The 57,671-nt window shown below is 39.5% G+C and carries 50 protein-coding genes and 15 pseudogenes (1 of these 65 cut by a window edge); 49 read left to right on the top strand and 16 right to left on the bottom strand.

Annotation, left to right across the window (positions count from 1 at the left end):
* Nucleotides 1–289 carry the 5' portion of a molybdate ABC transporter permease subunit gene (gene modB, locus FNL97_RS08740; protein ID WP_015863942.1) on the bottom strand. The gene continues 386 nt to the left of window position 1, outside the view, so only the first 289 of its 675 coding nucleotides appear in the window; the start codon lies at nt 287–289; its stop codon lies off the left edge, out of view.
* A gap of 340 nt (nt 290–629) precedes the next feature.
* Between modB and FNL97_RS08745 the strand changes: the two genes are divergently transcribed.
* Together FNL97_RS08745 and modA are read left to right on the top strand one after the other, a co-directional pair.
* Complete coding sequence (locus FNL97_RS08745) at nt 630–1,577, top strand: substrate-binding domain-containing protein (protein WP_143415517.1); 948 nt, start codon at nt 630–632, stop codon at nt 1,575–1,577.
* Between the two features lie 393 nt (nt 1,578–1,970).
* Nucleotides 1,971–2,783 (top strand): molybdate ABC transporter substrate-binding protein, encoded by an 813-nt coding sequence (gene modA, locus FNL97_RS08750; RefSeq protein ID WP_143415519.1) that lies wholly within the window; start codon nt 1,971–1,973, stop codon nt 2,781–2,783.
* A gap of 438 nt (nt 2,784–3,221) precedes the next feature.
* On the opposite strand, the gene FNL97_RS08755 is transcribed toward modA, so the two are convergent.
* On the bottom strand, nt 3,222–4,526 hold the full coding sequence (locus tag FNL97_RS08755; protein ID WP_143415521.1) for a globin-coupled sensor protein: 1,305 nt from the start codon (nt 4,524–4,526) through the stop codon (nt 3,222–3,224).
* A 470-nt stretch (nt 4,527–4,996) separates the two neighbouring features.
* Between FNL97_RS08755 and FNL97_RS08760 the strand changes: the two are divergent.
* Both FNL97_RS08760 and FNL97_RS08765 read left to right on the top strand, forming a co-directional pair.
* A pseudogene (locus FNL97_RS08760) lies at nt 4,997–5,701 on the top strand (Type 1 glutamine amidotransferase-like domain-containing protein).
* A gap of 76 nt (nt 5,702–5,777) precedes the next feature.
* Nucleotides 5,778–7,583 carry a DUF2339 domain-containing protein gene (locus FNL97_RS08765; RefSeq protein ID WP_235603509.1) on the top strand — a complete coding sequence of 602 codons (1,806 nt, stop codon included), beginning with the start codon at nt 5,778–5,780 and terminating at the stop codon, nt 7,581–7,583.
* Between the two features lie 221 nt (nt 7,584–7,804).
* Here FNL97_RS08765 and FNL97_RS08770 read toward each other — a convergent pair.
* Nucleotides 7,805–8,610: pseudogene (locus tag FNL97_RS08770) on the bottom strand (serine/threonine protein kinase).
* Between the two features lie 2 nt (nt 8,611–8,612).
* Complete coding sequence (locus FNL97_RS08775) at nt 8,613–8,804, bottom strand: hypothetical protein (protein WP_062677056.1); 192 nt, start codon at nt 8,802–8,804, stop codon at nt 8,613–8,615.
* Between the two features lie 100 nt (nt 8,805–8,904).
* Here FNL97_RS08775 and FNL97_RS18860 point away from each other — a divergent pair, with 100 nt between their 5' ends.
* The 3 genes and pseudogenes from FNL97_RS18860 to FNL97_RS08785 form a co-directional block, all read left to right on the top strand.
* The gene (locus FNL97_RS18860; RefSeq protein WP_502707820.1) at nt 8,905–9,090 is read left to right on the top strand and encodes a hypothetical protein; all 186 of its coding nucleotides are present in this window, start codon (nt 8,905–8,907) and stop codon (nt 9,088–9,090) included.
* Nucleotides 9,018–9,377: pseudogene (gene arsC / locus FNL97_RS08780) on the top strand (arsenate reductase (thioredoxin)); the annotation flags it as partial. The gene FNL97_RS18860 and the pseudogene arsC, both read left to right, overlap by 73 nt.
* Nucleotides 9,378–9,431: 54 nt before the next feature.
* A pseudogene (locus tag FNL97_RS08785) lies at nt 9,432–9,710 on the top strand (MFS transporter); the annotation flags it as partial.
* 64 nt (nt 9,711–9,774) lie between these two features.
* Here FNL97_RS08785 and FNL97_RS08790 read toward each other — a convergent pair.
* Nucleotides 9,775–10,365 carry a TetR/AcrR family transcriptional regulator gene (locus tag FNL97_RS08790; protein WP_062677052.1) on the bottom strand — a complete coding sequence of 197 codons (591 nt, stop codon included), beginning with the start codon at nt 10,363–10,365 and terminating at the stop codon, nt 9,775–9,777.
* 84 nt (nt 10,366–10,449) lie between these two features.
* Between FNL97_RS08790 and FNL97_RS08795 the strand changes: the two genes are divergently transcribed.
* The 10 genes and pseudogenes from FNL97_RS08795 (at nt 10,450) to ltrA (FNL97_RS08835) (ending at nt 19,362) form a co-directional block, all read left to right on the top strand.
* Nucleotides 10,450–11,010 carry a hypothetical protein gene (locus FNL97_RS08795; RefSeq protein WP_143415523.1) on the top strand — a complete coding sequence of 187 codons (561 nt, stop codon included), beginning with the start codon at nt 10,450–10,452 and terminating at the stop codon, nt 11,008–11,010.
* A gap of 20 nt (nt 11,011–11,030) precedes the next feature.
* Nucleotides 11,031–11,711 (top strand): annotated as a pseudogene (locus tag FNL97_RS08800) (NAD-dependent protein deacylase); the annotation flags it as partial.
* Nucleotides 11,709–11,990, top strand: a pseudogene (locus FNL97_RS17990) (Zn-dependent hydrolase); the annotation flags it as partial. The pseudogenes FNL97_RS08800 and FNL97_RS17990, both read left to right, overlap by 3 nt.
* 642 nt (nt 11,991–12,632) lie before the next feature.
* A complete protein-coding gene (locus FNL97_RS08805) occupies nt 12,633–14,003 on the top strand; it encodes a sensor histidine kinase (protein WP_143415525.1) in 1,371 nt (456 codons plus the stop codon).
* A 2-nt stretch (nt 14,004–14,005) separates the two neighbouring features.
* Nucleotides 14,006–14,677 carry a response regulator transcription factor gene (locus FNL97_RS08810; protein WP_143415527.1) on the top strand — a complete coding sequence of 224 codons (672 nt, stop codon included), beginning with the start codon at nt 14,006–14,008 and terminating at the stop codon, nt 14,675–14,677.
* Between the two features lie 12 nt (nt 14,678–14,689).
* Nucleotides 14,690–15,271, top strand: coding sequence for a TVP38/TMEM64 family protein (locus tag FNL97_RS08815; RefSeq protein WP_143415529.1), 582 nt, complete (start codon nt 14,690–14,692; stop codon nt 15,269–15,271).
* A gap of 106 nt (nt 15,272–15,377) precedes the next feature.
* Nucleotides 15,378–16,355, top strand: a complete 978-nt coding sequence (locus FNL97_RS08820) for a F510_1955 family glycosylhydrolase (protein ID WP_143415531.1) — start codon at nt 15,378–15,380, stop codon at nt 16,353–16,355.
* Nucleotides 16,356–16,471: 116 nt separating this feature from the next.
* A complete protein-coding gene (locus tag FNL97_RS08825; protein WP_143415533.1) occupies nt 16,472–17,203 on the top strand; it encodes an urease accessory protein UreH domain-containing protein in 732 nt (243 codons plus the stop codon).
* A gap of 29 nt (nt 17,204–17,232) precedes the next feature.
* Nucleotides 17,233–17,427 carry an SHOCT domain-containing protein gene (locus FNL97_RS08830; protein WP_141103885.1) on the top strand — a complete coding sequence of 65 codons (195 nt, stop codon included), beginning with the start codon at nt 17,233–17,235 and terminating at the stop codon, nt 17,425–17,427.
* Nucleotides 17,428–18,099: 672 nt separating this feature from the next.
* Nucleotides 18,100–19,362: a group II intron reverse transcriptase/maturase gene (gene ltrA, locus FNL97_RS08835; protein ID WP_143415535.1), complete on the top strand. Its 1,263-nt coding sequence runs from the start codon at nt 18,100–18,102 to the stop codon at nt 19,360–19,362.
* Between the two features lie 182 nt (nt 19,363–19,544).
* Here the strand turns inward: ltrA (FNL97_RS08835) and FNL97_RS08840 are convergent, their stop codons facing one another.
* From FNL97_RS08840 to FNL97_RS18870, 5 genes and pseudogenes are all read right to left on the bottom strand, one after another.
* Entirely contained in the window at nt 19,545–20,726 is a 1,182-nt protein-coding gene (locus FNL97_RS08840) for an IS701-like element ISBsm1 family transposase (RefSeq protein WP_143415537.1), read from the bottom strand.
* A 170-nt stretch (nt 20,727–20,896) separates the two neighbouring features.
* Nucleotides 20,897–21,490 (bottom strand): annotated as a pseudogene (locus FNL97_RS08845) (transposase); the annotation flags it as partial.
* Between the two features lie 147 nt (nt 21,491–21,637).
* A complete protein-coding gene (locus FNL97_RS08850) occupies nt 21,638–22,774 on the bottom strand; it encodes an IS110 family RNA-guided transposase (protein WP_143415539.1) in 1,137 nt (378 codons plus the stop codon).
* A gap of 79 nt (nt 22,775–22,853) precedes the next feature.
* Nucleotides 22,854–23,366, bottom strand: coding sequence for a hypothetical protein (locus FNL97_RS18865; RefSeq protein ID WP_502707804.1), 513 nt, complete (start codon nt 23,364–23,366; stop codon nt 22,854–22,856).
* A gap of 3 nt (nt 23,367–23,369) precedes the next feature.
* A pseudogene (locus tag FNL97_RS18870) lies at nt 23,370–23,426 on the bottom strand (helix-turn-helix domain-containing protein); the annotation flags it as partial.
* A 4-nt stretch (nt 23,427–23,430) separates the two neighbouring features.
* Between FNL97_RS18870 and FNL97_RS18405 the strand changes: the two are divergent.
* The 4 genes and pseudogenes from FNL97_RS18405 to ltrA (FNL97_RS08880) all read left to right on the top strand — a co-directional run.
* Nucleotides 23,431–23,580 (top strand): annotated as a pseudogene (locus tag FNL97_RS18405) (divalent metal cation transporter); the annotation flags it as partial.
* Nucleotides 23,581–23,804: 224 nt separating this feature from the next.
* On the top strand, nt 23,805–24,173 hold the full coding sequence (locus FNL97_RS08865; protein WP_015863926.1) for an ArsR/SmtB family transcription factor: 369 nt from the start codon (nt 23,805–23,807) through the stop codon (nt 24,171–24,173).
* Nucleotides 24,166–26,304: a heavy metal translocating P-type ATPase gene (locus FNL97_RS08870; RefSeq protein WP_042411719.1), complete on the top strand. Its 2,139-nt coding sequence runs from the start codon at nt 24,166–24,168 to the stop codon at nt 26,302–26,304. Before FNL97_RS08865 ends, FNL97_RS08870 begins: the two co-directional genes overlap by 8 nt.
* 811 nt (nt 26,305–27,115) lie before the next feature.
* Nucleotides 27,116–28,321, top strand: a pseudogene (gene ltrA / locus FNL97_RS08880) (group II intron reverse transcriptase/maturase).
* 76 nt (nt 28,322–28,397) lie between these two features.
* Here the strand turns inward: ltrA (FNL97_RS08880) and FNL97_RS08885 are convergent.
* A complete protein-coding gene (locus tag FNL97_RS08885; RefSeq protein WP_143415541.1) occupies nt 28,398–29,984 on the bottom strand; it encodes a multicopper oxidase family protein in 1,587 nt (528 codons plus the stop codon).
* Between the two features lie 312 nt (nt 29,985–30,296).
* Here FNL97_RS08885 and FNL97_RS08890 point away from each other — a divergent pair, with 312 nt between their 5' ends.
* Complete coding sequence (locus tag FNL97_RS08890) at nt 30,297–30,818, top strand: hypothetical protein (RefSeq protein ID WP_143415543.1); 522 nt, start codon at nt 30,297–30,299, stop codon at nt 30,816–30,818.
* A gap of 145 nt (nt 30,819–30,963) precedes the next feature.
* On the opposite strand, the gene FNL97_RS08895 is transcribed toward FNL97_RS08890, so the two are convergent.
* Entirely contained in the window at nt 30,964–31,389 is a 426-nt protein-coding gene (locus FNL97_RS08895) for a DUF6803 family protein (RefSeq protein ID WP_143415545.1), read from the bottom strand.
* A gap of 14 nt (nt 31,390–31,403) precedes the next feature.
* Between FNL97_RS08895 and FNL97_RS08900 the strand changes: the two genes are divergently transcribed.
* The 5 genes from FNL97_RS08900 to FNL97_RS08920 all read left to right on the top strand — a co-directional run bounded on the left by FNL97_RS08900 (nt 31,404) and on the right by FNL97_RS08920 (nt 34,167).
* Nucleotides 31,404–31,673: a sigma factor-like helix-turn-helix DNA-binding protein gene (locus FNL97_RS08900; RefSeq protein WP_286173536.1), complete on the top strand. Its 270-nt coding sequence runs from the start codon at nt 31,404–31,406 to the stop codon at nt 31,671–31,673.
* Nucleotides 31,670–32,740, top strand: coding sequence for an anti-sigma factor (locus FNL97_RS08905; protein ID WP_143415547.1), 1,071 nt, complete (start codon nt 31,670–31,672; stop codon nt 32,738–32,740). The genes FNL97_RS08900 and FNL97_RS08905 overlap by 4 nt, the downstream gene beginning before the upstream one ends.
* A gap of 21 nt (nt 32,741–32,761) precedes the next feature.
* Nucleotides 32,762–33,025 (top strand): hypothetical protein, encoded by a 264-nt coding sequence (locus tag FNL97_RS08910; protein ID WP_143415550.1) that lies wholly within the window; start codon nt 32,762–32,764, stop codon nt 33,023–33,025.
* A gap of 352 nt (nt 33,026–33,377) precedes the next feature.
* Nucleotides 33,378–33,800: an NUDIX hydrolase gene (locus FNL97_RS08915; RefSeq protein ID WP_143415552.1), complete on the top strand. Its 423-nt coding sequence runs from the start codon at nt 33,378–33,380 to the stop codon at nt 33,798–33,800.
* A 175-nt stretch (nt 33,801–33,975) separates the two neighbouring features.
* Nucleotides 33,976–34,167: a hypothetical protein gene (locus FNL97_RS08920; RefSeq protein WP_020755372.1), complete on the top strand. Its 192-nt coding sequence runs from the start codon at nt 33,976–33,978 to the stop codon at nt 34,165–34,167.
* A gap of 513 nt (nt 34,168–34,680) precedes the next feature.
* Here FNL97_RS08920 and FNL97_RS08925 read toward each other — a convergent pair.
* Nucleotides 34,681–35,559 (bottom strand): IS982-like element ISGth1 family transposase, encoded by an 879-nt coding sequence (locus FNL97_RS08925; protein ID WP_143415554.1) that lies wholly within the window; start codon nt 35,557–35,559, stop codon nt 34,681–34,683.
* Between the two features lie 349 nt (nt 35,560–35,908).
* Here FNL97_RS08925 and FNL97_RS08930 point away from each other — a divergent pair, with 349 nt between their 5' ends.
* Entirely contained in the window at nt 35,909–36,463 is a 555-nt protein-coding gene (locus FNL97_RS08930) for an IS630 family transposase (protein WP_013400171.1), read from the top strand.
* Nucleotides 36,464–37,017: 554 nt separating this feature from the next.
* Here the strand turns inward: FNL97_RS08930 and FNL97_RS08940 are convergent.
* On the bottom strand, nt 37,018–37,554 hold the full coding sequence (locus FNL97_RS08940; protein WP_286173537.1) for a hypothetical protein: 537 nt from the start codon (nt 37,552–37,554) through the stop codon (nt 37,018–37,020).
* A gap of 4 nt (nt 37,555–37,558) precedes the next feature.
* Between FNL97_RS08940 and FNL97_RS08945 the strand changes: the two genes are divergently transcribed.
* The 4 genes and pseudogenes from FNL97_RS08945 to FNL97_RS08960 all read left to right on the top strand — a co-directional run bounded on the left by FNL97_RS08945 (nt 37,559) and on the right by FNL97_RS08960 (nt 40,845).
* Nucleotides 37,559–37,891 carry a hypothetical protein gene (locus FNL97_RS08945; RefSeq protein WP_286173538.1) on the top strand — a complete coding sequence of 111 codons (333 nt, stop codon included), beginning with the start codon at nt 37,559–37,561 and terminating at the stop codon, nt 37,889–37,891.
* A gap of 186 nt (nt 37,892–38,077) precedes the next feature.
* The gene (locus FNL97_RS08950) at nt 38,078–38,635 is read left to right on the top strand and encodes a DUF6431 domain-containing protein (RefSeq protein WP_143415556.1); all 558 of its coding nucleotides are present in this window, start codon (nt 38,078–38,080) and stop codon (nt 38,633–38,635) included.
* Nucleotides 38,636–38,775: 140 nt separating this feature from the next.
* Nucleotides 38,776–40,052: pseudogene (locus tag FNL97_RS08955) on the top strand (IS481 family transposase).
* On the top strand, nt 40,045–40,845 hold the full coding sequence (locus FNL97_RS08960; RefSeq protein ID WP_087959892.1) for an ExeA family protein: 801 nt from the start codon (nt 40,045–40,047) through the stop codon (nt 40,843–40,845). Before FNL97_RS08955 ends, FNL97_RS08960 begins: the two are co-directional and overlap by 8 nt.
* Before the next feature lie 292 nt (nt 40,846–41,137).
* On the opposite strand, the gene FNL97_RS08970 is transcribed toward FNL97_RS08960, so the two are convergent.
* On the bottom strand, nt 41,138–41,464 hold the full coding sequence (locus tag FNL97_RS08970; RefSeq protein ID WP_286173539.1) for a tyrosine-type recombinase/integrase: 327 nt from the start codon (nt 41,462–41,464) through the stop codon (nt 41,138–41,140).
* Between the two features lie 320 nt (nt 41,465–41,784).
* Between FNL97_RS08970 and FNL97_RS18875 the strand changes: the two are divergent.
* The 11 genes and pseudogenes from FNL97_RS18875 (at nt 41,785) to FNL97_RS09030 (ending at nt 51,458) form a co-directional block, all read left to right on the top strand.
* Nucleotides 41,785–42,759, top strand: a pseudogene (locus tag FNL97_RS18875) (helix-turn-helix domain-containing protein).
* A 127-nt stretch (nt 42,760–42,886) separates the two neighbouring features.
* Nucleotides 42,887–44,076: pseudogene (locus tag FNL97_RS18720) on the top strand (ISL3 family transposase).
* 474 nt (nt 44,077–44,550) lie between these two features.
* Nucleotides 44,551–45,387: an aminoglycoside 6-adenylyltransferase gene (locus FNL97_RS08985; RefSeq protein ID WP_143415558.1), complete on the top strand. Its 837-nt coding sequence runs from the start codon at nt 44,551–44,553 to the stop codon at nt 45,385–45,387.
* 323 nt (nt 45,388–45,710) lie between these two features.
* Nucleotides 45,711–46,418 (top strand): Type 1 glutamine amidotransferase-like domain-containing protein, encoded by a 708-nt coding sequence (locus FNL97_RS08990; RefSeq protein ID WP_143415560.1) that lies wholly within the window; start codon nt 45,711–45,713, stop codon nt 46,416–46,418.
* A 252-nt stretch (nt 46,419–46,670) separates the two neighbouring features.
* Nucleotides 46,671–47,543 (top strand): aminoglycoside 6-adenylyltransferase, encoded by an 873-nt coding sequence (locus tag FNL97_RS08995; protein WP_286173545.1) that lies wholly within the window; start codon nt 46,671–46,673, stop codon nt 47,541–47,543.
* A gap of 46 nt (nt 47,544–47,589) precedes the next feature.
* Nucleotides 47,590–48,042 carry a GNAT family N-acetyltransferase gene (locus FNL97_RS09000; protein WP_143415564.1) on the top strand — a complete coding sequence of 151 codons (453 nt, stop codon included), beginning with the start codon at nt 47,590–47,592 and terminating at the stop codon, nt 48,040–48,042.
* A gap of 236 nt (nt 48,043–48,278) precedes the next feature.
* A pseudogene (locus FNL97_RS09005) lies at nt 48,279–48,784 on the top strand (GNAT family N-acetyltransferase).
* Nucleotides 48,785–48,947: 163 nt separating this feature from the next.
* The gene (locus FNL97_RS09010) at nt 48,948–49,547 is read left to right on the top strand and encodes a GNAT family N-acetyltransferase (protein ID WP_143415566.1); all 600 of its coding nucleotides are present in this window, start codon (nt 48,948–48,950) and stop codon (nt 49,545–49,547) included.
* A gap of 90 nt (nt 49,548–49,637) precedes the next feature.
* Nucleotides 49,638–50,363, top strand: coding sequence for an MOSC domain-containing protein (locus tag FNL97_RS09015; protein WP_129447464.1), 726 nt, complete (start codon nt 49,638–49,640; stop codon nt 50,361–50,363).
* A 168-nt stretch (nt 50,364–50,531) separates the two neighbouring features.
* Nucleotides 50,532–50,639, top strand: a pseudogene (locus FNL97_RS09020) (ThiJ/PfpI family protein); the annotation flags it as partial.
* 342 nt (nt 50,640–50,981) lie between these two features.
* On the top strand, nt 50,982–51,458 hold the full coding sequence (locus FNL97_RS09030; RefSeq protein ID WP_015374860.1) for a GNAT family N-acetyltransferase: 477 nt from the start codon (nt 50,982–50,984) through the stop codon (nt 51,456–51,458).
* Between the two features lie 145 nt (nt 51,459–51,603).
* Here the strand turns inward: FNL97_RS09030 and FNL97_RS09035 are convergent, their stop codons facing one another.
* Nucleotides 51,604–52,224, bottom strand: coding sequence for a LysE family translocator (locus FNL97_RS09035; protein WP_143415568.1), 621 nt, complete (start codon nt 52,222–52,224; stop codon nt 51,604–51,606).
* Nucleotides 52,225–52,612: 388 nt separating this feature from the next.
* On the opposite strand from FNL97_RS09035, the gene FNL97_RS09040 reads away from it, so the two are divergent.
* From FNL97_RS09040 to FNL97_RS09070, 6 genes are all read left to right on the top strand, one after another.
* Nucleotides 52,613–53,320 (top strand): hypothetical protein, encoded by a 708-nt coding sequence (locus tag FNL97_RS09040; protein ID WP_011231211.1) that lies wholly within the window; start codon nt 52,613–52,615, stop codon nt 53,318–53,320.
* Between the two features lie 921 nt (nt 53,321–54,241).
* On the top strand, nt 54,242–54,541 hold the full coding sequence (locus FNL97_RS09050) for a LysR family substrate-binding domain-containing protein (RefSeq protein ID WP_269445970.1): 300 nt from the start codon (nt 54,242–54,244) through the stop codon (nt 54,539–54,541).
* Nucleotides 54,542–54,826: 285 nt separating this feature from the next.
* On the top strand, nt 54,827–55,306 hold the full coding sequence (locus FNL97_RS18425; protein ID WP_231847821.1) for a hypothetical protein: 480 nt from the start codon (nt 54,827–54,829) through the stop codon (nt 55,304–55,306).
* 487 nt (nt 55,307–55,793) lie between these two features.
* On the top strand, nt 55,794–56,318 hold the full coding sequence (locus FNL97_RS09060; RefSeq protein WP_286173546.1) for a sigma-70 family RNA polymerase sigma factor: 525 nt from the start codon (nt 55,794–55,796) through the stop codon (nt 56,316–56,318).
* Nucleotides 56,315–57,379, top strand: coding sequence for an anti-sigma factor (locus FNL97_RS09065; RefSeq protein WP_143415570.1), 1,065 nt, complete (start codon nt 56,315–56,317; stop codon nt 57,377–57,379). The genes FNL97_RS09060 and FNL97_RS09065 overlap by 4 nt, the downstream gene beginning before the upstream one ends.
* Nucleotides 57,380–57,401: 22 nt before the next feature.
* Nucleotides 57,402–57,668 (top strand): hypothetical protein, encoded by a 267-nt coding sequence (locus FNL97_RS09070; RefSeq protein WP_143415572.1) that lies wholly within the window; start codon nt 57,402–57,404, stop codon nt 57,666–57,668.
* The last annotated feature ends 3 nt before the right edge of the window (nt 57,669–57,671 follow it).

Genomic DNA, 57,671 nt, shown 5'->3' on the forward strand with positions numbered 1-57,671 from the left:
CGACTATTGCTGCGATCAGAACACCATACCAAGTGAAAACAATCTGGAAATCAAACCAGTCGAGCAGTAATCGACCAATAAAGCCGTTTTTACCGAATACATACAATAAACCAAAACCTACAACTGTAGGCGGGAGCACGAGCGGTAGTAAAATAATTGCTTCTATAATACTTTTCCCTCGAAAGGAACTACGGCCGATCAATCGTGCCAACACAACCCCGGCAATAAATACGATAAGCGTTGAGATGGTAGCAGTTTTAAAAGAGAGTATAAGTGGAGAGTAATTCATATTTGCCATTCACCTTTTCGTAAAATTGGTTATTTTTCATTATAAATGGTTATATTTAATTATTGCTTATATTAACTTTGGAACAGAAGCAATGATAAAATAAGAATCAACATACAAACGTTGAGGTGTTTCTGTGTAGACAATGAATCATATATAACAAAGAGCCAAACAAAACATGATATAATAAGGTTAAATATAAACTATTTCATACATAACCAGTTCTTAATAGAAATATAATTAATTTTATTTATAATTAAATATAAATCATGATATGGAGGTTATCAATAAAAATTAAATTTAATTACTTATAACGAAATTTTCTAATGAAGGAGTAAGTAGTATGGAAAAAAATCATTCTTATACAACCGAGGAAGTCGCAAACATATTAAAGGTTTCAAAACTAACCGTATATGATTTAGTGAAAAAAGGGTTATTACCCGCTTATCGTGTCGGACGGCAAATGAGAATTGATCCTTCCGATCTAGAAGAGTATATAAAAAGGTCAAAAGGAGAGTTACAGCCAAGCTCCTCACAGTCATTAAGCAAAGAAACAACGAGTGGAGCACAAGGGTATTCGCAAGTTAGGCAATTGATCATCAGCGGCCAAGATATAAGTTTAGATATTTTGGCTAACTACTTAGAAAAATCCTCGAAAAGGTTCCGGCCATTACGTTCTTATGTTGGAAGCTTAGAAAGTCTAATTTCAATGTATCAAGGATATTCAGACATTGTAAGCACCCACTTAATCGAAGGAATTTCAGGTGAATATAATGTTCCATATATAAGCAAGATATTAGTTAATTTTCAGTATATCGTGATTCATTTACTAACAAGGAAGGCAGGCTTTTATGTTAAAAAAGGAAATCCATTGAATATAAAGCATTGGGAGGATTTAAGAAGAAAAGATATTAAAATCGTGAACCGGGAAAAAGGGTCAGGTGCACGAGTTTTACTAGATGAAAGTTTGAGAAAGTATCGCATACCTATATCTGAAATTAATGGTTATGACAATGAGGTAACCAATCATGTAAGCATCGCAAGCGCTGTCGCTAAAGGGGATGCCGATGTCGGAGTAGGAATTGAAAAAGCTGCAGACTTAGTAAAAGATGTTGATTTCATTCCGCTAGTTAACGAAAGGTATGATTTGGTGATTTTAAAGAACGATGAGAATAGAGAATTAATTAGTCAAGTCCTGCAAATTTTAAGATCTGATAACTTTAAAAACGATTTAAAAGCACTAGGTGGTTATGATTTATCCCAAACTGGACAGGTGGTTTATGAAAACTGAAACAAAGCTAAAGACTAAGAAATATAAGACACCTAAAATAAAGTAGCTATGCTTTCCTATTGCTTTTTTGATCATTAGTAGCTCACCCAACCTGATCAAGGGATATGCAGGGTGGGGCATAAGCGAAAAAATAATCTTTTATTGAAAAGGCGGTATCATCTGGAGAACGCCAGCTGAAAAAAGCGCCACATAGAGCGCTTTTTTCATTGTGTTGGATCTATCCAAATAACTGTGAGATACTTCATAGTTCTATATAATTATATCTTATATAAATTAATTATAAATAATAGTAATTATATACTGTACAAACTAGTTATAAATAATTATAATAAATTTTTAATAATTCATATAATTTATAAAATTTAATTTAAAAGAAAGGAAGGGGTAGAAAGCATGAAGCATTCTATCCGCATCATCATGAGTGTGTTTTTGTGTGCTTCACTCCTCTTTATTTCCGGTTGTACGAAACAAGAAGAAAAACAGGAATCGAAGGAGGCAGAGGCAAAACAGACAGTAACATTAACCATCTCAGCAGCCGCAAGTTTACAAGATGCCCTAACGGAAATTCAGAAAAAGTATGAAAAAGAACACGAAAATATAAAACTATCATTTAACTTTGGAAGTTCTGGTGCATTACAACAGCAAATCGAGCAAGGGGCGCCAGTAGACCTATTTTTCTCGGCTGCTGAAAATAAATTTCGTCCTCTGGTAGACAAAGGATTGATTAACAAGGAAGAGAGTAAGAACTTGTTAGGAAATGAACTCGTTCTAATTGTTCCAAAAGACAAAGCAGACACAGTAAAAGGATTTCAGTCTTTGGCAGACAACAGCGTAAAACAATTTGCGATAGGGAATCCTGAAACTACTCCGGCAGGTCAGTACGGGAAACAAACACTGACCAATCTAAATCTTTGGACAAAAGTAAAAGGGAAAATCGTGTACACAAAGGATGTGCGTCAAGTATTATCGTATGTAGAAGCAAATACCGTGGATGCAGGAATTGTATTCAAAACCGATGCACAAATATCTGATAAGGTAAAAATGGTCGACACAGCAGCCGCTAATATGCATGATCCTATTATTTATCCGGTTGGTATCATTAAGGATACGAAGCATAAAACAGAGGCTAAAGATTTCTATCAATACCTACAGACGAAAGATTCCCTCCAAGTCTTTGAGAAATATGGATTTAAGATTTTGAAATAAGTGATATAACACAAGAACTTTGGAACCCTTACGCCAACTTGTAGTAGATTCGTAAAAAACACTTATATATCTCAGTGCAAATGCTATTTCTGATCCGTGTTGATGGATGGTTGTGTTCTGAAGGAAAACTCAGAAGTAGTGTTGGCTAAATGTTTTTTGAAAAAAGAGAAGGACTTGTGCCAGCCTTCTCTTTTTTGTGTGCTTATCCCTCAAAATAACCTTATATGTGGCTCTTTGCCAAAAGATGCACTTGGCTTTCTGCAAAATATGCTGATCCCTTGGATTACGAATAACAAGTGGCAACCATATGACATCAAATCAATAGTTTGACAAGTACATTAGTGATGAACCACAATTGAAGATACCCATATGTAGAAATTACGTCTGGTAATTTAGAAATTCCTCTGCCGCTTGTTCAAGCAACAAAGGCTTTGTTCATTATAAGCCGTTTGTTAATTGCTCTAATCTCTCAGCCGACGTAGCAACATTGTTGGTGGCATCATTAATATCCGCAATAACATCGACGTATCGTTTCATCTTTTCGTTAATTTGATTGTTTTGGGTGCGAATTTGCTGGAGCGACTGTGATAATGTTTCAAAAAACTGATAGATTCTCTCCATATCGGTTGTCCCACGATCAATAAAGGTATGGACTGAATTCATCGATTCAGAAGTAGCTTCTACTTTTTTATTCAATTCATTTAAAATGTTTGTTACATCAGCGAGAGATTCTTTTGTTTGGAAGGCAAGTTTTCGCACTTCATTAGCAACAACGGCAAACCCTTTTCCGTGTTCTCCCGCACGCGCCGCTTCAATCGAAGCGTTTAACGAAAGCATGTTTGTTTGATCGGCGATCTTTGTCACGATGCTGTTGATTCTTTCGATATCACGGGCTGACTGTTGTAAGCTTTGAATTTCTATTTGGATATTTTTCATCATTTCTTGAATATGGTGAATGTCAGAAAGTTGTTTTTGCAATTTGTCCTGCCCCTCGGCAGAATGATGTTCGCTTTTTTTCGAAATGGAAACAGCTTCTTCAGTAGATCGCAACATATTCATCGCTTCCGTTGTCAATTCAGAAACCGAAGCATGGACCTCTTCGGATATGTCAGAAAGTTGTTGCGCTGTCTCTTGTAATTGCAATTTGAGATCATTTTTTACTTGATACATCTGCATTCGGACTTCTTCATGCGCTTGCCAGTATTGTTCTAAAACAAGCTGTTGTTCAAAGCTTAATATTTTTGTGACCGATTTTACTGATTCAATCAATAACAAAGGATCGTCTATATGTGAAGCGATTGCTTCCAAAATCGACAACTGAAGCTGCTGAAACGCGCACATATACCATTTTGGCAACAGTCCAATCTTTAAATGTGTGACCGCAATGCGCGTACGCTTTTCGATAAACGCTTCATCAATGCGTCCGTCAAACATTTCAATCACATGCATAGTAAGGGTCTTTTTTAGACGTTCAATGGAACTATGCCGATGAATAATTTCAAATAAAGATGGTTCTTTTTCTAACGTCTCGTAAAAGCGCCTGACAATCCAATCGATTTTTTCTTCCACCCATGGTTTTAACTGGGGTAATATGGCTAAATCGCGATGCGTGAGCTCGATCATTTCCAATTGCCTGTTAATCGATGCGTCTTTCACGCGAACAGGTGTGGGCTCGGTTTGAAGCGCGGTGGCAACCTTGTGAGGTGGCTTGGTTTCTTTTTTAATCCAGAAAGAAAGATTCATTAGAAGCCTCTCCTTTTTCTTCTAAACATTTAATATTTCGATAACTTTATTTTAACGAATATTGTAAAAAAGTAGAAGTAGAATAAGAAATTAATTCTATTACAATAACATTTAATTTGAAGAAAGATGGGGAAAAGTTGCGGAGTTAAAAATGATGACAAGAAGTGTAGCACATTTAGCGGCGAACCCCCGCCTAAACAAACAATTGAGATAATTCATCATTCGCTGGTACTTATAAGTACGAAATGTGGAGCTAACCTGAAAATGAATATTTTTATCTTTCTGATGGTGCCGCAATTATGGGGCAAAGTTGTCTTCCATGGAAGAATGGAAATTCTTGCATAATCTGTAGTGCTGTAAAGTGTGGCATAGGCGGCTAATGGGGAAGGTTAGTTGAAAAAGGATTTGATTTTAATTTGTAGAAATTATCGGTATGGAAAATAGTTCTTTTTAGATAAGGAAGTGATAAGATGCGACAAATCATCGCTCTAGGCGGTGGAGGTTTCTCAATGGAACCGGATAACCCGTTATTAGATCTTTACATATTGAAACAAGCAAAGAAAACTACTCCAAAGGTTTGTTTTATCCCCACTGCCCGGGGATTCAGATCATTATATATCAAGGTATTATAGCTTCTTTAATAAACAAAATTGCAAACCTTCTCATTTATCTTTATTTAGACCGCCAACAAGGGATTTAGAGGAATTTATACTGGAGAAGGATATTATATATGTTGGTAGGAGAAATACAAGAAACTTATTAGTTTTATGGAAAGAGTGGGGGTTAGATAATATTTTGAGAAAAGCTTGGAACCAAGGGATTGTTTTAGCTGGCGTTAGTGCTGGTTCTATATGTTGATTCGAGGAAGGCGTCACAGATTCATTTGGAGAGGGGTTAGAACCAATTAAATGCTTAGGCTTTCTAAAAGGCAGTCATTGTCCTCATTATGATGGTGAGCCAGATAGAAGACCTTCGTATCATAAACTTATTTATTCTGGAGACATACAAGCTGGTATTGCAGCGGATGACGGAGTTGCCATTCATTATATTGGACAAAACATAAGCAATATAATTAGTTCTAGGCCAAAGGCAAAGGCTTATAAAGTTTTTTGGATAACAAGGCGATGAAGGTGATAGAAGAAGAGCTTCAGACGAATTTTTTAGGTTCCTGTTAAGCCAATATGAAAGAACGAATTAACTTTCATCATCTGTGGTGAAGCCCGTTCATAGTTGGCTAAGGGTGCAGAAAAGTTGAAGAAGCAAGGAATCCGTTATCGTTTGAAAATGCTTGAAAATGAAAGGAGACAGTTAATGGACCAAAAACGTATGGAACAGCTAGAACAACGGATTGTTGTTCTAGAAAAAGAAATGAATGTATTAAAGAGGCAAGTTGAAAGTATATTGCAAGGGGGACAAGAAGCGCAAAAAGCACCTCAAGCGCAAGAGCGAAAAGAAATCATAGATCCTGTGAAGAAAGGAAAAATAGTAGTCTCTCCGCCAGCACAGCAGAAAGAGTCCGATCCGATAGATTGGGAGCATGTCATCGGAAGAGTGTGGCTTCCTAGAATATTTATCTTCGTTCTCTTGCTCGGATTGGTATGGGGATTTACGATTGCTGCTGCAATGGGAATATTAACGGAACCAGTCAGAATTTTGATGGGGTTTGCCGGTTCTGGTTTACTTGTGTGGTTAGGAGAAAAGCAAATCAAAAAACAAAGAGAAAATTTAGGGAAAGTTTTATTATCAGGCGCGATTTCTCTTTTGATTCTTACCACATTTGCGATGCATGTACTATATGATATGGTGCCGGGAGTGCTGGCATTTATTTTAAATGTTGGGTGGATTGCCGCGGGCCTGCAATTGGCGAAACGCCATAAATCCGAAGTGATTGCGATATTAACCGCTTTTGCAGGGTATCTCGTTCCATTTTTAATTGAGGGCCATGAAAAGGCTGCTACGCTATTTATAGCCTATGAAACGTTCTTCTACACGTTATTGTTGTTATTTGCAGTGAAACAAGGTTATAAACGACTCTTCTATACGGCAAGTGTTTTATGGCATGTAGTGGTTCTGTTCTATGTAGCAACACTCTCACGGAATACAGATACTGATAAAATCATGTTGTCCGCTGCTTTTGGAGCAGTGATACAGCACATCTTAATCGGTTACTTTGGATTCAAAGGCAAGTTCCAGAAGATCAAGGTATTACCTATTGTCTTTACGAGTTTTGTGATTACAACTTTATGGGCTTTTGAAGGATTTCAATTCAATTTGTCTTATGACGAGTTAGAAACATTAACACCTTTCCAAGTGCATGTAAAAACCGCTATTTTATTGGATCTGTTTTTACTTGTTTCTGCAGGTGGTTATGGCTTCTTAGCTTATAAAGGGAAAAAGCAAGAGCATCAACAAACAGCGGTAGGGCTAGCGATCAGTACGTTAAGTGCAGCGTTGTTGGTGTATCAACTTGTAGATGACAATGCTTTCAGAGCGATTATCTATTTGATTGAAGGAACCTTAGCTATCTATTTAGGTTACCGTTTCAAAACTACGTTCCAAAAGTGCACCGGTTGGGTTGTCTATGCGATAGGGGCGCTTATCACTATTGCAGATCAGAAAATTAGAGAAATTCTAAGTATAGAAACGCTATGTTGGCTTGTCTTAATCGGTTCTTTATATGCGCTTTATCGCTTAGTAACTCTTCATCACGCAATCCACAAAGTTTTACGTGGTCTTATGTTAGGGGTAAATGCGCTTACACACCTTGCCTTCCTTTCTTCTATTACTAGCGTCATCACAGAAAATTGGTCTATTAGTGTGCAGATGATGACATTATCCTTTGCTTGGGCCTTATATGCGGCAGCAGGGGTAGTCTTTGGGGTAGTGAAAGGGAAGAAAAATATCCGTTTAGTCGGAATTATCCTTCTGTTGCTCACTCTTTGTAAGATTGTGTTAGTGGATCTTCAGTTTGTTACGATTATTGTGAGAACAGTCTTATTTATTGGTTTAGGTACAATCGGACTATTGGTATCCCGCTTATTCTACGTGAAAAAGTAACGTCAAAGCCTTGTGTATCGATTTCGGTACACAAGTTTTTTCTGTTTTATTATGTTCAAAATAGCAGTAGAAGCCAAAGTATTTATGTATAGTTGGTAGCCACATAGTAAGCGCCAACATAAATAAACGATTGGGCAAAACTGCCCAATCCCGTCGATAAAAGGTTTGAATGAATCAGTTGGTTCACACGCGCTCCTTCATTTATACAGTTAATTGCTGCACTATGAAATGATAATGCGTTTTGGCCCATTTCCAATCAGCTGATCTACATCATTTATTAGCGTGTAAATATGATCGTATGGTTGATCAATTTGCAGCATTTTCCGCAGTATGAAACGGGCGTCTTCGGAAATGGACAGCTCCTCTTCCCAACTTTTTTCTTCCTCTGTTTTCGGCTCGTACGAGGAATATAACAAAAATAAGGTAAAGTGCCCTAGCGCGTAAAAGTCGCTTTTTGGATGAGTATCGCGCCACAGCTTTTTTTCGGGCGCATACGTTTCGATATAAGGAACGGACTTGCCAAAAAAACGCGCTAATCCGAAATCGATCACAAATACGGTACCGTCGCGCAACAAAATATTCGGAATGCGCAAATCGCGATGGACAATGTTGTTGGCATGAATATATTCGACTACGGCGAGCACATCCCGCAATAATTGAAATGCTTCACGTTCTGTATAAGAATAAGCGCTTCAACTGTCTCTCCTTCAATATAGTCCATTACGAGATGGGGGATTCCATTTTCCAGGAACGTATCATACAGCGCTGGAATTTGCGGATGATTAAGCCGTCTTAATATATCCGCTTCCCGCTTTAAGGACAACTCGCTTTCTTTCGCTTTTGTTTTTCTGCATTGTTTGACAACGACTTTCCTGCCTGTCTGCAAGTCGGTGGCCACGTAAGCAATGCCATAGCTTCCCATCCCAAGCTCTGCTATAATTTGATAGCGGCGCCGAATCACCTTCCCTTTTCGATACGGACGTTCAAATAAGCGAGCAAGCGCCGGGTGATGATACAAAAAACGCATCATTAGCTTCCAAAAAAGCTCGAAAAGAAACTACCGCTATGATGTTTCTTTTTATAATGCTTATGGCCGTAGTGGGAAGGATGGATATTCGCATAATGCTTTGGATAATGGTCGCTGCTATTGTAATGTATTTTATGGTGTTGCTGATGAAGCACGTGTTCTTTCAACAGTGCTTTGATGATTTTCTTTAACATATGCCCTTCTCCTTTACAATAAGATTGTTTTATATTTATATACGAAATAGGAATAAAGAAGTTTCATCATTCACGTCTGTTTAGGGGATGTCACCATGGCATGGAACGATGTCGTCGTGTTCGGAAAAAAGACCAATTCGAAATGGCGGAAGATTTGAAACTCATTTATCGATCACCGAATAAAAAAATTGCAGAGATGTTTCAACAGTTTGAGAAGGATGGGCAAAAAAATATCTTGGCGACGAGTGGGAAGTGTACAGCGCCGGTATTGAAGCTCACGGATTAAATCCAAATGCGGTAAAAGTCATGAAGGAAGTAGGAATTGATATTTCGAACCAAACATCGGATATCATTGATCCAGAAATTTTAAATAAAGCCGATTTGGTAGTAACATTATGCGGTCATGCAGCGGACCATTGTCCAGTAACCCCACCAAATGTGAAACGCGTACACTGGGGATTGGATGATCCGGCAAAAGCGGAAGGAACGGAGGAGGAAAAATTAGCGGTATTCCGTCGTGTTCGCGATGAAATCGGCGCACGCATCAAAAAATTTGCTGAAACGGGCGAATAAGACTGAATGACAGCCGAGAAGATTCTTCTCGGCTGATTTTACAGGAGGGGAAACATGCAGCTGTTGTTTAAGAAGCGCGGAGCCATGCTGATTTTGATGTTCAATTTATTGCTGATTTTCATTGGCATCGGTTTGATTATCCCAATCATGTCGACATTTATCGAGCAATTGGGCATCTCAGGAGGAACGGTTGGACTGCTTGTGGCCGTTTTCTCTTTAACACAATTTCTTTTTTCACCGGTAGCCGGCAGAATGGCAGATGCGGTCGGCCGAAAAAAATTGATCGTCTCAGGAATGCTGCTGTTTGCCTTTTCTGAGTGGCAGTTTGGCTATGTTGCCTGTCGCCGTTGATTGTTGGTGGTTTTTAGGTAGTAAAGGTAGGGACGCTCCATTTGCCTTAGCGGCAGATGGAGCGTAAGTGATACTCGATGATTTCTTCCATTTGTGAAGGAGATAGCTTGTCAGGTTGCATGATGCCGTGCATGGCCAAACCGTCAACCAAAGCGTATAGGCGCTCTGTTTCCAACTCAATCGACACGTCGGGTCTTAACAATCCGAGATTACGTAACAGTTCAAGCAACCTCTTTATTGCCGTTTGCAACTCGTTATAGATTTGCTCGCTCAGCGGTTGAAGTTCGGAATCCCAAAGCGCCCTTTGTGTAAAAACAAGCCACACCTCCATTTCTTTTTTCGTTTCATCGGTTAACGGCAAAATTTCAAGGAGACAACGTTTGATTCCTTCAAGAGGCGGAGTGGAGCGAGGGATGGCTTCAATCCGTTTCCGCACCCGTTCGGAGACAAGCTTCATCGAAAAGGCTAACAACTCCGATTGGGAAGAAAAGTAATAGCGTAGCGCCCCTGCAGACATCCCTGCCTCTTTAGCGATATTTCGTACGGTTGCTTTTTCGATACCGTCCCGCATGATCACGGCCCATGTCGCTTCTGCGATTCGTTTCCTCTGCTTTTCATGATCCACGATTTTAGGCATGTATCTAGTGTAACACAGTTGTTTTTTTGATACAATTGTGTTACTATTTTTTTGATACAATTGTATTAAAAAAGGGTGGCTGATATGATTGGGTGGTTGATTGTCGCGTGTGAAGTGCTGTTTTGGGTATTGGTCGTATCCGGATTGTTTACGCGTTATGTGTTAAAATGGAAAATGATCAGTGTATGTCTTTTTTCATGCACCATTTTGGCAGATCTTATTTTACTCGTTGTGTCAGTCGTAGACTTAGCACACGGCCAGACAGCGAAGTTATCCCATGCGTTGGCAGCTGTTTATATCAGTGTGTCCGTTGTGTATGGACGTCGTATGATTCAATGGGCGGACAATCAGTTTGCTCACCTTTTTTTGAAAATGCCTAAGCCGAAAAAAGCCCCGCTCTTTGGAAAGGAGCATGCAAAGCAAGAACGAGAAGGATGGTATCGCCATTTAGGGGCTTGGGCGATCGGTCAAGCGATTTTGTGGGGGATGGTTTGGATTGCTGATGATGTGTCAAAAGCACAACAGCTGCTCGTGATGGCGGGCCGTTGGACGTTGGTGTTGGTGATTGATTTTGTATGGAGTTTCAGCTATACATTATGGCCTCGAAAAGAACCAAAGGCGACATTAGAAAAACCAAGCGATTGATAGAAAGGGAGAGAAACAACATGAATCCCATCGAACAGTTTGGACAGTGGATTCGAGAGGCTAACACGATCGCCGTCTTGACTGGAGCGGGGATGAGCACGGAGTCCGGCATCCCTGATTTCCGTAGCGAAAACGGCATTTACGCTCAAAAGGAACGTGTGGAATATATTTGTCTGAGCATTATTATCAAAAAATCCGGTTGATTTTTGGCGGCGGTTCAAGCGGATGTTTTCATTGAAACTGATGGGAGACTTTGCACCGAACGCCGGGCATCGGTTTCTTCGTTGGCTGGAGGATATTGGGGAAACAGTGGTGATTTTGACGCAAAATATCGATGGGCTGCACACAAAAGCAGGAAACACGAACGTCATTGAGCTGCACGGTACGTTGCAGACAGCGACGTGCCCATCGTGCGGCAAAACGTATGACTTGGCATTTGTCAACCGCACCGATGTGCCGTGCTGCGGTGAGTGTGGGACGATTTTGAAACCGGATGTTGTTTTGTTTGGCGGACTCGTTTCCCATATCGAAGAAGCGTTTGCTAGGGTGGCAGAGAGCGACTTGTTGTTGGCTATGGTGACGAGTTTAGAGGTGGCGCCTGTGAATCAAATTCCGTTTTACATTGCTGCTGAATCTCCGGCAACACGGACAGTGTTAATTAACAAAACGGCGACAAGATGGACGGAATGTTTGATCTTATGAAACAACAAAAACTATTAATTAACGGTGAGAGGCTAAAAAATACGCTTGAACAATTTGCAAATTTTGGACGTACAGAAAACAATGGAGTAACACGTTTATCATTGTCTGAAGAGGATAGATTGGCTCGAGATTATTTTTGTTCTTGCTGCGAAGAATTAGGTATGTCCATAAAGATCGATGATATGGGGAATATTTATGCTACTTTAGAAGGACTTGAAAACAGGCCGCCAATAGTGATAGGTTCACATTTAGATACTGTAAAAAATGGCGGACGATACCAACTGCCATGGTTTTTGTTCCAAGCATCAATGGAAAGAGCCATAGTGAAGATGAACTTACCACTTGGGAAGATTGTGAAAAGGGAGTAAATGTAATATTAGAAACCGTTCTTGCAATGCAAGAAAATTTCAGATTATAAAAACAACTTTTGTACCACCATCTGGGAAATTGAAAACCAACAACTAAAATTCAAGAAACTAATCATGGAAAGAAGCAGAGAAGATGTCTCTGCTTCTTTTTATAGGAATCTCTATTGGACGGGTGCTTTTCTTTAATATGGAAAAGTATATTCTGTTACAAATTCTGTAGAAACTATCTTCAACAATTGGGCGCGATAGTTGAATAACAAGAAGATTTATTAAACAACTTTTTAAAAGTGAAATCGTTCCTGACTGTTACAATTTATTTAAATCCATAAATTCTGCAAATTTAGTTGATAAAATAAAAATTACTTCTCCTGTATAAACGTCTACAAGGAGAACATTCCAAAGTTTTAAGTCTCAACGATTTAGTTTTAAATACCAATATGTCAATTCAGAGAAATTTGATTTAATCGCTCCGAATAAACGAAAAAGCGATCAAGAAACAGCTTTTCTAAACTATATAATAGAAGTTAATGAGCTGATAAGGAAGGGACAAAAGTGCGAAAAATTTCATTTAAGTTAGGACTATTATTTTTTGTATTCGTATTAGGAATAGAGACGGTTTTATTTGCGTCATTATATGTTACTCTTGTTAATTTTCGAATTAATGAGGAATTTGAGCAGCTGTTAGCAAGAGGGAATAGCCACCGTGATGTGTTAGAAAAAAATTATGATCCTTCTACGTTAGAACATGTTACCATGATGGAGTCTGAAGCGGAGACGGACGTCGTTATTACAAATGACAAGGGGAAGATATTGTATTTTTCAGATCATATTTTGCCATTTGCTAAAAGAGTAATAAAAAAAGCAAATAAAAACATTCCCTATGGCGGAATGATTGTGCAAAAAAATTGGCAAAAAGAGTCGCACATTTCAACAGTAAGCCCGATTCGGATTGACGGCAAGATCAAAGGATATGTCTATATGTTTCAAAATACGGATTCTATTCAAAACATGATTTATAAGTTAAAGCATCATTTCCTTATGGTTGGAATTCTTTCCGTATTTTTAACGATTATTACGATTGCTTTCTTATCAAGAGTCATTACCATTCCTCTCATTCGCATGAAAGAGGCGACCGAAAAATTGTGCAAAGGTGATTTTTCTGTTCGTCTGCAAATAAAAGGGGAGGACGAATTGGCGGAATTAGGGAAAGCGATCCAAACATTGGCGAGGGATTTAGAATACTTAAAAAAAGAAAGAAGCGAATTTCTCGCCAGTATTTCTCATGAACTTCGCACCCCGCTCACTTATGTAAAAGGGTATGCGGATATAGCTAGGAGACCCAACATGGAGGAAGAGGAGAGAAATCGATATTTGTCCATTATCTACGAAGAAGCAGAGCATATGGAAAAATTGGTGAAGGATCTTTTTGAATTAGCGAAGATGGATCAACATTCCTTTCAAATTCACAAGGAACCTACAAACTTATGTTCTTTCTTAAAAAAATTGCATGACAAAATGCATCCTGCGTTTCAAGCGAAAAAAATGTCTTTGGTATATCAATGTGAAAAAAACATTACTGTCCATATTGACCAAAAACGTTTTGAGCAAGTGATGATGAATTTGTTGGATAATGCTTTAAAATATGCTGATCAAGGTTCTACCGTGTCTATTGATGCAAGAGTGGAGAAAAACAATATTGTAATTATTGTTTCAGACAAAGGCAGAGGGATTCCTGAAGAGGATTTGCCTCATATTTTCGAACGGTTTTACCGGGTGGATAAATCAAGATCAAGAACTAGCGGCGGAACAGGACTGGGGCTGGCCATCGCCAAGGAAATTGTGGAAGCGCACGGAGGATCGATTTACGCTACAAGTGAATATGGAAAAGGAACAAACATGATCATTACATTGCCGGAGGAATGAGCATGTATACGGTTTTACTGGTTGACGATGAAAAACGAATGTTAGAGTTGCTTGATCTTTATCTTTCGCCTAAAGGATATCATTGTGTTAAGTGCGAGTCCGGTTTAGCAGCGATACAGTACTTAGAAAATCACAAAGTGGATTTAGTCTTGCTTGATATTATGATGCCGGAGATGGATGGCTGGGAAACTTGCCGACGAATTAGAGAATTTTCCAATGTCCCTATTATCATGGTGACCGCAAGAGATCAAACGTTAGATATCGTCAAAGGGCTCAATATCGGAGCGGATGATTACATCACAAAACCGTTTGACGAAGCTGAGCTCCTTGCCCGCATCGAGGCGGTGCTGCGCCGCTCCGTAGGAAAGCGCTCGAAAATAGAATTTCAAGGATTAGTGTGGAATGAAGACGAACATAAAGTCCACTATCAAAATGAACCAATTTTTCTAACGCCGAAAGAGTTTGCCATATTAGGGCTGTTTTTGAAGCACCCAAACAGAGTGTTTAGCAGAGAACAAATCATCGTGTCCTTATGGGGCTATAATGCAAATACAGAAGAGCGTACCATAGACTCTCATGTCAAAAATATCAGAGAAAAGCTTAGACAAGCTGGGTTTCCGGTCGATCAATTTCTGCAAACCGTTTGGGGGGTAGGGTATAAATGGGAGGCATAAGGCAAGAAGAGGATGAAAGAGCAAATCATTACATTGCTTAACACATATGAAAATGCTGCTTATCTCATCAGCATTGTGATAAATATTATAATTAGTATTTTAGGACTTGTACCAAGCGTTTTTCTCACAGCTGCCAATTTGGCCGTGTTCGGGTTTTGGAAAGGCACTTTTTTATCTTTTGCAGGGGAAGCAATCGGAGCCATTATCTCCTTTCTTTTATATCGTAAAGGATTCAAGAAGCTTTCTGAATCCAAGTTATTTTCTCACCCGAAAGTCAGACGTTTGCTTGAAGCAAAAGGTTTAGAAGCCTTTTTTCTTGTTCTGTCTTTGCGGCTTCTTCCTTTTGTTCCGTCAGGAGTAGTGACCTTTGTTGCGGCGGTAGGAAAAACGTCCTTACTGATCTTTGTCATTGCCAGCTCACTTGGCAAGATACCAGCATTATTATTAGAAGCTTATTCCGTTTACCAATTGATGAATTGGACATGGCAAGGGAAAGTAATATTAACATTTTTGTCTGTTTGTTTATTCCTTTTTACTTGGAAGAAAATCAATCGAAAAAAGGCTCAAACGAATAAAATTGAAAGGGATTTATAAAAGAACAATAAAATTCATATCCAAAGAAACAAATTCCATAAATTCTGCAAATATTTCTGCTATAAAATAACTATGTCTACTCAATGCACAAAAAGGAGTATCAGCAATGAAAAAAATGACGAAAGCTATGATGATTACATCGGCTATTCTTCTTCTAAGCGCTTGTTCATCATCCAATGAAAAAGAGCAGGCCTTTATCAATAGCAAAGAACAAGCAAAATCCAACACATCTGTTACAAATAATCCTTTCTTTAAAGAAAAGAAAGAAGGAAAGTTCGAACATTTACATGGAATCGGTTATGCAGGCAACCAAAATGCGATTTACTTTGCTACACATGAAGGTTTACTCGTTTACCAAAATAATAAGTGGTATGAAACAACTTCCAATAAACATGATTATATGGGCTTTTCTGCAACAGACGATGGATTTTATGCATCAGGACACCCAGAAAAAGGTTCATCTTTAGGAGATCCTCTTGGCCTTGTGAAAAGTTTGGATAATGGACAAACGTTGATGAATCTAGGATTTTATAAAGAATCTGATTTCCATTATATGGCGGTTGGCTATAAAAGCCATACGGTTTATGTTGTTAACCAAGAAGAAAACGAAACGCTGGGACAAGGGTTATTTTACAGTAAAGACGATGGTAAAACATGGTCGCAAAGTCAATTAAACGGCCTGCCGCAAACTGCTGCAGGAACGATTGCTGCCCACCCAACGGACGAAAATATGGTCGGAATTAGTACGCCTGAAGGAATTTTTGTCTCCAAAGATAATGGGAATACGTTTGAACGGTTTACTCAAAAGATCAATACGACGACTTTTGTGTTCCAAGAAAAATCCATTTTATTTGCGGCTATAGAGAATAATAAGCCTGTACTTATAAAACAATCATTAGATTCAAAACAGGAGGAAGTCCTCTCTGTTCCTAAACTTGATGAAAAAGACCATATCATGTATATAGCCTCTAATCTGATAGATGAGAAGGAAATTGTGATCGCCACCATGAACGGGGATATTTTCATGACAAAAAATAACGGTGAAAGCTGGACAAGACTAGCATCGAAAGGGAAAATTTTCTAATAAAAGACATGCGAGGGCATGTCTTTTTGCTTACTTAAAAATATACTACTCCATAGTTTCTGCAAAATTTATTGCTACAATATAGACATCAGATAGAGAAGAAGGTGAGAAGAAGGGTGTATTCGTTCTTGAGCCAAATAAGCAACCTTCTAAGCCAATCATTTCTCAATATTGCAAATAACACGACAGCTATCCCTATTTTGTCAGCTTTTGTTCTTGGCATTGTAGGAGCGATGGCTCCATGTCAGCTTACTGGTAACTTGGGAGCGATCACATTGTACAGTAATCAGTCCTTGCAAAAAGGGATTGCGTGGAAAGAGTTGCTCCTATTTATTTTGGGGAAAATCATTGCTTTTTCCGGTTTAGGTTTCATCATTTGGCTGATGGGGAAAGAGATTCAAAGTACACTGACATTATATTTTCCGTGGTTAAGAAAGCTGATCGGTCCCATTCTCATTCTTGTAGGTTTATACTTGTTAGGGCTTTTTAAAATGTATTGGAACGTAACCTTGTTCAAAATCCCTGAGAGATTTTTAAAGAAAGGAAAAATAGGCTCCTTTTTAATGGGTTTTGGCTTTTCATTAGCTTTCTGTCCAACCATGTTTGTTCTATTTTTTGTTACTCTAATGCCTCTGGTATACTCAACGTCTTATGGAGTGTTATTACCGAGTATCTTTGCCATCGGAACCTCTGTGCCTGTTATTTTATTCATCCTCATCCTTTGGTACTTAGGATTTAGCGGCACTCTAATGAAAAAAGGGAGACAAGCAGGAAGGTTCGTTCAGAAAGCAGCTGGAATCGTGATGATCTTACTTGGCATATTAGACACCATCACTTATTGGTTTTAAAATTAGGAAAAGGAGGAAAGTGAACGGTGATGTTTGGAGATTTGGCCATGATGATTGGGATGATGTTATTCTGGGTTGTATTAATCGCCATTGGTTTTTATCTCTTACATCGTTTTATCAATGACCGCAAAGAAGAGTTATCTCCGATGGAAATATTAAAAGTGCGATTAGCCAAAGGAGAGATCACTTTAGACGAATTTGAACAGCTATCCAAAAAGCTATAGTAAAATCTAGCCTCTTTCATTATATCAAGCATCAGAAATGTGATTTACAATTGTCTCCCCCTATTTCAATTTTATATAGATGAAGGAAGTTGTTGATAAGAGTATTGTCAACAACTTCTTTTGTGTGCGCCTGGCATGGATGTAATCTATAGGGTGCAAGTCCCGAGCCGTGAAGGCAGAAGTAACGGTTAGCTTAACGCAAGGGTGTCTGTGGTGACGCGGAATCTGAAGGAAGCGAGCGGCAAACTTCCGGTCTGAGGAACACGAACTTCATACAAGGCTAGGTATCATTGGATGAGTTTGCTCAACAAAACAAAGTCCTTTCTGCCGAAGGTGATACAGAGTAAATGAAGCAGATAGATGGAAGGAAAGATTACATCCTTACCCAGGGAGGTCTGGCGGATAGGTGAAGTACGCTTCATAACCTACTTAGTGATAAGTAGCTGAACCGTCAGAAGTCAGCAGAGGTCATAGTATTAGTTGGTCTAGAACAACTGAGAAGGACCGAACAATGAAGAGAGAATAGCCCTTGGCATTCAGTGAGTCATGATGAACACAGAAAACGTAGTACCTCACTTGAGGGAGGAAGCGGTGAATCCCGTGGGGGACCTCTTGGAGGGTGGAGTGACCACTGGCATAAGAAGACAAGCTATTCACGGAAGGAGAATAACGATGCTTTTGAATCAAATCCTGTCACGGGAGAATATTCTTCAAGCACTAAAACGTGTAGAACAGAATAAAGGAAGCCACGGAGTAGATATGATGCCCGTACAAAATCTACGACAGCACATAGTTGAAAACTGGCTATCGATTAAAGAAGCAATTCTCAAGGGAACTTATGAACCGATGCCAGTCCGCAGAGTCGAAATCCCGAAACCTAATGGCGGAGTTCGCTTACTAGGAATCCCTACCGTAACAGACCGTTTGATTCAACAAGCAATCGCCCAAGTACTTTCAAAAGTGTATGACCCTACATTCTCTGAAAACAGCTACGGATTTCGACCAAACCGAAGTGCTCATGATGCGGTGAGGAAAGCGAAAGAATATATAAGAGATGGATATCGATGGGTTGTAGATATGGACTTGGAGAAATTCTTTGATAAGGTCAACCATGACAGATTAATGGGTACACTCGCGAAGAGAATCCAAGATAAACCGTTACTGAAATTGATTCGTAAGTATTTACAATCGGGCGTCATGATTGATGGTGTGGTGTCAAGCACATTAGAAGGAACTCCACAAGGAGGACCATTAAGTCCGCTACTATCTAACATTGTACTAGATGAACTAGATAAAGAATTGGAAAGAAGAGGACACAAATTCGTTCGATATGCGGATGACTGTAACATTTACGTGAAAAGTAAACGAGCAGGACTTCGCACAATGGCAAGTATCCAGCGATTTATTGAAGGAACACTACGACTGAAAGTAAATGAAAAGAAATCAGCGGTCGATCGTCCATGGAAACGTAAGTTTCTAGGATTTAGCTTTACCTATCATAAAGAGCCAAAGGTTCGTATCGCAAAAGAAAGCCTTAAACGAATGAAGAATAAAGTTCGTGAAATCACATCACGCAAGATGCCCTACCCGATGGAATACCGCATTCAGAAACTGAATCAATATCTAATGGGATGGTGTGGATATTTTGCGCTAGCAGACACCAAATCTATATTCCCTGAATTAGATAAATGGATTCGTAGAAGACTTCGAATGTGTCTATGGAAGAACTGGAAGAAACCGAAAACAAAGATACGCAACCTTATTCAACTTGGCGTACCACAATGGCAAGTGTATGAATGGGGAAATACTCGGAAGAGTTATTGGCGTATTTCAAAAAGTCCAATATTACACAGAACCCTTGGTAACTCCTATTGGAGAAACCAAGGGCTGAAAAGTCTTGAAGCTCGTTATGAAAACTTGCGTCAATTATCTTAATTGAACCGCCGTATACGGAACCGTACGTACGGTGGTGTGAGAGGACGGGAGTTAATCGCTCCCTCCTACTCGATTGACAAAGTTGACAAGCTTCAGTCTTTAGAACAACTAGCTAAGAAACTGTAGATGAGCAATTTTCATAACAATAATTACCATGTAAAAAGAAACAAACAGGGTACCCCTTATGCCACATGGAGCTGTTTTTTCACGGTATCAATGGGAATATTTTGTTTCGCTGCACAGTAAATGAACTCCACGAGGCTATGTCCTTTTCTCTTGCGCAAGAGATCGAGCCCATCAGAAAAATCGCTGTTCGACTCGAATAGGCTGTATACGTAAGCAAGCTGCACCAAGATCCAGTAGCGTTTCACCGCCCGAACCTGACGAACACGGTACCCATCGAGCTTCAGCTGGTCTTTCGCATGTCGAAAAAAGCATTCGATCGACCAACGCTGGGCATAGTAGCGCAAGATCTCTTCATCGCTTAGCTCCCGGTCGGTGCTCAAGACGCAGTGAAGATGTTCCGATGTCATCGGCTGATCGGCTTTCCAAGCGAGCAGCACCACCGCATGGTCGAGACCGTTGAGCGCTCCTTCGTAACGATAGACGCGATAATGCTCTTCTCCCACCGTGACGAGGTGAGTGTCATTCGGTTCGATGGAGCGGGCCAACTGCTTCGCTTGGACGGCAACGCCGTTCGGATAGAGAATCCGGTTCGTCTTGAGCATCGCGATGACGTGGAATCCTTTTTTCAGACAAGCTTCCACGAGCGCTTTCGATGGATACCACGAATCCATCAGCACATAAACGGGACGGCGTACATCCAACGAAGAAAGCATCTCGATCGCGAGTTCCCCTTTGCTTTTTCCCGCCGTCTTGTCGTAGAGGCGGAAGGCAAAGGGAAACGCCTGGGTTGCAGTATGAACCATGAACCAAACAAGAGAATGGCCCCAAATCGATTTTTTCTCTGAGTGAGAGTAGTGCCAATCACATCCCTGAATCGCGTGTGTTGCCCGTGACGAAGGCTTGGTTTTTTGGCAAATCGTATCATCGATCGAAACAAACAAGGGTTGATTCTCCTGTTTGGCGATGCGTTCGACACGACGAAGGATCCACTGCTGGAGTTTGCGAAGCAGTGTCTCTTCCTCCCACGGACTTTTCGTGAAAAAATGGCTGAGTGTCGTGCGGTGGTTCGGATGAAAGCTCCCATGATGAAGATCGGTCAATGTTCCCGAAAAGCCCTTCGTGATCATCGCATCCACGATATGAACGAGATGCTTCATAACAGGTTTTGAAAAATAAAGGGTCAACCCCAACATCGTGAAAAACTTGTGAATTCCTTGATGATGTGCTAATCTATTCATGAGACATGAACCTCCTTGTGAATGGTTTGGTAGCACATCTATTCTAACCAAGGAATCGGGTTCATGTCTCCTTTTTTGTTTCGATGTAAATTTATGTTAGTGATTTTGCTCATCTACAGTAAGATTAACTGTTGACCATCAATTTGTAAGTTTACTTGAGGACATTTTGTATATGTTCCTAATGGAACAGAATAACGATTAGATTTAAAACGAATCGTGTTGTCCTTATTCACATTCCTTGTTATAATTTCTGTAGGGTTGCTTTCTGAATAAGAAAGCGGTGAAGAGATCTTTCGTAAGTGTTGCTTTTCTAAGAGAAACACTTCGACAGGTCTCTTTTTTATTGTCTGATGGACTTTGTAGTTACCCGTTCGTTCAAGCCATTTCCATGCTCTTTCATTCCAATCGTCAATCGTTGAAAAGACACGATGAACAGCGAAGTTTTTCTTCACATATTTCACAACGTTTTCAATTTTCCCTTTGGACTCAGGATCTGCTTTTCGACAAAGATACATTTTAAACTTCCTCTCATTGATATACTGTTGAAATTCTTTTGTTAAGATAACGTCTCCTGCATTTTCATTGACCGCAATGAGATTATCTTGATCATAAACAATTTCTTCAGGCATCCCCTCAAAATAACGGAATGCATTCTCATGACAACGAATCGTATCACGTGTAGTAAAAGGACGGTCTTGCCATTCCATATATTTTTGACGAGAATGAGCCAATACAAAAGCGATGAAATAGAGTTTTACTTCTTTTTTCCGTGAAAATCCCCACCACTGGGTGAGTGCGGTATACGCTCCTGATCCGGGTGGGTATACTGAAAATGGCCAAAAAAGGCAATAGGAAAGCAGAGGTGCCCCATTTTCGGGCATCTCGTATAACCTGTCTGCCTTTTGGCTAGACTAAATCAGTTGTGGTTGGCGGAACGGCTCTTTGCGGGAGATCATGCAAAAGATGATCACCAACATTCGTCGAGCCGTGGCGATGAGGGCTTTTTTCTTCCCGCACCGGGCCGCCAACGACCAAAATTTTCGGGACAAAGGATGCGTCTTGGATCGAGCTGCTGACCATGCCGCCTCGCATAACGCTGATCGAAGATGGGGATTGCCTTTGGTGGTGCGCGTGCTCTTTCGCTTTCCGGCGCTTTCATGGTTGCCGGGGGACAACCCCGTCCATGAAGCCGCCCGTTCCGGCGTTTCAAAGACGCTCATGTCGGTTCCCATCTCGGCGATGATGACGGCGGCGGTTTGTTTTTTGATTCCAGGCATGGTCATCAGTAAGTCCACTTCCTCCCGATACGGCTCGAGCAGGCGGTCGATGTGCTGGTCGACTTCTTCGATGAGCCGCTCCAACTCCTCCACGTGTTTCCACAAGAGGCGAAGGAGATAGAGCTCATGTTCGGTCAAGGTGCCCAGCAGCGAATCGTACACCGCCTGCTTTTTCGTTTTGAGCCTGCCGCGCAGGCATTCATCCAGCTCGTCCTTGTCCACGTATCCCTTCTCGAGCAGCCGGGCAAGGATGTTTCGTCCGGAAACGCCGAAGAGATCCGAGAGGACGGAGCCCAGTTTGACATTGGAAGACTCCAGCACTTTTTGAATCCGGTTTTTCTCTGAACTCAACTGTCCGACCCACTTTTTGCGCAGGCGGGTAAAATCCCGCAGTTCACGAATCGGCGCTGGGGGGACGAAACTTTTTTCAATGAGTCCATGGCGGAGCAGCTTGGCGATCCACTCGGCGTCAGAGACATCGGTTTTTCTTCCCGGGACATTTTTGATCCGCTGCGGATTGGCCAAAGTCAAGTCGACATAGCCCTCGAGGAAGGCGAAGACCGGTTTCCAATACACGCCGGTGGATTCCATGGCGACATGGGTAACGCCATGTTCTTCGAGCCACTCAAGCAGGTCGCCAAGTCCTTTCGAGAACGTGGAGAAGGTTTGAATGTCCTTTTGAATGTGTCCATCTTCTTCCCATAGTGCGCAGGCGACGATGGTTTCGGCATGAACATCCAATCCTGCGCAGCGAGGATAGATGACATCCATGATGAAAATCCTCCTTTTCGATGATCGAGTGCGCAAACAGCGAATCCACGGGAGAAATGCGGCAGTTTTCCGTTCGTCGTCACCTTTCCTCCGCATCGGGAAAGGGCGGACAATGGGTGGTGCACCCAGTGGATTCGAACGCTTTTCTGTACAGGGTCCAAGCCACCATTAAGTATAACGTCCTATTGAGCTGTTTGCGCCTACTCTTCATTATGGGAAGAAAAGGGGGATTTTCATGCCCGGGTGGAGAGCAAAAATTGCTCATGGAACTTTTCTGTGTAGACTTTTGAATCGTTTGTCCCCAATCCACTTGCATTTGTTTCCCTGGTGGTTGCTCGTCAACTGCTTCGTAATCTCTAGGTTCATCTGTTTTTTCAATGTGATAAATTTCTCTCATCTCATTGACATACCGACGAACGGTACTTTCTCCAACTTCAATTTCGGGGAATTTTTCTTGTAGCCAATCTAATATTTGCGCTCCACTTATACTTGGATGTTCTTGTAACCAAGTCACAATCCAATCTCGGTAGGGATCCAACTTTTTCTTTCGTTCAATTGGTCCAAATTCTTCTACAGCTTCATCAAAGGTCATCTTCAAATATTTATAAACTGTATTACGTGAAATTTTTAATTGTCTAGCAATTTGAGAAATACGTGCGGTAGTGCCTCTCGTTCAATTCACTAGCGATAAAAAGAAAATGGGTGAGTTCGCAAATCCATTATGGTTGAAAGTTCTTGCTTGGATGGTAGCGGTTGTGATTATCAGCTTAAACGCATATTTATTGTTCCAAACATTCTTTGGTTAAGGAATAATAAACCTCATTATCTTTTTGCGGATAATGAGGTTTATTGTTTTTATCTAATAGAATTTTTTGATGTAGCTAATTAAATGAATAACCTGGTAAATATTAGGTTGATTTTTTTAAATCCAATTATTTTTTATTTTTCATTCAAATAAATATTTGAATAATAAAAGGAATGAGGTATAATATATTCAAACGGAAATTTGAATATGAAAGGGGGATAATTAATGAGTAAGAAAGATACATGTGAAATTTATTGTTATGACGAAGAAAAAGTCAATCGAATACAAGGGGAATTGCAAAAAGAAGATATATCCAGTGTTGTCCTGTTGTTTAAAGCACTGGCAGATGAAAATAGGGCAAAAATTGCCTATTCACTTTGCCAAGATGAAGAGTTATGTGTATGTGATATTGCCAATATCATTGGGGCTTCTGTTGCAACCACTTCCCATCATTTACGGACCCTTTATAAACAAGGGATTGTAAAGTATCGAAAAGAAGGAAAGCTAGCATTTTATTCGCTGGATGATGACCATATTAAGCAGTTAATCATGATTGCGTTAGCACATGAGAAAGAGGTGAAAGTCCATGTCTGAACAACAAGCAAAATTATCTAAATCAGAAGTGAAAACCTACCGTGTTCAAGGATTTACTTGTGCAAACTGTGCAGCAAAGTTTGAAAATAACGTAAAAGCATTGCCAGGTGTTCAAGATGCTAAAGTAAACTTTGGAGCATCTAAAATTACCGTTTGGGGTACAACAACCATCGAAGAATTAGAAAAAGCAGGGGCTTTTGAAAACTTAAAGATTCGGGAAGATAAAGAAAAAGCAGTCAAGCGTGAACCTTTTTGGAAGCAAAAAGAGAATATTAAAGTGTACATTTCCGCCGTTTTGCTTGTGATCAGTTGGTTTCTAGGGATGCAATACGGAGAAGAGCATATCTTTGCGACAATTGGATATGCTGCATCGATTTTAATCGGTGGATATTCGCTATTTATGAAAGGTTTCAAGAACCTGGTTCGATTACAGTTTGATATGAATACGCTGATGACAGTGGCGATTTTAGGAGCTGCAGCAATTGGTGAATGGGGAGAAGGTGCAACGGTTGTTATTCTATTCGCCATTAGTGAAGCCTTGGAGCGTTATTCCATGGATAAAGCTCGTCAATCCATTGAATCGTTGATGGATATTGCTCCAAAAGAAGCATTAATTCGTCGCGGAAATGAAGAAATGATGGTCCCTGTTGACGATATTCAAGTCGGGGATATTATGATCGTAAAGCCTGGTCAGAAATTAGCGATGGATGGAATCGTCATCAAGGGTACATCTACGCTAAATCAGGCTGCCATTACGGGAGAAAGTGTTCCAGTAACCAAAACAGTCGGTGATGAAGTCTTTGCAGGAACATTGAATGAAGAAGGGTTATTGGAAGTAAAAGTTACAAAACGAGTGGAAGATACAACTCTTTCGAAAATCATCCATTTAGTGGAAGAAGCTCAAGCAGAACGAGCACCTTCTCAAGCGTTTGTAGATCGTTTTGCCAAATACTATACACCAGCCATTATCATTTTTGCTCTTTTACTAGCCGTTATTCCGCCATTATTTATGGGTGCTGATTGGAGCGAATGGATTTATCGAGGTCTAGCTGTATTAGTGGTTGGTTGTCCGTGTGCGTTGGTTATTTCCACGCCTGTTTCGATTGTAACTGCCATTGGAAATGCAGCGAAAAACGGTGTGTTAATTAAAGGTGGTATTTATTTAGAGGAAGCAGGAAACTTAAAAGTGATTGCTTTTGATAAAACAGGAACATTAACAAAAGGTGTTCCTTCCGTCACCGATGTAGTCACTTATAATGGCAATGAAAATGAACTAATGACCATTACAGCAGCCATTGAAAAAGGCTCACAACATCCACTTGCTTCCGCCATTATAAGAAAAGCAGAAGAAGATGGATTGAATTTTAATGATGTATCGGTTGAAGAATTCCAATCCATTACCGGTAAAGGTGTAAAAGCCAAAGTAAATAACGAAATGTATTATGTCGGAAGTCCAGGTCTTTTTGAAGAACTTCTTCCAAATGGTATCCAATCAAAAATAAAAGAACAAATTACAGATCTTCAAACACAAGGGAAAACGGTCATGGCGTTAGGAACGGAAAAAGAAATCCTGGCGTTAATTGCCGTGGCAGACGAAATAAGAGAATCATCCAAAGAGGTTATTCGAAAACTGCATCAAGTCGGTATTGAAAAAACGGTGATGCTGACGGGAGATAACCAAAGAACAGCCGAAGCCATCGGAAAACAAGTCGGGGTTTCCGATATTAAAGCCGATTTACTTCCAGAAGATAAACTGAATTTCATCAAAGAGCTTCGCGACAAGTATCGAAGTGTTGCGATGGTTGGAGATGGTGTGAACGATGCACCAGCTCTTGCAGCTTCAACCGTTGGTGTGGCAATGGGTGGTGCTGGAACCGATACAGCCCTTGAAACAGCCGATATTGCTTTAATGTCTGATGATTTAAGTAAATTGCCATATACGATTAAATTGAGCCGCAAGGCTTTAGCAATTATTAAGCAAAACATTACCTTCTCTTTGGGCATTAAGGTGCTGGCGTTATTGTTAATTGTACCTGGTTGGTTAACGTTATGGTTAGCGATATTTGCCGATATGGGAGCAACATTAATCGTAACATTAAACAGCATGCGATTGCTAAATGTGAAAGAATAATGCAATAGTTGAAGAAGACACACAAAAAGACCGAATTTATTTCGGTCTTTTTGTGTGGTTTAAAAATCAACATTGAAATTTAACAAAGTCCTGATTAAAAACAGTCAAAACTAACAAAACAATGACCTAAATTTTAGAGATCTTAATTAATTAAATGGGATTTTAATAAAAATGCTTGGCGCTTAAAGCCAAGCATTTCTTATGTGCGCCCGGCATGGGTGTAGTCTATAGGGTGAAAGTCCCGAACTGCGAAGGCAGAAGTAGCAGTTAGCTTAACGCAAGGGTGTCTGCGGCGACGCAGAATCTGAAGGAAGCGGGCGGCAAACTTCCGGTCTGAGGAACACGAACTTCATAGGAGGCTGGGTATCATTGGGTGAGTTTGCATGACAAAACGAAGCCCTTTCTGCCGAAGGTGATACCGAGTAAATGAAGCAGATAGATGGAAGGAAAGACTGCACTCTTACCCGGGGAGGTCTGTCCGGGAAGCCAAGTGCGCTTGGCAACCGTTGGAGCGATCCAACGCTGAACGGACAGAAGTCAGCAGAGGTCATAGTACTCGTCTAGCTTAAGATAGAAGGGGAAGGACCGAACCATGAAGGAGAACGGCCACTAGGCGTTCATCTTCTTTGATGAAACAGACAACCCGAAAGGGCCTGCTTGAGGGAGGAAATGGTGAAGTCCATGGGGGACCTCAAGAGGGTGGAGAAGAAGATGGCACAAATAGAACGGATCGTTCACGTAGAGAGGAAGAATTGGAATGTGGATGAAACAGATACTGTCACGGGAGAATCTCCTGCGAGCACTCAAACAAGTGGAAAAGAATAAAGGGTCCCATGGAACCGATGGAATGTCCGTCAAAGACCTGCGAAGACACCTCGTGGAACATTGGGACGTGATACGGCGTGCTTTGGAAGAAGGGACCTACGAACCTTGCCCGGTCCGACGGGTAGAAATCCCGAAACCGAACGGAGGAGTCAGGTTACTAGGAATCCCGACCGTGACAGACCGGTTCATCCAACAGGCCATCGCCCAAGTGCTCACGCCGATCTTTGACCCATCCTTTTCGGAACACAGCTACGGGTTTCGTCCCGGTCGAAGAGGACACGACGCGGTGAAAAAGGCGAAGCAGTATATTCAGGAAGGATATACATGGGTGGTAGATATCGACTTGGAAAAGTTCTTTGATCGAGTCAACCATGACAAACTGATGGGGATATTAGCGAAACGAATTCCAGACAAAATCCTCCTAAAGTTGATACGGAAGTATTTACAGGCAGGGGTCATGATCAACGGGGTGGTCATGGAAACACAAGAGGGGACTCCACAAGGAGGGCCGCTCAGTCCACTTTTGTCCAACATTCTCTTGGATGAGCTGGACAAAGAATTGGAAAAACGAGGGCACAAATTTGTACGGTATGCGGATGACTGCAATATCTACGTAAGGACGAAGAAGGCCGGGGAACGGGTGATGAAATCGATCACGGCATTCATTGAAAAGAAACTCCGGCTGAAAGTCAACGAAACCAAATCGGCAGTGGATCGACCGTGGAGGAGAAAATTCCTCGGTTTTAGCTTCACCCCAAATAAGGAGCCAAAAATCCGGATCGCAAAGGAAAGTATTCGGCGCATGAAGCAAAGGATGCGCACCATGACGAGTCGATCGAAACCGATTCCCATGCTCGAGCGAATCGAACAGCTCAACCAGTACATTCTGGGATGGTGTGGATACTTCTCGTTAGCAGAGACTCCAAGTGTGTTCAAAGAACTAGATGGATGGATTCGATGAAGGCTGCGCATGTGCCAATGGAAAGAGTGGAAACTTCCGAGAACCAGAGTCCGAAAACTGCAAAGTTTAGGAGTGCCCAAGCGGAAAGCATATGAATGGGGAAACACTCGGAAGAAATATTGGAGAGTGGCCGCTAGTCCCATCTTGCATAAAGCCCTTGGCAACTCCTATTGGGAGAGCCAAGGGCTGAAGAGTCTTTATCAACGATATGAATCTCTGCGTCAGACTTAATGGAACCGCCGTATACCGAACGGTACGTACGGTGGTGTGAGAGGACGAGGGTTAATCACCCTCTCCTACTCGATTGTTATTCAGGTTTATTTGTTGTGTCATTCGGGTTTGGTGTATAGTCAGATTTGTAATCTTTATATTTTACTTCTGTAACCATTCCGGCTGAAGCATGGTGCAAGTCATGACAATGGAACATCCAATTTCCCGGATTGTCAGCTTTAAATGCGACTACATATTCTTCACCCGGTTTTACATTCAAGGTATCCTTAATCAATGGAGAACCTGTAATTGGTTTGCCATTTTTACTTAATACTTGGAAGAAGTGTCCGTGTAAATGCATAGGATGTAGATCTTTCGGTGAATTGTTCACCAATTTTACTTTTACTAGATCACCTTTCTTAACATTTACAGGTGCTGTTTCAGGATACGTTTTCCCATTAATCGTGAAGATCGTGCCATCTTTGCCCATCGCTGTTCCTAAATCCATTGTGTACTCTACATCATATTTTTGATCTAATGTAAATTGACCTAATTCATGTTTTCCGTATTTTGTCATATCAACGATAGGGAGGTCTTCTTTTGCATTTGCTTTGTCCGTATTGTTTGTCTGGCCTTCGTATTGAATTTTCACTTTCATGCCATCGGTACCTTCCATATCACCATGGCATTCTAATAACCATTCACCCGGGTTATTGGCGATAAATTCAATATCATAACGTTCACCCGGAGCAATATTTAAAAGTTCGTCTTTGATTGGCTGCGGATCTTTTAACAGCTGCCCGTCTGTTGCGACAATTTTAAACTCATGACCATGCAGGTGGAGTTTGTGGGACATGTATCCTGCGTTTACAAGGCGAAGCCGCACCTTTTCGCCTTTCTTCACTTTTAAAGGTTTGACAGCGGAACCGCTTTTCCCGTTAATCGTGAAAATATCATACATGCTCATATCATGGCCCATGTTGCTCATATCCATATGTTGGTTATTAGAGCTATTATTTCCATGATCCATATTGCTATGATCCATCCCACTCATATGCATATTTCCTTCATCTGGATTGCTCATCCATTCGTCTAACACGAGTGTATAATCTCGATCTACTTTTTCCTCATTCTTAGGTTCTACGATTAATGTGCCGTATAGTCCCTTGTCCACTTGTTTCGCGCTTTCTTGATGGGAATGATAAAAATACGTTCCCGGTACGGTTGCAGTAAATTCATACGTAAAGGTTTCCCCCGGTTTAATTGCGTCCATCGTGACACCCGGAACGCCATCTTGACTATTCGGAACAGGGTAGCCGTGCCAATGAATTGTCGTCGGTTCCGATAATTCATTTTTAAAATTGATTTTAACTCTGTCTCCTTGTTTGATACGGATTTGCGCACCGGGAACAGATCCGTTGTACGTGTAGACAGGAAGTTTCACTTTATCATTTATTTGTAATAATGCTTCCTTAGCAGTGAGATTAATCTCTTTACCGGATAAAACTTCTGTGTTTGTTGCCAAAGGCAGTTGCTTACTGGAGTCCTTAGCGATGTTTTCCTCCTTCATATTCATGTTTGACATATCGTGCCCCTGCATGGAACTGTGCGAAGCATTATTTGAGCAGGCTGCACCAATAGCAACAACTCCCGCTAAAATAGTTCCAACCAATAATTTCTTCATGTATTTCCCTCCATAAACATGCGATTTAAATCATAGCTGACATCATCATAAAAAATAAATGTGCAAAATTTATGGAGAAAAGAGTCATTAAGCAAATTTGCACAAAGTATTGTTTGATATTAATGGGAGATACGAAATAAAAAAGACAAGCTATTACTTAATTGCGGAAGAACAGAAAGGTTGAATAAGCGGTAGAAGCGTTCGAGGAAAGGCGTTTATGATTATTTTATAGAAATTAATACCAGATATCCATAAATTTGTTGTACAATGTATAAAAGATAAAGAGAATTTTGTTTTGGGGGCGGGAATATTATGTCCTTAATATTATTTCTCGGTATTCTTGGGGTATTAATGGTTATAATCCTAAAAAAACCGATAACAGGAATGATTGGTGACGATTATAAAGTGGTTTATAAGCTGAAAAGTGCTAAGTGGTTTCAAAATCATTGGTTAGGTGGAATATTCTTGTTCGCAATTAATGCTGTTCTGTTTTTTTCTACCGGTCTTGTACTTTACTTATTGTTATATTTTTCAATTCCGTTCGTTCATTTGATTGTCATGATTTTGGCTGTAATCGTAAGTATCTTTATTTGGGTATTAATTAATCATGCATGGCAAGGTACGAAAAGCAATCGTTTGAAGATGGGGTTTTTAGGGAGTAGTTTTTATGTTTTTTTGACTTTGGTGTTAGCTTATCAGTTAGTAACTCTGAAATCTTCTTATCCAAATGAAGATGCTTGTATGGGGGGAATGATTGGTTTAGTATTCGGCATAATAGTTACAACCGTTGCGTTTATTACTTGTTTTACAATCACAGGCTTTTCTAAGAAGTAAGAAGCCAATTAAACAAAATGTGAATTTAAATATGACTTGATTGACGTTTTCTTACACGTTCGGGAATCGTTTCTGCAATAAGCTGAATTAGAAATGTGAGGAGGGTGTCCCAAAAGTGATTGCTTTTGGACACCCTCCATTATTTTCACATATGCATATGATGAGCATGGTCGCCGCCGATCGATGGGTCGAGCATTCCAAAAATCATAGCAATATGAGCTACTACTAAAAACACACCAACGAAAGTGGAATGATATTTCAACTTTTGTTCCTCGCTCCATCTCCGCCCGATTATGCCTAAATCGATTAGACTTAATCCCAATAACGGAATGACTCCTGCTAAATAAAATCCTACTGCAATGATATCAATCCATCCGCGCCATTCTCCATTCAATGTAAATGGAATGACGGCACTCACCAATAAGTAAATAAAAATTCCTAAAAAGTAGACACCAACGATGATGCTGCATATTTTGTTGACTTTACGGATCATTCCATCAAAACGGCGAGTAAAAAGAATTGCCAGCTCCGTTATTGCAATGGTCTCGGCAAGAGCAACGGGAACAGCCATAACAGGTTGTACAAGTGGATGATTTCTTTGCGTCGTTAAAGCTAGATCCATTATTAGAAACGGAAAATGCGTTTTTGCAAAAATATGAGCTGGAGTTGATTTATAAACATTTGTCCGACATGAAAGAACTGCAACAAAAAGCCATTATGCTCGTCGATTTAAAAGGATTTAGCTATAAAGAAGCGGCGGAGCTGTTAAACGTAAAACTCCCTTATTTAAAAAGCCTTGTGTTTCGGGGCAGGCGGGAATTAGAAAAACGATTACGCAATGAGGTGAAGGGATGAAAAAAGACGAGTTAAAACAATTATTGCAGAAATATCAAAATGGCACACTAAACAAAGAGGAAGAACAGAAAATAGAGGAGCTTCTAGAAAGTTTTGACGTATACCATGAATTTCTCCATGAAACCCTTCATGATGAAGGGATGAAGGAAACCGATCTTACAAAAATGATGAAAAAGGCCCAACAAAAATTCTTTTTTAGAAATACGCTGCTTGTTGTATCGTTTATACTCACGATTGTTCCTTTATTGACTATGTTTACTTTTGTTTATTACGGCTGGGGGCGGGATCATAACAGAGGGAACGAATTGATTGAAACCATTCGAACGGTGAGTGAAATGATGTCTCCAAATGTGTATGTAGATTACGATACGGTGGATGTTGAGATCAAGCCCTTTACTATGACTGTCACGGCCGACAAATATAAATGGATGGATGATAAAAGAAGTTATCTAGGCAAGGATACTTACAAACTATTTTTCAATGATGTGTTTGCTAAAGAATCGAATTATCGAGCGATTGGGTATTCACTTCATCACATTGGAATCAACTTTATTCATCCGAAAGCCAAATACTTTTTACCTGACGAACGAAGAAAAATTGAATCTCTCCCAAGCGATTGGCCGGTTGAAATCTATATTTCCCTGAATCAGTCCTATTCCTTAAAAGAAATAAATGAAAAATTCAAAGGATATCGATATCATATGACATGGCTTGCGTTGGACACAGGTGTAGAGGAACAGATGAGGAATGATTTAGATTTCATCCAAACACCAGCAATTGGCTTTCCGTACAAAAAAGTGCATGTAGATTCTGTATTCCATCGCTCGTTTACTGATTACGAAGAAGTAGTCAAAGGGCTCGAGCTATTGAGCAAAAACGAAAAATGGGCAACACAACTAACGGAATACAAAGACTTAAAGATGGCCGAGCGACTAAAATGGGTGAAAAAGCGTAAAGAATTGAAGATTTATGGAATCGCTGTGACAGGAACCGCCAAAGATGTTTTGTCTCTAGAAAAGATGAAAGAAGTCAACGTGATTCGATTAGGTCAGATTAATTTGCCATAGCAAAGGGGGGAATTGTCGAAAATGATGATGGCAAGAATCAATATGCTAAATACTTTGGTGGCTGTATTTTTGCTTATTTTGTTAAATGTACAAATTATAGCGGAAATCCCTGTTTTTCATATCCGTTACATTTGGATTTCATTGTTCGGAATGCTTATATGCTTGCTTGGCCTCCTAAAAGAAGATCGGTTCTACTCCTATTTAGGCGGCATCCTTCACTTCATCCTAATCGTTTCTTGTATGGGAATGATTTGGTTTGGTATAGGTATTAACTACAAGCCGTAACTTTACTGCAGCAAAAGCGAAAAGGACAGTCCAAATAAGGCTGTCCTTTTTCAATATAGGAACGTGTTGCAAAAGACATAGATGCATACCTGTAAAACCAATACCAAATATCCCAAATTTATCTTGATATATTTTATTAGAACATTTAGATTATTCTATGGATACAAAGTAAAAATAAATGGTTTTGAAGGTAGAGATTTATGGAAACACAATATAGCTGCTTTTTTTGATATGCTGGTATATATTCATTTTTTATAAATTGGCTTTAACAACTATAAAAGTGATTCTTCTTAATTCATTAATCGAGTGAAAGCAATCGTGTTATATTCCATAATGAGGAAAGGTGCTTGAAATGACAAGTTTAAATGAAATTGTTGTAGTTTTGAAAGGGTTTATTTTACACAAAGGCAAGGTGTTAACGGTACAACGTGCTCATGATGATGAAGTGGGCGGCGGAACGTGGGAGTTAGTCGGAGGGCAAATACGCTTTGGAGAAGATTTAGAAACGGCGCTGTTGCGAGAAATCCAAGAAGAAGTTGGATTGGATGTGACGGTGGAGCGGATTTTATATGCGACGACGTTTCAAACGCACGCAACGCGACAAGTTGTCATTCTTACATACTTATGCAAAAGTGATCATCATGAGGTCGTTCTTTCGAAAGAACATATCGATTATCGCTGGTCAACTAAAGAGAGAGTGCGTGAACTGCTGCCTCCGGCCATTCTTCACGACTTTGAAAGAAATGACGTGTTTTCGTTGGAAGAATGGGTATAGAGTAGAGATGGAAGATAGCTAAATGAGTTCAGTTCATGCCCGCGCTATCCAAACAAGATGGTTTTACGGATTGATAAAAGATCAGGTGCTTTTTATCGGGTCACAATCTCAACTTCCAACACACAAACCATATCTACCAATTGCTTAATAAAATATTAATCGGGAGCTGATTCAGATGAGGGCATCACAGGAATTTATAAAGAAATTAGAAGAATTGTATCAAATCTATGAGAATGAGGTAAAAGAAAAATGGAAAGAAGGTCTGTTAGCTGATGACACGGCAAAAACATATCTGTGTCATTCGAGAAACTTTGTAAAATGGTGCCGAAATGAATTTGTTCCAGGTGGAAGAAACGAAAAGAAATAGTTGCAGTCACCATTGAAGTTGAAAAAGATTTCATTGCATCTGATGATGAACAATTTGATGAATATGTAAAATGGGAAGCTTCAGTTAATACAAGCTAAATTAGTATCTGCATATATCTCTATAAAATTTAGGTGAATCGTAATCTGATGTTGGATAACGAATATACGTTTCTGTAATATCGTTGAGCTGTACAGAGTAACCATGTTGAATTAGAAGTTCTCCAAACGGCGGAAAAGCCTCATTATCGGGATCGGGATTAAACTTGAGCAACTGTTACCCAGCCTGATTCTGCCTGCTGCCTGGCTGAGCTACCGAATCGAACCCTAGGAAACAGATCGGGAGAAAGAGTGGCAAGCCATTCTGGAGCATAAGGAATAAAGCGGCGTGATGAGACAGTACTTGCACTTTACTGTCTCTTCTTTTTTGTTTCGCGATTTATTTCCATTCATTAATTAAAGTGGGGAAGGGATTATTACGAATATTTTAATTTATACCCGTGGTGCTAGTTGAGTTTTAACACTCAACTAGCCTAAGAACAACAAGCGAGTAAGCCAGTAAAATACCATCCAGTGCCGTTTCAAATCCAGAAACCGAGTTCGCTCGAATCTCGGTGATCCGATACGAATCGACTAAAATCGAAAACACGGTTTCAATCACTTTGCGTTTTCGTTTCATCCACTGTTTCCATGCGTCGGATTGGAGAATTCGCTGATTTTTTCGAACGGGCGTCCAAAAAGCGACTCGATGCTCTTCGTACAGCTTCTTTTGCAGTTTTTGGCTGATGTACCCTTTGTCACCTAGGTTATATGGATGTGGAATTTGCGTCATGACGGTTTCAGCGGCCACCCGATCGTGACAAGACGCTTCAGTGACGACATATCCCATCGGAAGCCCTTGGTCGGTGGCCTGCAGATGAAGTTTCAACCCATAGAAAGCGATCTTTTTCGAAGCACAATAGCCGATATCCGCAATTCCACGAAACCGTTTGGCGCGATACATTCGGGATGAATGACACAGCTCGATCGGCAAACTGTCCACGACCGCATACGCATGGTGCTGCCCGCGCTTGGCCAGCTGGTGCCGCATCCACTTGATCGCAAAGCCAAGCGCTCGGCAGCGACGGTTGTATCGAGAACGTTCAGGGAACAAGTCCTTGGAAAACAAATTCCCGATCACAAACCGATGCCAAGCCCGTTCGGAAGTGAAGCCTAACAACTTTCCAAGGACATGGACGGCGATGATGACCTCGTCCTTCTGTTTCAACAAATGAAGATTTCGACGTTGAAGATGAATCTGGATACTCGATAGTTGAGCTGATACAAAACACAAAATCGATACATATTGTTTTTGAAGTTTGGCTCGATCTGTTGTAAAATGAAAGTGCTCTTGCATGTGAATTCTTCTTTTAAATGTTTGGTCGCACTTTCATTTTAAGGAGATCCTCATGCAAGGGCTATTTTTATGCTTGTCTGATTTTATCTAGCGCCACAGGTTAATTTATATATACAATAAGAACGTTTGTTCTTATAATATTGTTCTTATAATATATTTTAAATAAATATGGAAGGGGTTTTAAAGATGACAAGAAAAAATATAAAACGAACGTTGGAGATAGACGAAATTATAAAACTTTATCTTGAAGGTGCTATATAAATCCAGTTTGAAATTCCGACATGTTTAATCAACCTGCATCCTTGTCTATACTGCTCCTAAATGAGTAAATCAAAGGAGCGGAAGAAGAATGAGGAAAAAAGGATTACAAATTACAAACGATCATGGTTGGACGATCGAACGTCTTCAAGAACAGGAACGCAAAATGAAAAAGGCGAACATGGCAAAACGAATTGCAGTCATTCGTCTGATTATGCAAGGCTATTTGGGGATCCAAGTCGCTGAGCTCTTGAATCTCCACCGTGAGACCGTTTCGATTTACGTGCAAAAGTTTAATCAAGGTGGGATGGATGCGTTATTAGAACGTCGATACGCCCCGGGCAGAAAGCCGTATCTATCTCCAGAAGAAGAACGGGAATTAAAAAAAATGCTGGAAGAAAGCACTCCTGCCGATGAAGGATACGGCATTGAAACGGGCTGGAATACCCGGATTATTCAACATGTGTTAGAAGAGAAATTTTCTGTCACCATGTCCCGTGGCGGTATTGGTGATATGCTTCATCGATGGGGATTTCGCTATACACGCCCTACGTATACCCTCAAACGGGCCAATCCACAAAAACAAAAAGAGTTTCAACAGGAGATGGAACTCATAAAAAAAACTTGTCCGACAACATGGTCATAATCTATGAAGATGAAAGCCATATTCGAGATTACCAAACTCTACGGGCCACATGGAGTGTTAAAGGGCGTCAAAAACAAATCCCTACGTATGGACATCACGCAACCGTTAGCTTATTGGACATCCCTATATGGCTACTTCCCTTGTTGAACAGAGGAGGGCGGCTTGTTTCCTTTGAGCAACAACGGCCAAAAGGAAACAAACAAGAATCCCCCACTTCCATCGTCCATTAGCCGGTAAGTGGGGGTAGTTCGATCCTTTTTGTACAGGAGGTGTTTGAATAATTAATGCGTTCCTAAAAACCCGTACATAAATAGAAAAGTAAAGATAAAGGTTAATACGGCACCTAGTATTGTTTGATTAAGTGTGTTTCCATTACTGTGTAAATTTTTTAAAAAGCTTGCTAAATTTAAAAACCACAAAACACCTATTATTGGTAAAACAAGTAAGTATATATATTCCATTTAAAGAACTCCCTTTTACTTGTTAAGTATAGATTAATACAAAAGTTATTAAAATATTTTAATTTTTATTCTTTTCTCTAACAAGATAACATACTAATAAGTTAGTGTTAAAGCGTAAGAAGCAGTATCTACTGAAGATGTTGGGGTTATTGATAATCCTGCTGGATATACTGATACACTAGGTTGACCGGAATATAATTTGTGTCCATATTGAATTTTAATATTAATTGTACCATTTTTTGATGTTGGTACATAAACATATTGTCCCATATATCCTTTGTGTAAAGTAAATTCTGTAGAGCTTCTTAAGTCAAATTCACCAGCTACTCCAGCATTTGGTTCCCAATCACTAGGAGTGTAATCAATTGCATAATCTACCCAGTTCCCATTACCTTGTGGATCTTGACTATATCTATGTTGATGTTGTGTTACTGATCCATTACTAGTTGGAAGATAAAATCCTGCACTCGAAGGAAAACCGAAAGTCATTTTATCAACAAGTTCGTAAAAAGGTGATTTCAGCCATTGAAAATTAGCGTAGATATAAAATTTATCGTTGTTTGCCCGATCAGAGGTTACTTTATAAACTGTACCCCATAATTTCATCGTGGAGGAAGAAATTGTACCCATCGTTGTGAAATCACCAGAATTATTCCCTTCATCTTCAAACGTATTTAGGAATCAATTGAAAAACAAAAATTACATCAATCTGTTTAAAGAACATCTCGTAAAGTATGCATTTACAGCATTACAGCAAAAAATACTTAAGGAATCAGGGAATAATTATTCTGATTATTTCACATTTAAAGCACCAGAACTTTATAATCAGATTGTGATGGCGCAGCAGGGGTATTTTGCACATGCTCCAATACCTTATCAGCAAACTCATGGAATGAACCCAATGCCATACGATCTCACGCATTCAGTGCCTTTGTATCCGCCAACTCATATTCACATGGGGAAATAACTACCCGGCTAGGGTAGTTATTTCCGTACTAAGCTGTAAATTATCACTTTATTTTGGAATAAAAGAGGCATTTTTTTGCACAATTCTTCAGAAATCCCTCTCCCCTTTTCTGAAAGAATGTGCTAAATTTTTTGTGAATTATTTCGGAAGAGAAAATCCATCGGTTCAGAGGAGGGGGAGGAGGACGTGATTCAATTTCATGACTTTGGCATTGACGTCCAAACGTATGCAGAGCGTGGAAAAGAAAACAACTTCCCTCTTCTGACACAGTGTCCGCATTGCCGGGCCAAGCGCCCGTTACACCGCCACGGTTACTATGAGCGAAATGCATTGACCCCACATGGTGATTATCGCATTTGGATTGTCCGGTATCGCTGTCGGGAATGCTTGAAGACGGTGAGTGTGCTGCCTTCCTTTCTCCTCCCGTATTTTCAGTATACGTTGTCCGCCATATGGCAAGTCGTGAAAGAGCAGTTGGGATTGACCGAGGGGACGAACCGGGCTCCGTTTCTCCCGACAAAGGACGGCATCATCTTTTATGTCCGGCGGTTCTGCCGAAACCTATCAAACTTTCACAGCTTTTTTGCGAGGCGGTGGAGGATCATAGGCCCTATCGTGAAAAAAGAAAAGGAACGGGCTTCCTGGTGGATCCGGACGTTGGAGAAACACGGTCTCTATTCGGTCATCAGAGACATGTGGAAGGACGGATTCCGACACCCTTTTGCGAATCAAATGGGATCCTGATTTTACATACATATCCTAAATTGGAAATGGTTGAGGTTCCCACAAACCTTTCCTATCGACGGAGAAAAAGCGATCCGGTACGATAAGGGCAGACGGACCGGAACGGTCCTGATTCCAAGTGAGACAAGGAGGAGATTCGAATGGATGAGTCGATGAGACACGACATTGCCCTGTTTCGGTACGGGCTAATCGCTCCGTTGGTGAATGGGCAGGTGGAACCGAAGGCGTATCTGAAAGAGGTGAGCGAGCGAGTGCACCATGTTCCCCACCAGGGCGACAAAATGTTCCCCACCAGGGCGACAAACGAATCGCAGCCAAGACGATCCTCGATTGGTGCACCCGATACAAAAAAGGGGGCTTTGACGCCTTAAAGCCGAAGCGCCGTTCGGACCGCGGCCACTCAAGGCGTCTGTCGCCCGATGATGAGGATCATATTTTAGCCCTAAGAAAAGAACATCCCACCATGCCCGTGACGGTGTTCTACGAACACCTGATCGAGCAGGGGGAAATCCCAGAAAACCATATCTCTTACTTTACTATATACCGATTGTTGAAAAAACACAACCTTGTCGGGAAAGAAATCTTGCCCATGCCGGAGCGAAAGCGCTTTGCGTATGACCAGATCAATGAGCTTTGGCAAGGGGACTTATCCCATGGACCAACGATTCGAGTCAATGGGAAAGCCCAGAAAACGTTTTTGATCGCCTATATCGATGACTGCTCGCGGTTTGTGCCGTACGCGCAGTTTTTCCCTTCGGAGAAGTTTGACGGGCTGCGGATCGTCACGAAGGAAGCGGTGCTTCGTTGCGGGAAGCCGAAGCGCATTTACTCGGACAACGGGAAAATTTATCGATCCGAGGTGCTGCAGTATGCGTGCGCCGAGATGGGAATTACGCTCATCCACACCCAGCCGTATGACCCGCAAAGCAAAGGGAAAATCGAACGGTTCTTCCGCACCGTACAGACGCGGTTTTATCCGCTGCTGGAGTTGGATCCCCCGAAGTCGCTCGAAGAGCTGAACGAGCGTTTTTGGAGGTGGCTTGAAGAGGAGTATCATCGAAAACCGCACGCCTCGCTGGACGGAAAAACGCCGCATGAGGTGTTTCAATCGCAAGTGCATCTCGTGTCGTTCATCGAAGATGGCGATTGGCTGGATGCGATTTTTCTGAAGCGGGAGCACCGCAAGGTCAAAGCCGATGGAACGATCACCTTGAACAAGCAGCTGTATGAAGTGCCGCCCCGGTTCATTGGGCAATCGATTGAACTCCGCTATGACGAACGGGGCGTCTATGTGTACGAAGATGGAAGGAAGGTGGCGGAGGCCGTTCGGGTTCGTTTGGAGGACAACGCCTATGTAAAACGCCATCGGTCCCCGTTTGCGGCGATTCCGGCGAAGGAGGGAGAACACGGTGTATAAATCGTTTTACTCCCTTTCGCGGGAGCCGTTTGCGAAAGAAACAGACCCGTCCGAGGCGTATCAAGGGGCGCCGTTTCAGGAAGCGTTGCGGGCGCTGGAGTACGTGAAACGAACCCGGGGGATCGGGCTGTTAATCGGAGAGCCAGGGGCGGGCAAGACGTTCGCCCTTCGGGCGCTGAAAGAGTCATTGAATCCATCATTGTATCATGTCGTCTACTTTCCGTTATCCACCGGAGGCGTGATGGATTTTTACCGTGGTTTGGCCTTGGGATTAGGAGAGGAACCGAAGTACCGCAAGGTAGACCTCTTCCGCCAAATCCAGCAGGCGATCGAGCGATTGTATCATGAACGGCGGATCACGCCGGTGTTCATTTTGGACGAGATGCATTTAGCGAAGGATGCATTTTTACAGGACATCGCGATCTTGTTCAACTTTGAGATGGATTCGACCAACCCATTTGTCTTGATTTTGGCCGGGCTGCCCCATTTACAGGGGAAGCTGCGGCTCAATCAGCACCGCCCTCTCGACCAGCGGATCATCATGCGATACCGGATGGGGCCGCTGGAGAAGGAAGAGGTGGCGGGCTACATCGAACATCGGATGAAACAGGCCGGGGCGAAGCATCCGATCTTCACCCCATCGGCGTTAGAGTCGATTGCCCTGCAGTCGCGGGGATGGCCTCGGGTGATCAACACGTTGGCCACGACGTGCCTGTTATACGGGTATCAGCTGAAAAAGGACGCCATTGACGAAGAAATGGTGCGCATGGCCGCAGAGGAAATGGGGTATTAGCACGAAAGGGGCCGAATCGGCCTCTTTTGTGCTTTCTCTTTTCCATCGATCCATCAGGCGCGCTGGAAATCTTCATCTGAAAGAGCGTGCAAACGTTCCGAAAGAATGTGCAAAATCCGGAACAATCCGCAAAAATTTTGCACATTATTTCCGAATCCGCCTGAAATAATTTGAAAAAGGGATTCTGAAATAATGTGCTAATTTACACTAAGCAGGTTTCAAAATATGTTAAATGTTTCAATCGCTTTTTTCTTTTGCTCAAAGTCAACATGCGTATATACTTGCGTCGTGACTAAACTTTCATGACCGCGAGTAATTCTTGTACGGTACGCAAATCAACATTTTCTTTATTTTCTTGTATCAACAAGGTAGCAAACGTATGCCGCAAATGATGGAGTGAGAACCGTTGAGGTGGCAGACCTGCTTTTTGTAAGATTTCTTTAAATATCTTATGTAAACCACGCGGGTTCAGTTTTTTGCCGTTTTTATTTAAAAATACCGGTTGGGAAGGATGGAGCTGATATTCCTCTAAACTTTCCATATAGCTTTTTATTAAAGGGACAACCATAGGATGAAGGGGGAGTAAGCGCTCTTTTTTTCCTTTCCCATAAATACGCATCGTGTTGTTAGATAAATCAATTGTTTTTGTTGAGATTAAGAATTATGAAAGAAGGATTGCGGAATCTGCTCTTGTTTCATACAGGACGATGCCTCCACTCAATTTATCAGTAATTGTGAAAAGCAGCCCGGAGCATAAGGAATAAAGCGGCGTGATGAGACAGTACTTGCACTTTACTGTCTCTTTTTTTGTTTTGCGATTTATTTCCATTCATTAATTAAAGTGGGGAAGGGATTATTACGAATATTTTAATTTATATAGACAATAAGAACATTTGTTCTTATAATATATTTTAAATAAATATGGAAGGGGTTTTAAAGATGACAAGAAAAAATATAAAACGAACGTTGGAGATAAACGAAATTATAAAACTTTATCTTGAAGGTGCTAGTACCACCGAAATTGCAAAGCTTTCCAATGTGTCCCCAAGATATATAAGAATGATTTTGTCTGATCATAATATTGAAAAAAGGCCGTTTGGTAGTTGGAAGCGTAAGTATAAGTTAAATGAAGATTATTTCAAGACTTGGTCTAAAAATATGGCTTATATCTTAGGTTTTTTTATAGCGGACGGTTTTGTCTCCAATGATTTTCAGACGATCGGATTCGCGCAAAAAGAAAAATATATTTTAGAACAAATCAGAGACGAATTAGGGTCTAATCAACCACTTTATCAAAATAAGCAAACCGGTGTTTATATGTTATATCTCAATAGCAAAGTTATGAAAAACGATTTAATGGAGATACATGGTATCACACCAAATAAATCATTGGATATAAAATTTCCGTATGTTCCAGAAGTGTATTTAAATCATTTTATAAGAGCTATTTTGACGGTGATGGAAATATTTATTCTCGTGGCTATTTAGTCAGTTTTGTTGGCGGTTCTCTCGATTTCATGACGGTATTAGAACATCATCTAAAAGCGCGAGGATTTGACGTGTACTTAACCAAAAAAGAAAAACATATTCGTTTATATATGAGCGGCAGAAAAAACATTAAGGAATTTTACGACTGGATTTATCACGATAAAGGATTATACTAAACGCAAATTTGAAGCGTTCCCAGATAAAAATATGGATGCAGAAACATTGCAAAATGCGAAATTAAAAAGAACAAAACAAGCTGTTGCAGCAAGAAAAAAAGCTTTTATCGATGAATATCGAAAAAGTTATTGCGTTCATCAAGCATGTGAAACAGTTGGAATTACATTAGGAACGTATTATACATGGTTGAAGCGTGACAAATCATTTAGCGAAGAATTTTATAAAATTAAAGAAAGGGAAGTTAAGTAACTAATAACTGCTTTATATTTTTTGGTTCATCACCAAATTTTGTGATTTAGTGACAAAAAAGAGAAAGCACTGACGAGATCCTGGCAATAATGTTAGCGGTGAAATAAACATTAGGGAGGTCTCGTAAGTGCTTTCTATATCACTAGGATTGCCAGAATTTAAAGTGATTAAACACGAACTTCTTTCCTATGGTTATGCGATTCATGTAGAGAAAACAGAGACACAGGAACGTTGCCCTCATTGTGGGTTTGCCACTTCCTCTGTCCACGACAGACGGACAAGAAAAGTACGGGATTTGGCGATTTTCCATCAACCGGTGTACTTGTTCGTCAAGGTAAAGCGCTATCGGTGCCGGAATTGTTCCCAAGTGTTTTCTGCCTCTTTGGAATCGATTGAACCCAATCAACATTACACCAATCGATTTTGTGAGTATTTGTATGAACTTTGCGAAGGCACCACCATTCAAGAGGTTAGTCGAAAGCACCGCATCCCATATACGACATTGGAACGCATTTATTACTCCATCGCATCGAAAAAAGCAAAAGAGCGTCAAACAGCGATAGAAGCATCTTCTCAAGAAGGAATGGTGCTTAGTTTAGATGAAATCGCGGTAAAAAAGGACATCAGTATGAAACTGTATTGATGGATGCCAGAGCCGGATCGGTCATGGGAATGCATGCCGATCGCCAATGTGACTCCGCCATCAACTTGTTGAGCCAAAATGTCCTGTCGAAAGAAATGGTCCAAACGGTGATTCTTGACATGTGGGAACCTTATCATAAGGCGGTTCGCGCCCTGTTTCCATCTGCTTCGATTGTCATCGATAAGTACCATGTGGTTCAAAAAGTGACACAAGCCTTGGATCAAGCAAGAAAGGAATTTTCTCCATTGAAAAAGGCTCGATATCTTCTCTTAAAAGGCTGTGAAAAGCTTCGTAAGGACCAACGGCTTCGATTAGACGATATCTTGGAGGAGTATCCGACACTTTCCATTGCTTATTATCTGAAAGAGTTGTTTCGGGATTTTTACCGAACCGATGGATATAACGAAGCAAAGGAACGCTTGGAAGAATGGATTAAGTTAGCCAAACAGAGCCCTTTTGCTTCTTTTCAGGAAGCAGCCAACACGCTTGAAAGGTGGAAGGAGCCTATTCTTTCCTACTTTTTGTGCCCATATACGAATGCCCGAATCGAGGGGACGAATCACAAGATCAAAAACATCAAACGCCGGGCATATGGCTATCGAAATCTAGAACGGTTTCGTTTACGTGTATTTCTGGAGTGTACAGGGAACACTACAGGTAGTCAGGCTGCCTAAGCACTCCCTTCTTCCGCTATCGGTATGATAGTTGGTAGAATGGAACCCGTCAAGGAAAGCACTTGACTGTTTCCATTCTACCAACTTCGTGGTCTGTATGCGGAAGAAGGATCCTGACTGATGAACCTATTTCATCCAGCTAACATGTCTCTAGGATTGAGTAGAAATCACAGAAAATGGTGAAGACCCTATTTTTTAAATTTCGGTTGACATAATATAAAGTGAAGGATAAAAAAATGATAAGTCAGTAAGTTTACTTAATAATCAGGTATAAACATTGATAATTCGTATAAAAAAATGATAATTGTAGCCAAAAAATAAATTGGGTTAATTTATATAAATATTAGCGCATGTGTTCTTATTTGTCTAGATAAAAAATAGAAAGGAAGGAATCAAATGTTAAATATCTAATATATAAAATCAATATGGATTTATATTCTAAAAATATATTTTAGAGGAGTTGTTATTCAATGTGTGGGATTTGTAACTAGACACAAAGAAAGAGATTTAGAAATTCCAAAGCACCGTCAAGATTTAATGATTGTAATTGAAAAAGATTTGTTCAATGACGATGATGTATTAGCGGCTTTTTATGGCGGTTCAATCGGAAATGAAAACATGGATCTATATTCCGATATTGACCTCCGCATCGTTGTATTACCTGAAAAATTTCAAGAATTTATCTCGAACAAAAAAAATCGCCCTAAAAAATGGGGAAATGTTCTTTATTTTGAGGACTTAGGTCCGTTTGTACCTTATTCAATCGCTCACTATGATTGTTTTGTTAAAGTGGATACATTTTATTATAAACCTAAAGACATTCATCCTTCCGTATGGTTGAAAAATATAAAAATTATAAAAGACACGAATGGAATGCTGGCAGATATTTTAAATAAATCAATGGCTTTATCCTATGAACCAACAATGGAGGAATTTGAACTTTGGCGATCAAAGTTTTTTGCGTATTTTCATGAAGCTTATCGCAGAGTAATGAGAAAAGAGTATTATTATGCTTTGAAATGTATTGACAGCTTACGTTTATCAATGGCAACAGCTTGGTATATGGAAGCAGGAATTCAACCAAATACGTTTGGCGATTGGGCAAAATACGAAGGTGAAAGAAGCAAACTACAAGCTTGGCAACTATCCCTCCTTGAAAGTTGGGAATGTGGCAGAAATCCCCTTGAAATGATGAATGTGATGAAAAGTATAGTTCCAGAATTTAAAAGAGTCCATAAAAATCTTTGTAATAAGCTCGGAATCGAAGAAAATCTTGAATGGATAAATGGAATTATTGATATGGCTATTTAAACAAAACACCTGCAAAATGCGCGGGTGTTTTGTTTACAACCATTTTTTAACTATCCCGAAAATTAGCATTTTCATCATTTGTTGGTGACGCAATGCGGCATGGAAATCTATCCTGAAAGTGAATATTTTCAACCTTGCTGATGGTGTCGCAATTATGCGGTACAGTTGTCTTCCGTGGAAGAATAGAATTTCTTGCATCATCTGTGGTGCTGTGAAATGCGACATGGGTGGCTAATGGGGAAGGTTAGTTGAAAAAGGATTTGATTTTAATTTGTAGAAATTATCGATGTGGAAAAAGTTCTTTTTAGAAAGGAAGTAATAAGATGCGACAAATCATTGCTCTAGGCGGTGGAGGGTTCTCAATGGAACCGGATAACCCGTTATTAGATCTTTATATATTGAAACAAGCCAAGAAAACTACTCCAAAGATTTGTTTTATCCCCACTGCTAGCGGAGATTCAGATCATTATATATCAAGGTATTATAACTTCTTTAATAAACAAAATTGCAAACCTTCTCATTTATCTTTATTTAAACCGCCAACAAGGGATTTAGAAGGATTTATACTGGAGAAGGATATTATATATGTTGGTGGGGGAAATACAAGAAACTTATTAGTTTTATGGAAAGAGTGGGGGTTAGATAATATTTTGAGAAAAGCTTGGAACCAAGGGATTGTTTTAGCTGGCATTAGTGCTGGTTCTATATGTTGGTTCGAGGAAGGCGTCACAGATTCATTTGGAGAGGGATTAGAACCAATTAAATGCTTAGGTTTTCTAAAGGGTAGTCATTGTCCTCATTATGATGGAGAGTCAGATAGAAGACCTTCGTATCATAAACTCATTTATTCTGGAGACATACAAGCTGGTATTGCAGCGGATGACGGAGTTGCCATTCATTATATTGAACAAAACATAAGTAATATAGTTAGTTCTAGGCCAAAGGCAAAGGCTTATAAAGTTTATTTGGATAACAAGGTGATGAAGGTGATAGAAGAAGAGCTTCAGACGAATTTTTTAGGTTCCTGTTAAGCCGATATGGAAGAACGAATTAACTTCAACATCTGTAGTGAAACTCGCTTTATGGGAACGGGACAGTTTATTCCAATAAAGAAACAACTTTCATCGTAAAATATCCCACGGTAATATTAACCAAAAATTATAAGTGAGGAGAAGTTGGTCATCAAAGCCTTACAAAGAGTTCTCAACATCGAACAACCAACGGGGAGAGTCATTCACCACTCGTATTGAGGATAAAAGTAGGAAAGGGTGACATATGTGAAAATGAGAACAGAACAAGAAATGTTGGATTTAATCATTACATTTGCTAAGCAAGATCATCGTATACGTGGAGTGCTAATGAACGGTTCTCGTGTAAATCCAAACATAAAAAAAGATATATTTCAAGACTATGATATTGTATATTTAGTTACAAGTGTTGAACCATTTAAAGATGAAAACTATATTTTGTCTCACTTTGGGGAAGTAATGCTTATGGAAAAACCCGAAGATAAAATTTTTCCACCTCCCATTGGCGATGGTCGTTATACATATTTAATGCAATTTATGGATGGAAACCGAATTGATATGCATTTTATTCACATAAGTAAAGTGGATGAACTAATTAAGGATAGTTTAACAAAGGTTTTACTAGACAAAGACCACAATATTCCAGATATCCCACCTCCAAGTGAACAAAGTTATCTTATTAAAAAACCAACGGAAAAATTATATAACGATTGTTGTAATAGTTTTATATGGGGATTAGGATCTCATATTCCAAAAACCATTTGGAGACAAGAATTACCATTGTTAATGCGTTTAATAGATATTGTTTTACGTGAGCCATTAATTCAAATGCTTGAATGGTATATAGGGATTAAAACAGATTATAAATACTCGATTGGAAAAGGAGGAAGACGCTTAAAAAAGTTCTTGGAGCCTGAAATTTGGAATGACTTTGAGAAGACATATACAGATGCTAATTATGATAATATCTGGAATTCATTATTCTTATTCCATGACTTATTCAAAAAAACTGCTGAATATGTTGGGCAAGTATATGGTTTTCAGTTTCCTGAAGAAGAATGTAAAAGAGCACTAAAGTTTCTAAAACACGTAAAAGAATTGCCGCAAGATGCAAAATCAATTTTTTAAGGTTAAATTCCTTTATACATAAAGATACAAATGGAGGGGAAAAGAGATGAGGGATTTAGCTATAAGAACAGCTAATCGAGAGGATATTCCGCAACTTTTAAATTTAATGTATCAATACATTGTGGATTTTTATAAAAGACCTAAACCAACGGAAGAGTCACTGAAAGGATTGATACAGCATCTATTGGATAACCCCGCCAGTGGAATACAATTTGTTGCAGAACAAGATGGAAAATTATTAGGTTTTGCAACCTTGTATTTCTCCTTTAGCACCCTTCAGGTGAAAAGAATGGCTATTTTAAATGATTTGTTTGTTATACCAGAAGCAAGAGGGAAAAAACTGGGCGAGAAACTGTTTCAAACATGCTTGTCTTATATAAGAGAGAATGATTTTGCCTACATGACATGGGAAACTGCAAAAGATAATTTGGTTGCTCAATCTCTTTACAACAAAATGGGTGGTCAATTGTCTGAATGGTTAGTTTATGAAATCAGTTAGTGTATCCAGTAGTTTTTTTATTAAGCTATCCTTTTTCATTCTCCTGATGGTGCCGTATAGATGCGACATGATTGTCTCCCATGGAAGAACTAGTTACCTTCCATCATCTGTGGCGAAGCCTGCTTCATGGTTGGCTAAGGGAGCAGAAAGGTTGAAGGAGCAAGGAATTCATTATCTTAAATCAAATAATATTAGTTAAAACGTGAGATTAAACAAAAGGGGAAGGGTATGGGGAAATGGTTGTTCTTGAAACACAAAGGTTGATATTAAGACAGTATAAAGATGAGGATATTACTCCTCTACATCATATTTTTTCTGACCCAGAAACCATGAAGTTTTATCCAGCCCCTTTCAGCATTCAGCAAACTCAAGACTGGATTAAACGAAATCAAGAAAGATATCGGAATGATGGTTATGGATTATGGGCGGTTTGTTTGAAGGAAACGAATGAATTGATAGGTGATTGTGGTCTTGTTAAACAAAAAATAAATGACAGTATTGAGGTGGAGATTGGATATCACATGAATAAAAAGTATTGGTCAAAGGGATTCGCAACAGAAGCAGCCAAAGCGTGCAAGGAATATGCGTTTTACAAATTGGGTTTAAATAAGCTGATCAGTATTATTGATCCAAGAAATGTTCCATCCATTCGTGTGGCAGAGAAGATTGGTTTCACGTATTTATTTTCGGTAAGAACCATTATATATACTCGGGGTTAGAGAAAGTAACGAAGGGTTATTGAACTAAGGGTCCGATATTTAAATAAAATATGTACAAAAAAGCTACCTTACATCATAAGGTGGCTTTTTCATTTGGTCGAAAATCAATAATTAACGATAATAAAGTCTTTTAGAGAAGGGATAATAGCATGGATTGTTGAATTCTGTAAGATAGGGGGTGGATATATGTTACAAAAGTTGTTGCTGACAGGAAAAAGAATATCTCTGCGCACACCAACACGGGATGATCTGCCAATTCTATATAACCTGATATACGGTGTGGAGAATCCAGAATGGAAAAAGTACGACGCTCCTTATTATCCGCTTGAATTTTGTACCTTTGAAAAGTTTTCTAAGAGAATGGAAGAAAGAATGAATGTTACGGATGTACCAAGTCAAATGATTATTGAACATCAAGGTCAAATTATAGGTATGATTAGCTATTATTGGGAGGATAAGCGTACACGATGGCTTGAAATGGGAATCGTCATATATTCTCCTGAACATTGGAATGGTGGATTTGGAACGGAAGCATTATCTTTATGGATTGACTATCTCTTTGAAAATCTAACCATCGAGAGAGTAGGGCTTACAACTTGGTCTGGAAATCCACGAATGATCAGATGTGCGGAAAAATTAGGAATGCGATTAGAAGGGAGAATGAGAAAATGCCGCTACTATAATGGCGAATACTATGATTCGATTCGGATGGGTATTCTTCGTGAGGAATGGAATGAGTTTAAAAAGAATAATCCTTTATTCAACTCTCATGGAAGAACAAGTTAACTTCTATCATCTGTGGTGTCACGGAAGTGATGAATGAGTAGATTTTTGTATAATTTTGGTAGACAAAAATTAATTTAAGGAGAGAATGAAATGTTAATCGGCCATATCAAGGAAATTGTCCGTTACCCTGTGAAATCTTTCCGTGGAGAGAGTGTACAAAAAACTAAAGTAATGGAATATGGTTTGTATGGCGACCGTAGTCATGCTTTTTTAGATGAAACAAGATCAGGGAAGTTTTTAACAATAACACAATTCCCAGAAATGGTTCGATATAAAGCAAGATTTGTTGGGGAAGAGTTAATGGAAGAATACCCCAGAGTCGAAATAACGACACCTGAAGGTAAGGTTGTTGATTGGGGGGATGAAGACCTAATTAGAGAAATAGAAAACAAATCGAAACGGAAAGTTTCTCTTGTAAAATATACTCCCTCTTATGTACCTTTAGGGGCAATTGAAGAAGAACACATTCAATTGGTAACGGATGCTTCTTTGCTTAAATTAAAAGAAATATGGGGAAAAGAGGTCAATTATCAACGTTTTCGCCCTAATTTGCTTATATCATTAAAAGAGAAAGTCCCATTTATTGAAGAAACGTGGTTTGGCAGAAGGATTAAAATAGGACGAGAAGTGGAGATTCAATTAAAAAGACATTGTGAACGGTGCATGATTATTACTGTTAATCCTGATAATGCAGAACAAGATTCGTCTTTGCTTAAAACTCTTGTACAACAAAGAAATAATCATTTTGGCGTTTATGCTTCTGTTATAAAAACAGGTGAAATTCATGTAGGCGATGAAGTCTTTCTTCTTGAATGATATTTTGCTAAATCATCATCAAACCAAATGTCAACTCTACTAAGCTCCTGTGGAAGGATAGAACTTCTTGCATAATCTGTGGGGAAGCTCGCTTTATGGCTGGATAACAGGACAGATTGAAGAAGAGTATATTAAGTAAAAGGGCTAAGATTTTGGGGAGGATATTTAATGGAAATTGCAATTGTAGCTTTTGATGATTTTACCGATATTGATGTGTTTTTGCCTTGGGATTTATTAAATCGTGTTAAAGAACCTGAATGGACCGTCAAAATTGTAAAGTTCAAGGATTTTATGAAAAATTGGGTTTTAAAACGGATGAATTAATATTCATGGAAAAGTGGATTTAGTCATCTTTTGTGAAAGTATGTTTATTCCGCTAATGGGGTTCTGTAGTTGAATAGTGGCAATGACTTTAAAAGTTTGAGGAAAAATTCTACAAGCTTTTTTGCAAGATGAGAAAATATAAAAAATGTTCTTGTTCAACTTCCATGAAAGAAAGAATTAACTTCCATCATCTGTGGAGAAGCTTGCTTCATGGTTGGCTAACGAGTTAGTTGAAGAATAGCACTAAATTTGCTTTTATGATAGTCATACTTTTACAAATGAAGGGGGATTAAGATGGAAATTCGTTCAGTGAAAGGGTCAGATTACTATGTCATCTCTCCACTAATCAATGAGTGGTGGGGCGGAAGACAAATGTCTGATAAATTGCCAAAATTATTCTTCGACCATTTTCAAAATACAAGTTTCATTGCCGAAAAAGATGGAAAAATCGTTGGATTTTTGATAGGTTTTCTATCCCAAGCGTATCCAGAAGAAGCATATATACACTTTGTTGGAGTTCATCCGGATTATAGGAAACACGGTATTGGAAAACGACTGTACAATGAATTTTTTAATATTGTTAAAAAGAATGGTCGGAATATCGTCCGTTGTGTAACTTCACCAGTGAACAAAGTTTCCATTGCATTTCATACGAAAATGGGATTTGAAATCGAAAAAAACGGAGATAAAAAAGTAGACGGAGTTTCTGTACATACTGATTATGATGGACCAAATCAAGATAGAGTTTTATTTGTGAAGAGGTTAATTTAATGATGAGCTTGTTCAACTAACGGTTGGCGCCTGTTGAACAGGACATACAAAAAAAGACCGATTGATTTCGGTCTTTTTCTGTGGTCTAAAAATCAACATTGAAATTGAACAGAGACATTTATTAAAAGATAACACTCTAACGATTTCACTTTTCACTAAACGCAATCTGTATACCAATCAGCCCTAATAACAAACCTTTTACAATGTTCATTCGCTTCGCTATGAACGAATTGGTAAGCAGGACATGGCGCAGTTTCTCTGAAAACACGCTGACAGCGATAAAAATCACTAAAGCCTGAACCAGAAAAATAATCCCCAAAATAAACATCTGCAACGTAATGTGTCCCATCGATTTATTCACAAATTGAGGCAACAATGCCAAAAAGAACAAAGATACTTTTGGATTAAGCAGATTCATGAGAATTCCTTTTTTATACAATGATAGATACTTTAAAGGCTTGTTGTTAAAAGCAAAGCCTGTTTCTTTTTCCTTGAATGATTGCCATGATAAATACAACAAATACGCCGCACCCGTATATTTTATGACGGTAAAAGCCAGAGCGGATTGATAAATGATGGTGGAAATCCCAAGCGTTGCAGCCGTGATATGTACAATAAGGCCTGAACAAAGTCCCAGTGCCGTGGCGATTCCCGCTTTTTTGTTCTGTGAAATGCTTTGAGCAATCACAAACAAAATATCTGGTCCGGGCATTAACGTCAGCAATATCACCACTCCTAAAAAAGACATGGTTAGTGCAAAATCCATTTACAACACCTCTCTTGGATGGAATGGACACCATTCTTTGCTTCCTTTTCCTTCATTTGTCTTCCTGATTTATTTCGAGGGAAACCGCTTCATTCCTTCTTAATGGGCGATAAAAAATATAAATTGGTGTTTATCGGAATTAAACATCGCTATCAAGCATGCATAGGCGCATCCGCATTTGTTAACATGTGAGGGGCAATTTCTCCTTCTTTAAAGGTTCTGTTGAGGAATGATGTTGATTTTCTTGTTAATCTATGGTGAAGATCGTTTGGTATAACACAAGATTAATGTTTTTAATCAAAGAGCCATTTTATGTGTGCTAAATTATGTATATTTGGTATATTATTTACAGAGTTTGGTTCAGATTAGTTAAGAAAGGTGAGTGAAGATGAGTAAAGTTGAGTCAGTTAACAAGTGGGATCTAAATCACATTGTCTTTATTGGTAGGACTTGGGATGAATACATGCGAATGTTTGGCCTTACCAAAGAAGATTTAGTGGGGCGTAAGATTCTTGATTGCCCTGCTGGGGCATGTTCCTTTACGGCAGTATCCAATCAACTTGGAATGGATGTTACAGCATGTGATATTGCTTATTATCTTCCTATTAAACAATTAGAGCAAAAAGGTTTACAAGATATTGAAACCACCATGTCTAACATGGAAAGGGCTGATATTCAAAAAAATTTTTTGTGGGATTATTTTAAATCAGTTGATGAGTTAAAACAGATAAGAACACAAGCAATGAATCAATGTATCTCAGACATGAAACGGAATAAGAATCGTTATATTCCTGCCGTTTTACCGACCTTACCGTTTGATGATAAGCAGTTTGACTTGACACTTTCAGCAAATTTTCTATTTCTTTATGAAGATAAACTGGACTATGAATTTCATTTACAGACTATAAAAGAACTTATGCGTGTAACCAAAGATGAAATAAGGATTTTTCCTACAACTAACTTTGCTTGTGAGAGATATAAATACTTGGATGAACTAATCCGTGATATACGCAATTTAGGATGGATTACAGAAGAAATTAAAGTTCCTTATGAATTTCAAAAGAACACCAATACTATGTTAAAAATTATGAGGTGAAAATAACTAAAAGGGGGTGTCCTGAAAGGGATTGCTTTTGGGACACCCTCAGTTTTATACTTTACAAAATCAACATTAAACATTGACAGAGACACTCATGCTAATTTTTTGGTACAACGATGCATTAAAATAAGCTGTTTCGTCCATACTATCAGGTTCATATCTTTGTATACCGTTTATTTTCAGGGTAGCCTTTCATTAAGAAAGAAACTCCCAGCAATCCTGAAAAGACCCACTAGGGGTTTCTTTTGTATATCCAAGTCTCAGCGAAATTTCATTGTTTATTTTTGACACCGATTGAGTATAAAGGTGATCCATATTATGTTTTTGTCAAATTTCGAGATAGTCTTTATTTCATTTGATTTTTCATGTTTTTTCTCGCTTGCCCGCGCTTTCTTTTGATGACACAATCCTCCATTGTCCCAATAAGGTCACTAATATTAGACAACCGGCAGCAAACGGAAGTCGGGAAGGTGACAATCCGGCTAGCATCACCATCCCCCCAAGTGTGGAACCTATCGCACTACAATTGCTGCCACCCGTCCATTGGTCATCATGGCAACACGTTGACGTAGTGATGGTGGCGCCGAAACTGGAAAACTTGGAAACCATATGACAATTCCTATCATGGCGATAAGACCTAGTGCGGTGATGAACCAGAGAGTTGCGTGCCAATCTAGATGTTCAGCAATGATCAATCCAAGTGGAACCCCTACGACCGTTCCCGTACTCATACCGCCCAGCGTCCTATTTCCACTTTACAAAACCTACTGTAATATGTCTAATATATATTTATAATCATATTAATATATAATAAGTATTAATAAGTTTAAAAAGGAGAGGCAACGCGTTGGAACTACGTCATTTGAAATATTTCATAACAGTGGCTGAAGAATTACATTTTGGTATTATGATACAGTGATGAATGGTTGTTATCAGGCAGGATTCTATCCAAAGGTAGTACAAGAAACACAAGAATTACCTACTGTCATTTCTCTTGTTTCAGCAGGAATGGGCGTAGCTCTTGTACCAGCTTCGATGCAATATGTATTCAAAAATAAAGTTGTTTATCGTGACATTCAGAATAATCCATTTACCACTACGATGGCCCTTGCTTGGAAAAGTGACAATCTATCACCAACTGTACATGCGTTTATTGATCTAATGAAAAAATCTGTCATTCCACTCTTTAACCAGCATGATTGGAATGATCTCTTTTAGGTCAAGCAAACCGTTAAATGTGGGGGACACCAACATGAGTAAAGCGAGAACTCATTGGTGAACCATACAGAGTTTGAGTTCCATTTTAAGTCCAAATAATTGTATAAACATGAAAAGACTGATCTGGCATCAAAAATTTCAAAGAGGACAAATATAATTTCTATCTTTAGCTCAGTAAGTGCCTATATAATTCCTAGAAGAGAGTTAAATAATGTAGAGGAACAAGAACTTATCTTAAATCAAAGTTAACACACATTGAGAAAGAAACAGTAAGGTAAAAAAGAATTGATACTTCTGCCACAAAAGGAATCAAAAAGAGACATCATTCTTAATATTTTCATTCTTCTGATGGTGCCGTATAGATGCGGCATGGTTGTCTCTCATGGAAGAACGAATGAACTTCCATCATCTGTAGTGCCGCGAAATGCAGCATGGGTGGCTATGATTCAAAAAGTTATTATCAACAAAAAGGTGGGGGTAATAGTGTTAGACAAGAAAAAAGTAGGAAATATATTAGGTGTCACGTCTTTGTTTCCTGTAATCATAAGTATCATTATTTTCTATGTTGAAAGAGGTCCAGATGCTGATGTTTATTTCGTGATCACAATTTATGGCATCTTATCAATTATTGGTATTTTATTCGCTGTGTTCTCGTGGTTGATGACGAAACGTTTCTTTCTGCCAATTATCAGCTTGATAGGAAATGGAGCGGTTTTGGCCATTGCTTTTCTTTTGCTATTGGCAATGGGGATTAGTGAACCATAAAAAAATATTCTTATTCAAAGATTCTGCCCGTAGTTGCAATCTTTCTTTTTCTCCTGTAAATACACAAAAGTAGGTGGCATATAAAAATGGAAATGAGTAAGTTTATACTTCTTGGCGATATATTGATTATGAAAGTAAAGATTGATGGCGTTGATTATACAAATAAGTTTAGATTGAAAAACAGACATAAGTAAGCTTAAAACTCTGCAAAACATGCTTACTCCCTCGAATACGCTCCTCTTTTCATACGAATCAAAATCCTCTTCATTTGATCGCTTCACTAATAAAAAATAACCTTATCCAGTATTCAAGAAGGGCTATCATAAAAGTCTAGCGATAACCGCTTTATATAGTAATTAAAGTATGTATAGATGCTGTTTCAACATGATGTCCGATGATTTTTCCAATTCATGCATATGTTTCATAAAAAAATTTGGAAAAACAGAAACATTTTTGTTTTTTATGCGTCTTTTATAGCGGAAGGAGGGTGGAAACCATTGCCAATAAATTTGAATTGGATATACTTATGCGCTTGTATTCAAAATCCCTTTTTCGCTATCTGTACAGATTAACCAATGATTATCATTTGGCAGAGGATCTTCTGCAGGAAACATTTTATAAGGCTTATTTACATGTAAGCGGCATAAGCGACATAGCACAAATAAAGTCATGGCTTTACCGGATCGCTTATCATACCTTCATCGACCACTGCAGAAAAGCAAAAAAGATACAGGTTGTACAAGTGGATGATTTCTTTGCGTCGTTAAAGCTAGATCCATTATTAGAAACGGAAAACGCGTTTTTGCAAAAATATGAGCTGGAGTTGATTTATAAACATTTGTCCAACATGAAAGAACTGCAACAAAAAGCCATTATGCTCGTCGATTTAAAAGGATTTAGCTATAAAGAAGCGGCGGAGTTGTTAAACGTAAAACTCCCTTATTTAAAAAGCCTTGTGTTTCGGGGCAGGCGGGAATTAGAAAAACGATTACGCAAAGAGGTGAAGGAATGAGAAAAGACGAGTTAAAACCATTATTGCAGAAATATCAAAATGGCACACTAAGCAAAGAGGAAGAACAGAAAATAGAGGAGCTTCTAGAAAGTTTTGACGTATACCATGAATTTCTCAATGAAACCCTTCATGATGAAGGCATGAAGGAAGCCGATCTCGCAAAAATGATGAAAAAGGCCCAACAAAAATTCTTTTTTAGAAATACGCTGCTTGTTGTATCGTTTATACTCTCGATTATTCCCTTATTGACTATGTTTACTTTTGTTTATTACGGCTGGGGGCGAGAGCATAACCGAGGGAACGAATTGATTGAAACCATTCGAACGGTGAGTGAAATGATGTCTCCAAATGTGTATGTAGATTACGATACGGTGGATGTTGAGATCAAGCCCTTTACTATGACTGTCACGGCCGACAAATATAAATGGATGGATGATAAAAGAAGTTATCTAGGCAAGGATACTTACAAACTATTTTTTAATGATGTGTTTGCTAAAGAATCGAATTATCGAGCGATTGGGTATTCACTTCATCACATTGGAATCAACTTTATTCATCCGAAAGCCAAATACTTTTTACCTGACGAACGAAGAAAAATTGAATCTCTCCCAAGCGATTGGCCGGTTGAAATCTATATTTCCCTGAATCAGTCCTATTCCTTAAAAGAAATAAATGAAAAATTCAAAGGATATCATATGACATGGCTTGCGTTGGACACAGGTGTAGAGGAACAGATGAGGAATGATTTAGATTTCATCCAAACACCAGCAATTGGCTTTCCGTACAAAAAAGTGCATGTAGATTCTGTATTCCATCGCTCGTTTACTGATTACGAAGAAGTAGTCAAAGGGCTCGAGCTATTGAGCAAAAACGAAAAATGGGCAACACAACTAACGGAATACAAAGACTTAAAGATGGCCGAGCGGCTAAAATGGATAAAAAAACATAAGGAATTGAAGATTTATGGAATCGCTATGACAGGAACCGCCAAAGATGTTTTGTCTCTAGAAAAGATGAAGGAAGTCAACGTAATTCGATTAGGTCAGATTAATTTGCCATAGCAAAGGGGGGGAATAGTCGAAAATGATGATGGTAAGAATCAATATGCTAAATACATTGGTGGCTATATTTTTGCTTATTTTGTTAAATGTACAAATTATAGCGGAGATCCCTGTTTTTGATATCCGTTACATTTGGATTTCAGTGTTCGGAATGCTTATATGCTTGCTTAGCCTCATAAAAAAAGAAGATCGATTCTACTCCTATTTAGGCGGCATCCTTCACTTCATCCTAATCGTTTCTTGTATGGGAATGATTTTGTTTGGCATAGGTATTAACTACAAGCCGTAACTT

It is taken from the genome of Geobacillus sp. E263 (assembly GCF_007197795.1).
GTDB classification, from domain to species: Bacteria; Bacillota; Bacilli; order Bacillales; family Anoxybacillaceae; genus Parageobacillus_B; species Parageobacillus_B toebii.

Coding starts and splice junctions, on each gene's coding strand:
- modA (WP_143415519.1), top strand. CDS start 1,971: ATGAAGCATTCTATCCGCATCATCATGAGTGTGTTTTTGTGTGCTTCA.
- FNL97_RS08905 (WP_143415547.1), top strand. CDS start 31,670: ATGAAAAAAGACGAGTTAAAACAATTATTGCAGAAATATCAAAATGGC.
- FNL97_RS18860 (WP_502707820.1), top strand. CDS start 8,905: ATGGAACGATGTCGTCGTGTTCGGAAAAAAGACCAATTCGAAATGGCG.
- FNL97_RS08940 (WP_286173537.1), bottom strand. CDS start 37,554: ATGGGTACAATTTCTTCCTCCACGATGAAATTATGGGGTACAGTTTAT.
- FNL97_RS08890 (WP_143415543.1), top strand. CDS start 30,297: ATGTCCTTAATATTATTTCTCGGTATTCTTGGGGTATTAATGGTTATA.
- FNL97_RS08930 (WP_013400171.1), top strand. CDS start 35,909: ATGAGGAAAAAAGGATTACAAATTACAAACGATCATGGTTGGACGATC.
- FNL97_RS08910 (WP_143415550.1), top strand. CDS start 32,762: ATGATGATGGCAAGAATCAATATGCTAAATACTTTGGTGGCTGTATTT.
- FNL97_RS09040 (WP_011231211.1), top strand. CDS start 52,613: ATGAGTAAAGTTGAGTCAGTTAACAAGTGGGATCTAAATCACATTGTC.
- FNL97_RS08810 (WP_143415527.1), top strand. CDS start 14,006: ATGTATACGGTTTTACTGGTTGACGATGAAAAACGAATGTTAGAGTTG.
- FNL97_RS08820 (WP_143415531.1), top strand. CDS start 15,378: ATGAAAAAAATGACGAAAGCTATGATGATTACATCGGCTATTCTTCTT.
- FNL97_RS09065 (WP_143415570.1), top strand. CDS start 56,315: ATGAGAAAAGACGAGTTAAAACCATTATTGCAGAAATATCAAAATGGC.
- FNL97_RS08830 (WP_141103885.1), top strand. CDS start 17,233: ATGTTTGGAGATTTGGCCATGATGATTGGGATGATGTTATTCTGGGTT.
- FNL97_RS08915 (WP_143415552.1), top strand. CDS start 33,378: ATGACAAGTTTAAATGAAATTGTTGTAGTTTTGAAAGGGTTTATTTTA.
- FNL97_RS08755 (WP_143415521.1), bottom strand. CDS start 4,526: ATGAATCTTTCTTTCTGGATTAAAAAAGAAACCAAGCCACCTCACAAG.
- FNL97_RS08865 (WP_015863926.1), top strand. CDS start 23,805: ATGAGTAAGAAAGATACATGTGAAATTTATTGTTATGACGAAGAAAAA.
- FNL97_RS08990 (WP_143415560.1), top strand. CDS start 45,711: ATGCGACAAATCATTGCTCTAGGCGGTGGAGGGTTCTCAATGGAACCG.
- FNL97_RS08840 (WP_143415537.1), bottom strand. CDS start 20,726: ATGAATAGATTAGCACATCATCAAGGAATTCACAAGTTTTTCACGATG.
- FNL97_RS09070 (WP_143415572.1), top strand. CDS start 57,402: ATGATGATGGTAAGAATCAATATGCTAAATACATTGGTGGCTATATTT.
- FNL97_RS09000 (WP_143415564.1), top strand. CDS start 47,590: ATGAGGGATTTAGCTATAAGAACAGCTAATCGAGAGGATATTCCGCAA.
- FNL97_RS08745 (WP_143415517.1), top strand. CDS start 630: ATGGAAAAAAATCATTCTTATACAACCGAGGAAGTCGCAAACATATTA.
- FNL97_RS09035 (WP_143415568.1), bottom strand. CDS start 52,224: ATGGATTTTGCACTAACCATGTCTTTTTTAGGAGTGGTGATATTGCTG.
- FNL97_RS09050 (WP_269445970.1), top strand. CDS start 54,242: ATGAATGGTTGTTATCAGGCAGGATTCTATCCAAAGGTAGTACAAGAA.
- FNL97_RS09015 (WP_129447464.1), top strand. CDS start 49,638: ATGTTAATCGGCCATATCAAGGAAATTGTCCGTTACCCTGTGAAATCT.
- FNL97_RS08775 (WP_062677056.1), bottom strand. CDS start 8,804: ATGTTAAAGAAAATCATCAAAGCACTGTTGAAAGAACACGTGCTTCAT.
- FNL97_RS08790 (WP_062677052.1), bottom strand. CDS start 10,365: ATGCCTAAAATCGTGGATCATGAAAAGCAGAGGAAACGAATCGCAGAA.
- FNL97_RS09030 (WP_015374860.1), top strand. CDS start 50,982: ATGGAAATTCGTTCAGTGAAAGGGTCAGATTACTATGTCATCTCTCCA.
- FNL97_RS18865 (WP_502707804.1), bottom strand. CDS start 23,366: ATGACCTTTGATGAAGCTGTAGAAGAATTTGGACCAATTGAACGAAAG.
- FNL97_RS08895 (WP_143415545.1), bottom strand. CDS start 31,389: ATGGCTGTTCCCGTTGCTCTTGCCGAGACCATTGCAATAACGGAGCTG.
- FNL97_RS09010 (WP_143415566.1), top strand. CDS start 48,948: ATGTTACAAAAGTTGTTGCTGACAGGAAAAAGAATATCTCTGCGCACA.
- FNL97_RS08795 (WP_143415523.1), top strand. CDS start 10,450: ATGATTGGGTGGTTGATTGTCGCGTGTGAAGTGCTGTTTTGGGTATTG.
- FNL97_RS08850 (WP_143415539.1), bottom strand. CDS start 22,774: ATGGATGTCATCTATCCTCGCTGCGCAGGATTGGATGTTCATGCCGAA.
- ltrA (WP_143415535.1), top strand. CDS start 18,100: ATGCTTTTGAATCAAATCCTGTCACGGGAGAATATTCTTCAAGCACTA.
- FNL97_RS08870 (WP_042411719.1), top strand. CDS start 24,166: ATGTCTGAACAACAAGCAAAATTATCTAAATCAGAAGTGAAAACCTAC.
- FNL97_RS08920 (WP_020755372.1), top strand. CDS start 33,976: ATGAGGGCATCACAGGAATTTATAAAGAAATTAGAAGAATTGTATCAA.
- FNL97_RS08995 (WP_286173545.1), top strand. CDS start 46,671: ATGAGAACAGAACAAGAAATGTTGGATTTAATCATTACATTTGCTAAG.
- FNL97_RS08925 (WP_143415554.1), bottom strand. CDS start 35,559: ATGCAAGAGCACTTTCATTTTACAACAGATCGAGCCAAACTTCAAAAA.
- FNL97_RS08815 (WP_143415529.1), top strand. CDS start 14,690: ATGAAAGAGCAAATCATTACATTGCTTAACACATATGAAAATGCTGCT.
- FNL97_RS08970 (WP_286173539.1), bottom strand. CDS start 41,464: ATGCGTATTTATGGGAAAGGAAAAAAAGAGCGCTTACTCCCCCTTCAT.
- FNL97_RS08885 (WP_143415541.1), bottom strand. CDS start 29,984: ATGAAGAAATTATTGGTTGGAACTATTTTAGCGGGAGTTGTTGCTATT.